Origin of the sequence: Acidovorax sp. (assembly GCF_046291265.1) — a bacterium.
Taxonomy (GTDB): domain Bacteria; phylum Pseudomonadota; class Gammaproteobacteria; order Burkholderiales; family Burkholderiaceae_C; genus Acidovorax.
In genome coordinates, this window is the sequence record NZ_JBKBTV010000030.1 from 1 (window position 1) to 56349 (window position 56349).

At 63.1% G+C, this 56349-nt stretch carries 52 protein-coding genes and 3 tRNA genes; 31 read left to right on the forward strand and 24 right to left on the reverse strand.

The window, feature by feature from the left end; genetic code table 11:
* From pheA to mnhG, 14 genes are all read left to right on the forward strand, one after another.
* Positions 1–719 (forward strand): prephenate dehydratase (pheA, locus tag ACK41V_RS12855; protein WP_409782908.1); only part of this gene is annotated, 719 nt, incomplete at its 5' end.
* Positions 720–731: 12 nt separating this feature from the next.
* On the forward strand, positions 732–1616 hold the full coding sequence (locus tag ACK41V_RS12860) for a prephenate dehydrogenase (RefSeq protein ID WP_409782910.1): 885 nt from the start codon (positions 732–734) through the stop codon (positions 1614–1616).
* A gap of 49 nt (positions 1617–1665) precedes the next feature.
* A complete protein-coding gene (locus ACK41V_RS12865) occupies positions 1666–3708 on the forward strand; it encodes a bifunctional 3-phosphoshikimate 1-carboxyvinyltransferase/cytidylate kinase (RefSeq protein WP_409782912.1) in 2043 nt (680 codons plus the stop codon).
* Positions 3709–3898: 190 nt separating this feature from the next.
* Positions 3899–5599: a 30S ribosomal protein S1 gene (gene rpsA / locus ACK41V_RS12870; protein WP_409782914.1), complete on the forward strand. Its 1701-nt coding sequence runs from the start codon at positions 3899–3901 to the stop codon at positions 5597–5599.
* Between the two features lie 253 nt (positions 5600–5852).
* Positions 5853–6188: an integration host factor subunit beta gene (locus ACK41V_RS12875; protein WP_409782916.1), complete on the forward strand. Its 336-nt coding sequence runs from the start codon at positions 5853–5855 to the stop codon at positions 6186–6188.
* Positions 6189–6309: 121 nt separating this feature from the next.
* Entirely contained in the window at positions 6310–6630 is a 321-nt protein-coding gene (locus tag ACK41V_RS12880) for a lipopolysaccharide assembly LapA domain-containing protein (RefSeq protein WP_409782918.1), read from the forward strand.
* Entirely contained in the window at positions 6620–7777 is a 1158-nt protein-coding gene (gene lapB / locus ACK41V_RS12885) for a lipopolysaccharide assembly protein LapB (protein ID WP_409782920.1), read from the forward strand. The genes ACK41V_RS12880 and lapB overlap by 11 nt, the downstream gene beginning before the upstream one ends.
* Positions 7778–7909: 132 nt before the next feature.
* Positions 7910–8362, forward strand: a complete 453-nt coding sequence (locus tag ACK41V_RS12890; protein ID WP_409782922.1) for a ComEA family DNA-binding protein — start codon at positions 7910–7912, stop codon at positions 8360–8362.
* A gap of 125 nt (positions 8363–8487) precedes the next feature.
* A complete protein-coding gene (locus ACK41V_RS12895; RefSeq protein WP_409782924.1) occupies positions 8488–11481 on the forward strand; it encodes a monovalent cation/H+ antiporter subunit A in 2994 nt (997 codons plus the stop codon).
* On the forward strand, positions 11472–11837 hold the full coding sequence (locus ACK41V_RS12900; RefSeq protein ID WP_409782926.1) for a Na+/H+ antiporter subunit C: 366 nt from the start codon (positions 11472–11474) through the stop codon (positions 11835–11837). Before ACK41V_RS12895 ends, ACK41V_RS12900 begins: the two co-directional genes overlap by 10 nt.
* 163 nt (positions 11838–12000) lie before the next feature.
* On the forward strand, positions 12001–13740 hold the full coding sequence (locus ACK41V_RS12905) for a monovalent cation/H+ antiporter subunit D (RefSeq protein ID WP_409782928.1): 1740 nt from the start codon (positions 12001–12003) through the stop codon (positions 13738–13740).
* The gene (locus ACK41V_RS12910; RefSeq protein ID WP_409782930.1) at positions 13737–14312 is read left to right on the forward strand and encodes a Na+/H+ antiporter subunit E; all 576 of its coding nucleotides are present in this window, start codon (positions 13737–13739) and stop codon (positions 14310–14312) included. Before ACK41V_RS12905 ends, ACK41V_RS12910 begins: the two co-directional genes overlap by 4 nt.
* Before the next feature lie 8 nt (positions 14313–14320).
* On the forward strand, positions 14321–14599 hold the full coding sequence (locus tag ACK41V_RS12915) for a K+/H+ antiporter subunit F (RefSeq protein WP_010465757.1): 279 nt from the start codon (positions 14321–14323) through the stop codon (positions 14597–14599).
* Positions 14596–14970 (forward strand): monovalent cation/H(+) antiporter subunit G, encoded by a 375-nt coding sequence (mnhG, locus tag ACK41V_RS12920; protein WP_409782932.1) that lies wholly within the window; start codon positions 14596–14598, stop codon positions 14968–14970. Before ACK41V_RS12915 ends, mnhG begins: the two co-directional genes overlap by 4 nt.
* A 51-nt stretch (positions 14971–15021) precedes the next feature.
* Here mnhG and ACK41V_RS12925 read toward each other — a convergent pair whose 3' ends face one another.
* Both ACK41V_RS12925 and ACK41V_RS12930 read right to left on the reverse strand, forming a co-directional pair.
* Positions 15022–18672: a hydantoinase B/oxoprolinase family protein gene (locus ACK41V_RS12925; RefSeq protein ID WP_409782934.1), complete on the reverse strand. Its 3651-nt coding sequence runs from the start codon at positions 18670–18672 to the stop codon at positions 15022–15024.
* 94 nt (positions 18673–18766) lie between these two features.
* Positions 18767–19297 (reverse strand): winged helix DNA-binding protein, encoded by a 531-nt coding sequence (locus ACK41V_RS12930; RefSeq protein WP_409782936.1) that lies wholly within the window; start codon positions 19295–19297, stop codon positions 18767–18769.
* Positions 19298–19480: 183 nt separating this feature from the next.
* On the opposite strand from ACK41V_RS12930, the gene ACK41V_RS12935 reads away from it, so the two are divergent.
* From ACK41V_RS12935 to ACK41V_RS12955, 5 genes are all read left to right on the forward strand, one after another.
* Entirely contained in the window at positions 19481–20464 is a 984-nt protein-coding gene (locus tag ACK41V_RS12935; RefSeq protein WP_409782938.1) for a TRAP transporter substrate-binding protein, read from the forward strand.
* Positions 20465–20485: 21 nt separating this feature from the next.
* Positions 20486–20995 carry a TRAP transporter small permease gene (locus ACK41V_RS12940; protein WP_409782940.1) on the forward strand — a complete coding sequence of 170 codons (510 nt, stop codon included), beginning with the start codon at positions 20486–20488 and terminating at the stop codon, positions 20993–20995.
* 99 nt (positions 20996–21094) lie between these two features.
* Positions 21095–22399: a TRAP transporter large permease gene (locus ACK41V_RS12945; RefSeq protein ID WP_409782942.1), complete on the forward strand. Its 1305-nt coding sequence runs from the start codon at positions 21095–21097 to the stop codon at positions 22397–22399.
* Between the two features lie 120 nt (positions 22400–22519).
* On the forward strand, positions 22520–22903 hold the full coding sequence (gene crcB, locus ACK41V_RS12950; protein WP_409782944.1) for a fluoride efflux transporter CrcB: 384 nt from the start codon (positions 22520–22522) through the stop codon (positions 22901–22903).
* Between the two features lie 169 nt (positions 22904–23072).
* A complete protein-coding gene (locus tag ACK41V_RS12955) occupies positions 23073–23936 on the forward strand; it encodes a TIGR00730 family Rossman fold protein (RefSeq protein WP_409782946.1) in 864 nt (287 codons plus the stop codon).
* 35 nt (positions 23937–23971) lie between these two features.
* Here ACK41V_RS12955 and ACK41V_RS12960 read toward each other — a convergent pair whose 3' ends face one another.
* The 9 genes from ACK41V_RS12960 to ACK41V_RS13000 all read right to left on the reverse strand — a co-directional run bounded on the left by ACK41V_RS12960 (position 23972) and on the right by ACK41V_RS13000 (position 35132).
* Positions 23972–24976: a FecR domain-containing protein gene (locus ACK41V_RS12960; protein ID WP_409782948.1), complete on the reverse strand. Its 1005-nt coding sequence runs from the start codon at positions 24974–24976 to the stop codon at positions 23972–23974.
* 11 nt (positions 24977–24987) lie between these two features.
* Positions 24988–26280: a hypothetical protein gene (locus ACK41V_RS12965; protein ID WP_409782950.1), complete on the reverse strand. Its 1293-nt coding sequence runs from the start codon at positions 26278–26280 to the stop codon at positions 24988–24990.
* A gap of 178 nt (positions 26281–26458) precedes the next feature.
* Positions 26459–27643, reverse strand: a complete 1185-nt coding sequence (locus tag ACK41V_RS12970) for an MFS transporter (protein WP_409782952.1) — start codon at positions 27641–27643, stop codon at positions 26459–26461.
* On the reverse strand, positions 27640–29460 hold the full coding sequence (gene rmuC, locus ACK41V_RS12975) for a DNA recombination protein RmuC (protein WP_409782954.1): 1821 nt from the start codon (positions 29458–29460) through the stop codon (positions 27640–27642). Before rmuC ends, ACK41V_RS12970 begins: the two co-directional genes overlap by 4 nt.
* A 65-nt stretch (positions 29461–29525) precedes the next feature.
* Positions 29526–30539, reverse strand: a complete 1014-nt coding sequence (locus tag ACK41V_RS12980) for a 2-hydroxyacid dehydrogenase (protein WP_409782956.1) — start codon at positions 30537–30539, stop codon at positions 29526–29528.
* A gap of 170 nt (positions 30540–30709) precedes the next feature.
* Positions 30710–32122: a sodium:proton antiporter gene (locus ACK41V_RS12985; RefSeq protein ID WP_409782958.1), complete on the reverse strand. Its 1413-nt coding sequence runs from the start codon at positions 32120–32122 to the stop codon at positions 30710–30712.
* Positions 32123–32240: 118 nt separating this feature from the next.
* Positions 32241–33461: a nicotinate phosphoribosyltransferase gene (gene pncB / locus ACK41V_RS12990; protein WP_409782960.1), complete on the reverse strand. Its 1221-nt coding sequence runs from the start codon at positions 33459–33461 to the stop codon at positions 32241–32243.
* A gap of 229 nt (positions 33462–33690) precedes the next feature.
* Complete coding sequence (locus tag ACK41V_RS12995; protein WP_409782962.1) at positions 33691–34197, reverse strand: acyl-CoA thioesterase; 507 nt, start codon at positions 34195–34197, stop codon at positions 33691–33693.
* A complete protein-coding gene (locus ACK41V_RS13000) occupies positions 34194–35132 on the reverse strand; it encodes a histone deacetylase (protein ID WP_409783005.1) in 939 nt (312 codons plus the stop codon). Before ACK41V_RS13000 ends, ACK41V_RS12995 begins: the two co-directional genes overlap by 4 nt.
* Positions 35133–35367: 235 nt before the next feature.
* Here ACK41V_RS13000 and ACK41V_RS13005 point away from each other — a divergent pair, with 235 nt between their 5' ends.
* Positions 35368–35916 (forward strand): phasin family protein, encoded by a 549-nt coding sequence (locus ACK41V_RS13005; RefSeq protein ID WP_409782964.1) that lies wholly within the window; start codon positions 35368–35370, stop codon positions 35914–35916.
* A 164-nt stretch (positions 35917–36080) separates the two neighbouring features.
* On the opposite strand, the gene ACK41V_RS13010 is transcribed toward ACK41V_RS13005, so the two are convergent.
* Positions 36081–36245: a hypothetical protein gene (locus ACK41V_RS13010; RefSeq protein ID WP_409782966.1), complete on the reverse strand. Its 165-nt coding sequence runs from the start codon at positions 36243–36245 to the stop codon at positions 36081–36083.
* Here ACK41V_RS13010 and ACK41V_RS13015 point away from each other — a divergent pair.
* Complete coding sequence (locus ACK41V_RS13015; RefSeq protein ID WP_409782967.1) at positions 36244–37296, forward strand: extracellular solute-binding protein; 1053 nt, start codon at positions 36244–36246, stop codon at positions 37294–37296. The genes ACK41V_RS13010 and ACK41V_RS13015 overlap by 2 nt on opposite strands.
* Before the next feature lie 123 nt (positions 37297–37419).
* A complete protein-coding gene (locus ACK41V_RS13020) occupies positions 37420–38178 on the forward strand; it encodes a 3-hydroxyacyl-CoA dehydrogenase (RefSeq protein ID WP_409782969.1) in 759 nt (252 codons plus the stop codon).
* Positions 38179–38342: 164 nt separating this feature from the next.
* On the opposite strand, the gene ACK41V_RS13025 is transcribed toward ACK41V_RS13020, so the two are convergent.
* The 8 genes from ACK41V_RS13025 to folC all read right to left on the reverse strand — a co-directional run bounded on the left by ACK41V_RS13025 (position 38343) and on the right by folC (position 44575).
* Positions 38343–38419, reverse strand: a tRNA-Asp gene (locus ACK41V_RS13025).
* 51 nt (positions 38420–38470) lie between these two features.
* Positions 38471–38546 (reverse strand) — tRNA-Glu (locus ACK41V_RS13030).
* 36 nt (positions 38547–38582) lie between these two features.
* Positions 38583–38658: transfer RNA gene (locus ACK41V_RS13035), tRNA-Ala, on the reverse strand.
* 65 nt (positions 38659–38723) lie between these two features.
* On the reverse strand, positions 38724–40145 hold the full coding sequence (gene gltX, locus ACK41V_RS13040) for a glutamate--tRNA ligase (protein WP_409782971.1): 1422 nt from the start codon (positions 40143–40145) through the stop codon (positions 38724–38726).
* Positions 40146–40253: 108 nt separating this feature from the next.
* The gene (gene purF / locus ACK41V_RS13045) at positions 40254–41759 is read right to left on the reverse strand and encodes an amidophosphoribosyltransferase (RefSeq protein WP_409782972.1); all 1506 of its coding nucleotides are present in this window, start codon (positions 41757–41759) and stop codon (positions 40254–40256) included.
* Between the two features lie 78 nt (positions 41760–41837).
* The gene (locus tag ACK41V_RS13050; protein ID WP_409782974.1) at positions 41838–42326 is read right to left on the reverse strand and encodes a CvpA family protein; all 489 of its coding nucleotides are present in this window, start codon (positions 42324–42326) and stop codon (positions 41838–41840) included.
* A 39-nt stretch (positions 42327–42365) separates the two neighbouring features.
* Positions 42366–43205: an SPOR domain-containing protein gene (locus ACK41V_RS13055; RefSeq protein ID WP_409782976.1), complete on the reverse strand. Its 840-nt coding sequence runs from the start codon at positions 43203–43205 to the stop codon at positions 42366–42368.
* A 47-nt stretch (positions 43206–43252) separates the two neighbouring features.
* Positions 43253–44575, reverse strand: coding sequence for a bifunctional tetrahydrofolate synthase/dihydrofolate synthase (gene folC, locus ACK41V_RS13060; RefSeq protein WP_409782978.1), 1323 nt, complete (start codon positions 44573–44575; stop codon positions 43253–43255).
* Between the two features lie 48 nt (positions 44576–44623).
* Between folC and ACK41V_RS13065 the strand changes: the two genes are divergently transcribed.
* The 4 genes from ACK41V_RS13065 (at position 44624) to argG (ending at position 47739) form a co-directional block, all read left to right on the forward strand.
* Positions 44624–45010, forward strand: a complete 387-nt coding sequence (locus ACK41V_RS13065; RefSeq protein WP_409782980.1) for an arsenate reductase — start codon at positions 44624–44626, stop codon at positions 45008–45010.
* A gap of 136 nt (positions 45011–45146) precedes the next feature.
* Positions 45147–45809 (forward strand): glycine zipper 2TM domain-containing protein, encoded by a 663-nt coding sequence (locus ACK41V_RS13070; RefSeq protein WP_409782982.1) that lies wholly within the window; start codon positions 45147–45149, stop codon positions 45807–45809.
* A 190-nt stretch (positions 45810–45999) separates the two neighbouring features.
* Positions 46000–46317 carry a pyrimidine/purine nucleoside phosphorylase gene (locus ACK41V_RS13075; RefSeq protein ID WP_409782984.1) on the forward strand — a complete coding sequence of 106 codons (318 nt, stop codon included), beginning with the start codon at positions 46000–46002 and terminating at the stop codon, positions 46315–46317.
* Between the two features lie 84 nt (positions 46318–46401).
* Entirely contained in the window at positions 46402–47739 is a 1338-nt protein-coding gene (gene argG, locus ACK41V_RS13080) for an argininosuccinate synthase (RefSeq protein WP_409782985.1), read from the forward strand.
* A 189-nt stretch (positions 47740–47928) separates the two neighbouring features.
* Here the strand turns inward: argG and murB are convergent, their stop codons facing one another.
* The gene (gene murB / locus ACK41V_RS13085; RefSeq protein WP_409782987.1) at positions 47929–49002 is read right to left on the reverse strand and encodes a UDP-N-acetylmuramate dehydrogenase; all 1074 of its coding nucleotides are present in this window, start codon (positions 49000–49002) and stop codon (positions 47929–47931) included.
* 76 nt (positions 49003–49078) lie between these two features.
* Here murB and ACK41V_RS13090 point away from each other — a divergent pair, with 76 nt between their 5' ends.
* From ACK41V_RS13090 to ACK41V_RS13100, 3 genes are all read left to right on the forward strand, one after another.
* Positions 49079–49564 carry a YajQ family cyclic di-GMP-binding protein gene (locus tag ACK41V_RS13090; protein WP_409782989.1) on the forward strand — a complete coding sequence of 162 codons (486 nt, stop codon included), beginning with the start codon at positions 49079–49081 and terminating at the stop codon, positions 49562–49564.
* Positions 49565–49705: 141 nt separating this feature from the next.
* Complete coding sequence (locus tag ACK41V_RS13095) at positions 49706–50353, forward strand: TIGR02281 family clan AA aspartic protease (RefSeq protein WP_409782991.1); 648 nt, start codon at positions 49706–49708, stop codon at positions 50351–50353.
* A 6-nt stretch (positions 50354–50359) separates the two neighbouring features.
* The gene (locus ACK41V_RS13100; RefSeq protein WP_409782993.1) at positions 50360–51379 is read left to right on the forward strand and encodes an HD-GYP domain-containing protein; all 1020 of its coding nucleotides are present in this window, start codon (positions 50360–50362) and stop codon (positions 51377–51379) included.
* A 17-nt stretch (positions 51380–51396) separates the two neighbouring features.
* Here ACK41V_RS13100 and plsY read toward each other — a convergent pair whose 3' ends face one another.
* The 3 genes from plsY to ACK41V_RS13115 form a co-directional block, all read right to left on the reverse strand.
* The gene (gene plsY, locus ACK41V_RS13105) at positions 51397–52065 is read right to left on the reverse strand and encodes a glycerol-3-phosphate 1-O-acyltransferase PlsY (protein WP_409782995.1); all 669 of its coding nucleotides are present in this window, start codon (positions 52063–52065) and stop codon (positions 51397–51399) included.
* Positions 52066–52113: 48 nt separating this feature from the next.
* On the reverse strand, positions 52114–52605 hold the full coding sequence (locus ACK41V_RS13110) for an aminoacyl-tRNA deacylase (protein ID WP_409782997.1): 492 nt from the start codon (positions 52603–52605) through the stop codon (positions 52114–52116).
* Between the two features lie 86 nt (positions 52606–52691).
* On the reverse strand, positions 52692–53651 hold the full coding sequence (locus ACK41V_RS13115; protein WP_409782999.1) for a LysR family transcriptional regulator: 960 nt from the start codon (positions 53649–53651) through the stop codon (positions 52692–52694).
* A gap of 175 nt (positions 53652–53826) precedes the next feature.
* On the opposite strand from ACK41V_RS13115, the gene ACK41V_RS13120 reads away from it, so the two are divergent.
* Together ACK41V_RS13120 and ACK41V_RS13125 are read left to right on the forward strand one after the other, a co-directional pair.
* The gene (locus ACK41V_RS13120; RefSeq protein ID WP_409783001.1) at positions 53827–54825 is read left to right on the forward strand and encodes a Bug family tripartite tricarboxylate transporter substrate binding protein; all 999 of its coding nucleotides are present in this window, start codon (positions 53827–53829) and stop codon (positions 54823–54825) included.
* A 30-nt stretch (positions 54826–54855) separates the two neighbouring features.
* Complete coding sequence (locus ACK41V_RS13125; protein WP_409783003.1) at positions 54856–56277, forward strand: M20 family metallopeptidase; 1422 nt, start codon at positions 54856–54858, stop codon at positions 56275–56277.
* Positions 56278–56349 lie beyond the last annotated feature (72 nt).

Sequence of the window (56349 nt, forward strand, 5' to 3'; positions counted from 1 at the left end):
AAGTGTTCCACGCCACCGCCGCAGGCAGTGCGCAGTACGGTGTGGTGGGCGTAGAGAACTCCACTGAAGGTGTGGTTACACGCTCGCTCGACCTGTTCCTGCACACGCCCACGCATGTGGTGGGCGAAGTCAGCCTGCTGGTTCGCCACAACCTGCTGCGCACCAGCAACTCGCTCGAAGGCATTGAAGTGGTGATGGCCCACCCCCAGGCGCTGGCCCAATGCCAGGCCTGGCTGACCAAACACCTGCCCCATGCCGAGCGCCGCCCGGTGTCCAGCAATGCCGAAGGCGCCCGCCTGTCCACCACCAACCCTGGCTGGGCAGCGTTGTCCAGCGAGCGCGCCGCCACCCAATTTGGCCTGCACATCGTGGCCCACGCCATTCAGGACGACGCCTACAACCGCACGCGTTTTGCCATCATCTGCTTGCCCCACACGCTGCAAACTCCGCCACCATCGGGCAAGGACTGCACCAGCCTGGTGGTCTCGGTCCCCAACCAGCCGGGTGCCGTGCACGATCTGCTGGTGCCGCTGAAGGCCCACGGTGTGTCGATGACCCGGTTTGAGTCCCGCCCGGCGCGCACCGGCCAGTGGGAGTATTACTTCTACATCGACCTTGACGGTCACCCTGCCCAGCCCCACGTGGCGCGCGCTCTGGAGGAGCTGCGAAGCCTCTGCGCGTTCTACAAGGTTCTGGGAACCTACCCCGTGTCATCCTAAGGAGCCGCCACCATGTTTGAACAACTGGGACTGATCGGCTGCGGGCTCATGGGCGGCTCGTTTGCACTGGCCATGAAGAAGGCCGGACTGGTCAAGCGTGTGGTGGGCTACAGCAAGTCGCCCTCCACCACCGACCGCGCTCGCCAGATGGGCGTGATCGACGTCGAAGCGCCATCCGCGTTGCTGGCCGTTGCGGGCGCCGACATTGTGCTGGTCGCCGTGCCTGTGGCAGCCACGGAGGCCACGCTCAAGGCCATCAAGCACCTGGTAACACCGCAGATGCTGATCATGGACGTGGGCTCGACCAAAGCCGATGTGGTGCAAGCCGCGCGCCGCGCACTGCGCGACCAGGTGGGCTCTTTTGTGCCTGCGCACCCCATTACCGGCCGCGAGGTGTCTGGCGTCGAACATGCCGAGGCCGACCTTTACAGCGGACGCCAGGTCATCCTGACGCCGACCGAACGCACCTTCACGGCCCAGCTGCAAAAAGCCGAGGAGATCTGGACGGCGCTGGGCAGTCGCGTGACCAGCATGTCGCCCGAGTCGCATGATGCGGCCTTCGCAGCCGTCAGCCATTTGCCGCATGTACTGGCCTTTGCGATGATGAACAGCATCACCGGCCAATCGACCGGCGACGAATTTCTGTCCCTGGCAGGCCCCGGGTTCCGGGATTTCACCCGCATTGCAGCCAGCGACCCCAAGGTGTGGCGCGACATCTTGTTGTCCAACCGCGAAGAGCTGATCTCCCAGTCCAAACTGTTCCAGCAGGCGCTCCGCACCCTGGAACAAGCCATGGAAAAAGGCGATGCGCAGGCGCTGGAAGACATGTTGACCTTGGCCAGTGAAACCCGTGCCCACTGGCGCATGGGGGCGCAGAGAACCTCCAAGCCGCGCTAACCCATTTGCCCGCATCCGCGCGCACCCCTCTGTTCCTTCAGCCTCGCCCATGTTCAGCACCGCTTTCCTCGACCTCCCTGCGCTTGCCGCTGCTGGAGGTGAAGTTCACCTGCCCGGCTCCAAGAGCATCTCCAACCGCGTCTTGCTGCTGGCTGCGCTGAGCCATGGCACCACCACCGTGCATGACCTGCTGGCGTCCGACGACACGCGGGTCATGCTGGATGCGCTGCGCCAGATCGGTTGCACCGTGGACGAAGCGGGCAGCACGGTCCGCATCACCGGACTGGGGGGCCACACTCCGCAGTCGCCCGCCAAGCTCTTTCTGGGCAACGCAGGCACGGCCATGCGCCCTCTTACCGCAGCGCTGGCACTGCTGGGCGGCGAATTTGAGCTGTCGGGCGTGGCGCGCATGCACGAGCGCCCGATTGGTGACCTGATCGACGCGCTGCGCCAGCTCGGATGCCACATCGACTACCTGGGCAACGACGGGTATCCGCCGCTGCGCATTGCCCACGCAGACGGCGTGCCGCCCTTGGCGCTGGCAGCCCCCATCCGCGTGCGCGGCGACGTGTCCAGCCAGTTCCTGACCGCCCTGCTGATGGCGCTGCCGCTGGCGGCTGGCAACCAGAACATCGTGATCGACGTCGTGGGCGAGCTGATCTCCAAACCCTACATCGCCATCACACTGCAGCTGTTGGCGCGGTTTGGCATCGTGGTCGAGCACCAAAATTGGCAGCGGTTCACGATTGCTGCGGGCAGCCGCTACCAATCGCCCGGCGATATTCATGTGGAGGCAGACGCCTCATCTGCTAGCTATTTCATAGCGCTTGGCGCAATAGCATCAGGCGCCAGGGGCCAAAAAGGCATCAAAATTCAAGGCGTTGGTCTGGATTCGATCCAGGGCGACATCCGCTTTGTCGAAGCGGCCCAAGCGATGGGCGCTGTGATTACCGGCGGCCCCAACTGGCTGCACATCCAGCGGGGCGCGCCCGGACAGGGCTGGCCGCTGAAGGCCATCGACCTGGACTGCAATCACATCCCCGATGCCGCCATGACACTGGCGGTGATGGCTTTGTATGCCGAAGGCACCACCACGCTGCGCAACATTGCCAGCTGGCGCGTGAAGGAAACCGACCGCATCGCCGCCATGGCCGCGGAGCTGCGCAAACTCGGCGCCACTGTGGAGGAAGGCGCGGACTTCATTCGCGTCACGCCGCCCGCGCGGGTTCAGGACTGGAAAGCCGCCAGCATCCACACCTACGACGACCACCGCGTGGCGATGTGCTTCTCGCTCGCAGCCTTCAACCCGGCGGGCCTGCCCGTGCGCATCGAAGACCCCAAATGCGTGGGCAAGACGTTTCCGGAGTATTTTGAAGCCTTGTTCTCGGTGGCTCAGGTTGAAACTGCCCACATTCCGGTGATCTGCATCGACGGCCCCACAGCCTCGGGCAAAGGCACGGTGGCGGCTGCGGTTGCACAGCGGCTGGGTTACCGTTTTCTGGACTCTGGCGCGATGTACCGCATCACGGCCCTGGCCGCCCTGCGGGCGGGTTTTGCCATCGATACGGACCACGAAACACGCATTGCCGCGATGGCCCAGACCCTGCCGGTGCGCTTTGAAGGCGGTCGGGTGTTGCTGGGCAGCGACGATGTGACGGATGACATTCGCACCGAAGAAGCCGGCATGAATGCATCCCGCGTGTCGGCCCTTCCCTTGGTGCGCGAGGCGTTGGTGGCCCTGCAACACAGCTTTCGGCGCCTGCCGGGGCTGGTAGCGGATGGCCGCGACATGGGCACGGTGATCTTCCCAGGAGCCGCGCTGAAGGTCTACTTGACGGCCAGCGCCGCCTGCCGCGCCGAGCGTCGTTATAAACAGTTGATTTCAAAGGGTTTTTCGGCTAGTATCGAAGACCTTCGCGCAGATCTGGAAGCGCGCGACGCCCGGGACAGTACCCGCAGCGTTGCACCTCTCAAGCCCGCGCAGGACGCTCTGGTCCTGGACAACTCCACCTTGACGATTGATGAAGCCGTCAAGCAGGTGCTTACCTGGTGGCAAGAGCGCCAACCTTTCGCAGTCCCTGCGCAGGGTTGAAAAGTGCGGGGCCATTTCTCATCATCTGGCCCCCAGCAAGCCGAAAGGCCTTGCAACAGGCCCATACCGCCCCTCTCGCGCGCCAGCGCCCAGGTGGTCTGGATCTTTAACCTAACCCGCGGTTTCACCGCAAAAAACCACCGCAAGCAGCTATAAAAACAGTAGCAATAGTGCTACTGGAATCCTGTTTGTGGCAAGGAAACACATGTCCGAATCTTTTGCCGCCCTTTTTGAAGAATCCTTGACGCGTACGGAAATGCGCCCAGGCGAAGTCATCACCGCTGAAGTCGTGCGCGTCGAGCACAACTTCGTCGTGGTCAACGCTGGCCTCAAGTCCGAAGCCTACGTGCCGCTGGAAGAATTCAAGAACGACAAGGGCGAACTCGAAGTCCAAGTGGGTGACTTCGTATCGGTGGCCATTGGCTCCATCGAAAACGGCTACGGCGACACCATCCTGTCGCGCGACACGGCCAAGCGTCTGGCTTCGTGGATGAGCCTGGAAAAGGCCCTCGAATCCGGCGAATTCGTCACTGGCACGACCAGCGGCAAGGTCAAGGGCGGTCTGACCGTTCTGGTCAACGGCATCCGCGCATTCCTGCCCGGTTCGCTGATCGATACCCGTCCGATCAAGGATCTGACGCCGTACGAAAACAAGACCATGGAATTCAAGGTCATCAAGCTGGACCGCAAGCGCAACAACGTGGTGCTGAGCCGCCGCGCTGTGGTGGAAGCCTCCATGGGCGAAGAGCGCGCCAAGCTGATGGAAACCCTGAAGGAAGGCTCCATCGTTCAAGGCGTGGTCAAGAACATCACCGAATACGGTGCGTTCGTGGACCTGGGCGGCATCGACGGCCTGCTGCACATCACCGACATGGCATGGCGCCGTGTGCGTCACCCTTCCGAAGTGGTGACCGCGGGTCAAGAAATCACCGCCAAGATCCTGAAGTTCGATACCGAAAAGAACCGCGTCTCGCTGGGTCTGAAGCAAATGGGCGACGACCCATGGATGGGCGTGAACCGCCGCTACCCACAATCGACCCGCCTGTTCGGCAAGATCACGAACATTGCCGACTACGGCGCATTCGTTGAACTCGAACCCGGCATCGAAGGCCTGGTGCACGTGTCTGAAATGGACTGGACCAACAAGAACATCGCTCCCGCCAAGCTGGTTTCGCTGGGCGACGAAGTCGAAGTCATGGTTCTGGAAATCGACGAGGACAAGCGCCGTATCAGCCTGGGCATGAAGCAGTGCAAGGCCAACCCATGGCAAGAATTCGCCCAGGACACGAAGCGCGGTGACCGCGTCAAGGGTCCTATCAAGTCGATCACCGACTTCGGCGTGTTCGTGGGTCTGGCTGCCGGCATCGACGGCCTGGTGCACTTGTCCGACCTGTCGTGGAACGAAACCGGCGAAGCCGCCGTGCGCAACTACAAGAAGGGCCAAGAAGTCGAAGCCATCGTGTTGGCTGTGGACGTGGACCGCGAACGCATCTCGCTGGGTATCAAGCAGCTCGACGGCGACCCATTCACGACCTTCGTGACCGTGAACGACAAGGGCCAAACGGTGACCGGCAAGGTCAAGACCGTGGACGCCCGTGGCGCTGAAATCGACCTCGGCGAAGACATCATCGGTTACCTGCGTGCTTCGGAAATCTCCCGCGACCGCGTGGAAGATGCCCGCAACGTGCTCAAGGAAGGCGACGAAGTCACTGCTGTGGTGGTCAATGTGGATCGCAAGACCCGCAACATCCAGCTGTCGATCAAGCAAAAGGACATGATCGACGAGCAAGGCGCCATGGCCAACCTGAGCCAGCAATCGAGCCGCGAAAGCGCCGGCACGACCAGCCTGGGCGCCCTGCTGCGCGCCAAGCTGGACAACTCGGAAAAGTAAAACGCTGACCCGTTAAGGAGCATCTGCACAATCGAGCGGAAAGTGTGCGCTGCGGATCGCGGTGGGCTGCTAGGCGCAAAGCACAGCAATAGCCATCGCTATTGCGAGCATTTGCAACAACGCAGACCGCCCGAGTCCGCAGATGCACACGACGCGATGATTCGTGCAGAGGCTCCTTATATGGTCATACCGCGGGCGCCTCGGCGCCCGCTCCTCATTCAGCCGCAGCAGCCCGCCTATGCCCCAAGACTCCATGACCCGCTCAGACCTCGTCGAAGAACTGGCCGCACGGTTTGGCCAGCTCACACACCGCGATGCCGAATACGCCGTCAAGACCATTCTGGACGCCGTAGGGGACGCGCTGGTGCGTGGGCACCGCATCGAGATCCGGGGCTTTGGCAGCTTCTCGGTCAACCACCGCCCTCCCCGCATGGGCCGCAATCCGCGCAGTGGCGAGGCCGTGGCCATTCCAGAAAAGCGGGTGCCACACTTCAAGCCCGGCAAGGCCCTGCGTGAAGCCGTGGACAAACGCACCGCCGAAATGGAAGAAAAGTCAGGAATAGCAGGCGGCGCCTCTATTCAAAAATGATAGCTAATAGCGCTTTATGGATAAGCGCTAGAGGCCTATTTGACCTAAATTCTCATGGGATGCTGGCCCTACGACCCGCCAGGCCCAAGCTCTTAGAATCGCCCCACCACTGGGGAGACCGATGAAATACCTCCTGTGGCTGCTCAAGGCAGCCATTTTTTTTACGTTGTTCGCTTTTGCCTTGAACAACCAGCAAGACGCGACCGTGCACTTTTTCTTTGGCACGCAATGGCGCGCGCCACTGGTGCTGGTGGTCCTGACCGCTTTTGCCGCAGGGCTGGCCGTGGGGGCGCTGGGCATGGTGCCTCGCTGGTGGCAGCACCGCAATGCCGCGCGCCGAGCGCAGGCGGTCATCGTGACGCCTGCGGCTACCGCCACGACTTCCAACGCCACGCCCGCCCCTCCTCCACCTCCCGACCTGCCCTCCGTCCATGGAATTTGACCTGAGCTGGATCCTGCTGGGCCTGCCAGTCGCCTTTGTTTTCGGCTGGCTGGCGTCGCGGTTTGACCTGCGCCAGTTGCGTGCCGAGAACCGCCGGGCACCCAAGGCTTACTTCAAAGGGCTGAACTTTTTGCTCAACGAGCAGCAGGACCAAGCCATTGATGCCTTCATCGAGGCGGTACAGAACGACCCCGACACGTCGGAACTGCACTTTGCACTGGGCAATTTGTTCCGTCGCCGGGGCGAATACGACCGCGCCGTGCGCGTGCACGAACACCTGCTGTCGCGCGGCGACCTCAGCCGCACCGACCGCGAGCGTGCGCAGCATGCGCTGGCGCTCGACTTCCTGAAGGCCGGCCTGCTCGACCGGGCCGAAGATGCCTTGCACCGCCTGGAAGGAACCCCCTTTGAATCACAGGCCCGCCTGGCACTGCTGGCCATCTACGAACGCTCGCGCGACTGGCCACACGCCGCCACCATTGCCCGCAAGATGCATGCAGCTGACCAGGGCGACTTCAGCACCCGCCAGGCGCATTACCTCTGCGAGCAGGCGTTGGCGCTCATCGCCCAAGGTGACCTGCCTGGCGCCAAGGCGCTGCTGGACCAGGCCGTGGCCGCGGCGCCCGATGCTGCACGCGCACGCATTGAAATGGCGCGCCTGCAGCGGCTCATGGGGCAATCTGCGGCCGTGTTGTCCACCCTCAAGACACTGGGCGAGCGCAACCCCGCTGCGTTGCCACTGGCGGCCCCGCTGATGGTCGAGGCCGCCACGGCCACTGGCGAACTTCCCGAAGTTCAAGCCCTCCTGCAGGCGCACTACACACTCAACCCCTCGCTCGATGTACTGGAAAGCATCGTTGCCATCGAGTCCGCCAACGAAGCCACGCGCGACACGGCGCGGCAACGTTATGTGCAGCACCTGGACAAGGAACGGTCATTGGTGGCCGCAGCCAAATGGCTGGCCACAGAAAAGCTGGAACACGAAGAATTCCACCCCCAGATCCAGCGCGCGCTGGACCATGCCGTCAAGCCGCTCACCCGCTACCGCTGCGCGGCCTGCGGTTTTGAGGCGCGCCAGCATTTCTGGCAATGCCCCGGTTGCCAGACCTGGGACAGCTACCCGGCACGCCGCGTCGAAGAGCTCTGAGCCGCTGAAACAACTGGCTACACCGCCTTCTCAGCCGTAGATAAGATGGCCGCGCAGTCCGAGAACCAGTGAATCTTTGCGGGGTCTGGCTGCGAAAAAAACCATCCATCTACACACCGAGGGAGTTCCATCGTGTTCAAAAAAATACTGCTCATCATCACCCTGTTGTATGCCGCCGCCGCGTTTGCAGCGGTGGACGTGAACAAAGCCACCGCCGCCGAGCTGGACGGCATCAAGGGCATCGGCCCCAGCCTCTCCACCAAAATCCTGGACGAGCGCAAGAACAGCAACTTCAAGGACTGGAGTGACTTCATCGCCCGCGTAGGCGGCGTAGGCGAAAAATCTGCGGCCAAGTTTTCATCTGAAGGCCTGACCGTGAACGGCAAGAAGTTCAGCGCTGCCGCAGTCGCAAAAGCGGATGCCAAAGCAGACAAAGCGGCCGCCAAGAAGGACAAGGACACCAACGCTGCTGACAAGAAGGCAGCTACCAGCAAGGCCAAGACAGAAGACAAGCCTGCAGCTGTAGCGCCCGTGGCACAGGCACCTGCCGCCGCCACAACCGCAGACGCTGCTACCAAAAAATAAGCACGCTACGCAGTCGCAAAGCCCGCTTCAGCGGGCTTTTTTTTTGCACCCCGCACAGCCTTCATTCAAACCATGGGCCGTGCAGTCAAAAGGCTTTTATCTTCACCGCCTAAAATTGCCCGCGCATGCCCCTGATCACCCTCATTCTTCTCCCCTTCATCGGCAGCCTGCTGGCAGCGGTTTTGCCCGCCAATGCCCGCAATACCGAATCCACGCTGGCGGGGCTGATTGCCCTCTTTTGCACCGTACAGGCTGCGCTCTACTTTCCAGAGATTGCAGACGGCGGCGTGCTGCGCCAGGAAATCGCTTGGCTGCCTGCACTGGGGCTGAACCTCATCATCCGCATGGACGGCTTTGCCTGGATGTTCTGCATGCTGGTGCTGGGCGTGGGCGGCCTGGTGGTGCTGTACGCGCGCTATTACATGTCGGCGGCCGACCCAGTGCCGCGCTTCTTTGCGTTCTTCCTCGCATTCATGGGCGCGATGGTGGGCGTGGTGCTCTCGGGCAACATCATTCAGATCGCGTTCTTCTGGGAGCTGACCAGCCTGTTCTCGTTTTTGCTGATCGGCTACTGGCACCACCGCAAGGATGCGCGGCGTGGCGCGCGCATGGCGCTCACGGTCACCGGCACGGGCGGCCTGGCCATGCTGGCGGGCATGCTGGTGCTGGGCCATATTGTGGGCAGCTATGACCTGGATCATGTGCTGGTCGCGGGCGCACTGATCAAGGCGCACCCGCTGTACCTGACAGCGCTGGTGTTGATCCTGTTGGGCGCGCTGACCAAAAGCGCGCAGTTCCCCTTTCACTTCTGGCTGCCCAACGCCATGGCGGCGCCTACCCCTGTGTCGGCCTATCTGCACTCGGCCACCATGGTCAAGGCAGGTGTGTTCTTGATGGCACGCTTGTGGCCCGCACTGGCGGGCACTGAGGAATGGTTCTGGCTGGTGGGGGGCGCGGGCCTGTGCACTTTGCTCGTGGGAGGCTATGCAGCCATGTTCCAGAACGACCTCAAAGGACTTCTGGCGTATTCGACCATCTCGCACCTGGGCCTCATCACCCTGCTGCTGGGGCTTAACAGCCCGCTGGCTGCCGTGGCCGCGGTGTTCCACATCATGAACCACGCGACCTTCAAGGCATCGCTGTTCATGGCGGTGGGCATCGTCGACCACGAAAGTGGCACGCGCGACATCCGGCGGCTGTCCGGGCTGCGCAGGATGATGCCCATCACCGCCACCCTGGCCATGGTGGCCAGTGCGGCCATGGCCGGTGTGCCGTTACTCAACGGGTTTCTTTCGAAGGAAATGTTTTTTGCGGAGACGGTGTATGTGAACACCACGCCGATGCTGGAATGGCTGCTGCCCGTGGCCGCCACCGTGGCGGGCATGTTCAGCGTGGCGTATTCACTGCGCTTTACGGTGGACGTGTTCTGGGGCCCACCCGCCACCGACCTGCCCCGCCCGCCCCACGAGCCTCCCCACTGGATGCGTGTGCCGGTGGAGCTGCTGGTACTGGCCTGCCTGGTGGTGGGCACACTGCCTGCGTGGTCGGTAGGTGCCTATCTGGCAGCCGCCGCAAAGCCCGTGGTAGGGGGCGAGTTACCCACCTACAGTCTGGCCGTCTGGCACGGTTTCAACACTCCGTTTGTGATGAGCCTCATTGCGCTGGGTGGTGGCATAGCGCTGTACGCGGCGCTGCGCTGGCACCGCGCGCGGGGCACGCTCGATGCGCCGCCGCTCATGCAACACATCAACGGCCAGCGCTTGTTTGAAGGTTTCCTGGCCGCGGTGTCCCTGGCCGGGCGCAGCGGCCGCCGCCTGCTGGGCACCGGGCGCCTGCAGTGGCAAATGCTCTGGCTGGTGAGCGCCGCGCTGGTGGCGGGTGTGTTGCCGCTGTGGGCACGGGGACTGCCCATTGGCGACCGCGCCCAGTTGCCGCTGTCGCCCGCCTTTGCACTCATCTGGTTGCTCGGCGGGCTGTGTGCCATGGCCGCGGCCTGGCAGGCCAAGTACCACCGGCTGGCGGCGCTCACGCTGCTGGGTGGGTCTGGGCTGTGTGTGTGCCTGACTTTCCTGTGGTTCTCGGCACCTGACCTGGCGCTCACGCAAATCGTGGTGGAAATCGTCACCACCATCCTGATTTTGCTGGGTCTGCGCTGGCTGCCACGCCGGGACGAAAGCCTGCGGGTTCCCACACTGGCCGAAGCGCAGCGCACGCAGCTGCGCCGCTACCGCGACATGACCTTGGCGCTGGTCACCGGCGCGGGCATGGCCCTGCTCTCGTTCGCGATGATGAGCCGCCCGTTCCCGGACAGCACCTCCACCTTCTTTCTGGAAAACGCGCTCACTGGCGGCGGTGGCACCAACGTGGTCAACGTGATGCTGGTGGACTTTCGCGGTTTTGACACCTTTGGCGAAATCGTGGTGCTGGGCATCGTGGCGTTGACGGTCTATGCGCTGCTTCGGCGCTTCAGGCCTGCACGCGAGGTGATGGATTTGCCGCCGCAGCAACGGGCCCTGCCCGCCGATGTGGACACCGACCTGGCCAACCCGCGCCAGACCGCCGACACCGCGATTGGCTACCTCATGGTCCCCGCCGTGCTGGTGCGCTTGCTGCTGCCGTTTGCCACGCTGGTGTCCATGTACATCTTCATGCGCGGGCACAACGAACCGGGTGGCGGTTTCGTGGCGGGGTTGGTGTTTTCGGTGGCACTGCTGCTGCAGTACATCGTCTCGGGCACCTCGTGGGTCGAGGCGCATCTGCCGCTGTACCCGCGCCGGTGGATCGGGATCGGGCTGCTCACCGCTCTGGCAACGGGCCTGGGTGCGCTGTTCTGGGGCTTTCCATTTCTGACCAGCCACACCGCCCACCTCACCGTGCCGGTGTTGGGCGAGGTCCACATTGCCAGCGCGCTGTTCTTTGACATTGGCGTGTTCACGCTGGTGGTGGGCTCCACCCTGCTCATCCTCACCGGCATTGCCCACCAATCGGTGCGCAGCCACCGCTACAACAATGCGCGCGCTGCCGATGCAGCCGAAGCCGACGCGGCAGACACCGCACACGACAACGACAACGCCAGCGACATCGCCACCAACGGACGGGGAGAAACCTCATGGAACTGATACTGGCCCTGGCCATTGGCGTGCTTACCGGTTCGGGCGTCTGGCTGCTGCTGCGCCCCCGCACCTTCCAGGTCATCATGGGACTGTCGTTGCTGTCGTATGCGGTCAATTTGTTCATCTTCAGCATGGGGCGCCTGGGCCTGGCCATTGACAAGGAACCCGTGCTGCAGCCCGGCCTGCCGCAGGACCTAGCCCATTACGCCGACCCCATGCCCCAGGCGCTGACGCTCACGGCCATCGTGATCGGCTTTGCCATGACCGCGCTGTTTCTGGTGGTGCTGCTGGCCTCGCGCGGCATGTCGGGCACCGACCATGTGGACGGCGCCCGCGCCAAGGACGCGCAGGAGATGCCGTGAAAGAATTCGGACACCCCCCTGAGGCGCTTCGCGCCCTCCCCCCGCTCTCGCAGCGCTGCGCGCTGCGGGCAGGGGGACGCAGCCCTCGCGTCGGGGCGGCCCTAGCTCGGCTGCCCGGGCTTGGCGCGCGCTCGCTTCACGCGCATCGCCATGGAGCACTGCCATGACAGCCATGGAATTTTTTCTGCAAGGGCTGATGCCACACCTCATCCTGGCGCCCATCGCGCTGCCGATGGTGGCCGCCGGGCTGATGCTGTTGCTGCGCGAAGAGCGCCAGCGCACCAAGGTCACGCTCAACATCGTGGCGACGTTTCTGGGCCTGGTGGTGGCCGTGCTGCTGCTGGTGCAGGCCAAGGAGCCTGGTGTGCAGACCAGCCTGGGCGTGTACCTGCCCGGCAACTGGCCCGCGCCCTACGGCATCGTGCTGGCCATCGACCGGCTGTCGGCCATGATGCTGGTGCTCAGCAGCACGGTGGCGCTGGCCACGGTGCTGTTTTCGGCCGCGCGCTGGCACCGGGCGGGGGTGCACTTTCACCCCCTGTTCCAGTTCCAGCTGATGGGCCTAGCCGGCGCGTTTCTGACGGCCGACCTGTTCAACCTGTTCGTGTTTTTCGAGATCATGCTGGCCGCGTCCTACGGCCTGCTGCTGCATGGCTCGGGTCGGCCGCGCGTGTCGGCGGGCCTGCACTACATCGCCATCAATCTGGCCGCGTCGTCGCTGTTCCTCATCGGGGTGTCGATGCTCTACGGCATCACCGGCACGCTCAACATGGCCGACCTGGCGCAGAGCATGGCGGGCATTGCACCGGCCGACCGTGGCCTGCTGCATGCAGCGGCAGCTATTTTGGCGGTGGCGTTTCTCATCAAGGCCGCCGTGTGGCCGCTCAACTTCTGGCTGGTGCCCGCCTACAGCGCCGCCACCGCCCCCGTGGGCGCCCTGTTTGCGCTGATGACCAAGGTGGGCGTGTACAGCGTGCTGCGGCTGTGGACGCTGCTGTTTGGCGCAGAGGCCGGTGATTCGGCGCAGTTCGGCAGCCAATGGCTCATTGGTGGCGGCATGCTCACCCTGGCGTTTGGCGCCATCGGCATGCTGGGCTCGCAGCGACTGGGGCATCTGGCCGGGTTCGCGGCCATCCTGTCGTCGGGCACCTTGCTGGCCGCCGTGGGCTTTGGGCAAAACCTGCTCACGGGCGGGTTGCTGTATTACATGCTCGGCTCCACGCTGGCCATCAGTGCGCTGTTTCTGCTCAGCGACCTGATCGACCGCTGGCGCAACAACGGCTCCAACCTCGCACCCTACGAGCAGACCGACGACGCCCCCTTTCTTTCGGCCGACCTGGTGCCCACCGACGGCATCAACCTGGACGACAAGGAGCAAGCGTTGATCGGCAAGGTGATCCCTGCCGCCGCCGCGTTTCTGGGCCTGGCCTTCATGGCCTGCACGCTGATCATTGCGGGCCTGCCGCCCTTGCCGGGCTTTGTGGGCAAGTTCGCCATGATCCATGCGCTGCTCAACCCGCTGGGGCTGGGCTCATCCAACGGCTTTCAACTGGGCGCCGCAGGCTGGATGCTGGTGGCCTTGCTGGTGGTTTCGGGGCTCATCGCTCTGCTGGCGCTCACACGCTCGGGCATTCGCCATTTCTGGTCCGCACAAGGCCGTGCAGCACCCCAACTGCTGGTGCTGGAAGGCCTGCCGATTGCCATGCTGCTGGTGGCCTGCGCGGCGCTGGTGTGGCAGGCGAGCGCGGTGATGCGCTACACCCAGGCCACCGCCGACGCGCTGCATGCCCCCGCCACCTACGTGCGCGCCATCATGACGGCAGCCCCCGTGCCCACCCCGCCCCCGAGCAGCACTTCACCCGCGCAGGGCACTGCGGCACCTGTACAAGGCGGCACACCATGACGCCCCACCACAAAGAAAGCCAAGAGAACGCCCGCGCTGCAGCCGTGGACAAGCCCGCCGCCCAACCCGCCCGTCGCAGACCGCTGCAGCGACTGGTGCCCGCCCCCTTGCTGTCCCTGGCGTTGCTGGGGCTCTGGCTGGTGCTCAACCGCAGCCTCAGCGTGGGCCACTTCGCGCTGGGCGGCGTGATGGGCATTGCCATACCGCTGCTCACCGCAGGCCTGCGTCCCCTGCCTGTGCGCATCCGCAAGCCCGGCGCTGTACTGCGCCTCGCGCTCACGGTGGCCAAGGACACCGTGTTGTCCAACCTTTCCGTCGCGCGGCTGCTGCTGTCACCGGCCCACCGCAAGCACCCCGCCGGGTTTGTGCACATCCCGCTCGACCTGCGCGACCCCAACGGCCTGGCCGTGCTGGCCATGGTGGTGTGCATCACGCCTGGCACAGCCTGGGCCGAACTGTCGCTGGACCGCAGCATGCTGCTGCTGCATGTGTTGGAGCTGGACGACCCCGAGGGCATCGTGGCCAAGGTCAAAAAAAGCTATGAATGCCCGCTGATGGAGATTTTCGAATGACCACCACCGTGACCCCTGTGCTTGACTGGGCCCTGCCCATCGCCTTGTTCATGCTGGCCCTGGCCATGGGCTGCGCGCTGATCCGCCTGCTCAAAGGCCCGTCTGCACAAGACCGGGTACTGGCGCTCGACTGCATGTACCTGAGCGGCATGCTGGTGATGCTGGTGCTGGGCCTGCTGTATGGCAGCAAGAATTACTTCGAGGCCGCGTTGCTGCTGGCGTTGTTCAGTTTTGTCGGCTCCATGGCCATGGCCAAGTTTTTGCTGCGTGGCGAGGTGATCGAATGACCGAAGCTGTCTTGCCCCTGTGGCTTGAAATCATCGTCGCCGTGCTGGTCCTGTCGGGCGCGGCGCTGGCGCTGCTGGGCTCCACCGGCCTGCTGCGCCTGCCCACGTTTTTTGAACGCGTGCATGCGCCCGCCATCATCGCCACGCTGGGCTGCTGGCTGATCATGCATGGCACGGTGCTGTACTTTTCAGTGGCCGACAGCAGCCTCGCGCTGCATGCGCTGCTGATCGCCGTGTTCGTCGCCATCACGGTGCCGATCATGTCGATCTTTCTGATGCGCGCCGCGCTGTTCCGCGCACGGCAAATGGGGCAGGATGTGCCGCCCAGCCTGAGCCACCCTCAAGCGCCTTCAGAGCCCCAGGACTCCTGATTTAATAGCTACTAGCGCTTATTGGATAAGCGCTAGTGGCCATTTTGACCATTATTTTTGGCCTGAGATGCCGAATCCCCCGCCACCCGGCGTGTGGATTTCAAACACATCGCCCGGCAGCATTTCGGCCTGGCCAATGTGGTCCAGCAGCTCCACCCGGCCATCGCTGCGCACCACTTTGTTGATGCCCACGGCCCCCGGCTGGCCACCCGCCATGCCAAACGCGCCATGGTGGCGGCCGTTGGACAAAATGCTGGCCGTCATGGGCTCCAGAAAACGCACGCGGCGGATGCCGCCATCACCGCCCTTGTACTGCCCGGCGCCGCCCGAGCCCTTGCGTATCTCGTAGCCCTCCAGCCGCACCGGGAAGCGGAACTCCAGCACCTCGGGGTCTGTCAGGCGCGAATTGGTCATGTGGCACTGCACGACGCTGGTGCCGTCAAAACCGCCTGCCAGTTGTCCATCAGCACCCCACACACCGCCCGCGCCGCTGCCGCCCGAAATGGTCTCGTAGTACTGGTAGCGCGTGCTGCCAAAAGTGAAGTTGTTCATGGTGCACTGCCCCGCCGCCATCAGGCCCAGCGCGCCGTACAGCGCATTGGTGATGCAGGTGGAGGTTTCCACATTGCCAGCCACCACCGAGGCTGGCGGGTTGGGGTTGAGCATGCTGCCGGGCGGGATGATCACGTTGAGCGGCTTGAGGCACCCCGCGTTCAGCGGAATGTCGTCGTCCACCAGCGTGCGGAACACATACAGCACCGCCGCCATGCACACCGCCGTGGGCGCGTTGAAGTTGTTGGTCTGCTGCGGGCTGGTGCCTGTGAAGTCGATGGTGGCGCTGCGGTTAGTGGCATCCACCTTCACGGCCACGCTGATCTGCGCGCCGTTGTCCAGCGGCAGCGTGAACGCACCGTCCTTCAGGCGCGTGATGACACGGCGCACGGACTCTTCGGCGTTGTCCTGCACATGGCGCATGTAGGCCTGAACGACGCCGAGGCCAAACTCGGCCACCATGCGGCGCAGCTCCTGCTGGCCCTTTTCATTGGCAGCGATCTGCGCGCGCAAATCGGCCATGTTTTGCTGCGGGTTGCGGCTGGGGTATTCGCCGCTTTCGAGCAGCGCAATCATCTCGGCCTCACGCAGCACGCCGCGCTCGACCAGCTTCACGTTGTTGATCTGCACGCCCTCTTCCTCGATGCGCGTGGAGAACGGTGGCATGGAGCCCGGTGTGGTGCCACCTACGTCGGCATGGTGGCCCCGGCTACCCACATAGAAAGTGGGCTCGGCCTCGTCGGCGATGTAGACCGGCGTGATGACCGTGATGTCTGGCAAGTGCGTACCGCCGTGGTACGGGTCGTTGAGCACAAACACATCGCCGGGCTGCATGCGACCCGCGTTCTCGCGGATCACCGTCTTGATGCTTTCGCCCATGGAACCCAGATGCACGGGCATGTGCGGCGCGTTGGCGATCAGGTTGCCCGCAGTGTCGAACAACGCGCAGCTGAAATCCAGTCGCTCCTTGATGTTCACCGAGTACGCCGTGTTCTGCAGTTGCAGCCCCATCTGCTCGGCAATGTTCATGAACAGGTTGTTAAACACCTCCAGCAGCACCGGGTCCACCGTGGTGCCCACAGCATGCTGCACGGCGCGCGCCACGCGGCGGTTGAGCAGCAGGTGGTCCAGCTCGGTCAGCTCGGCCTCCCAGCCGGGCTCCACGATGGTGGTGGCGTTCTTCTCGGCAATGATGGCCGGGCCGGGGATCACGTCGCCAGGGCGCAAATCCTCGCGCACCACCAGGGCGGCGTCGTGCCAGGCGGCCACGCCGTCCACACCGCCGGTGTACATGCGCACGGTGCTGCGGCGCGGCACTTCGCGCGCGGGCTGCAGTGCGTGGCGCGGCTCCACCGGCGCGTCGCCGGGCACCACGGCCTCAACCGACACGGCCTCTACCACCAGGCCCTTGCCCTGCATGAGGAAGGCGAAGCGCTGGCGGTAGGCGTTCTCGAACGCGGCGCTGATCTCGGCCATCGAACCAAACGGCACGATGAGCGCGGAGTCGCTACCTTCGTAGCGCACATGCACGCGGCGATGCACCACGGCTGTGCCGCTGCCCGACTGCTGGCGCTCCAGCTCGGTGCGTGCGGTGGTGGCTAACTGATCCAACGTGGCTTCAACGCCTGCCAGCGCCTCGGGCGCCAGCTTGGCCTCCACCGCCTGCTCGCGGATCACGTTCTGATCCGCCAGGCCCATGCCGTAGGCGCTCAACACCCCGGCCAGCGGATGGACGAATACACGGGTCATACCCAGCGCATCGGCCACCAGACACGCATGCTGGCCGCCCGCGCCACCAAAACACTGCAGCGTGTAGCGCGTCACGTCATAACCACGCGCCACGCTGATTTTCTTGATGGCGTTGGCCATCTGTTGCACGGCAATCTGGATGAAGCCGTGGGCAACATCCTCGGCTTGCCGACCGGTCTGCGTAGCCATTGCTGCAAATTTCTGTGCAACCGCATCGCCATCCAGCGCCTCATTGGCCGCATGGCCAAACACCTTCGGGAAGTGCGCGGGCTGGATCTTGCCGACCATCACGTTCGCATCCGTCACGGCCAGCGGGCCGCCCCGGCGATAGCTGGCCGGGCCGGGGTTGGCGCCTGCACTCTGCGGGCCCACGCGGAAACGAGCACCGTCAAAACCCAGGATGGAGCCACCGCCTGCAGCGACGGTGTGGATGCTCATCATGGGCGCACGCATGCGCACGCCCGCCACCTGAGTCTCGAACTCGCGCTCGAACTCGCCCGCGTAGTGGCTCACATCGGTGCTGGTGCCGCCCATGTCAAAACCGATGACCTTGTCGTGACCTGCCAACCCGGCTGTGCGCGCCATGCCGACGATGCCGCCAGCGGGGCCGGACAGGATCGCGTCCTTGCCCTGAAATACCTGGGCATCGGTCAGCCCGCCCGATGACTGCATGAAGAACAGTTGCACGCCCGGCATCTCGCTGGCCACCTGGTCCACATAGCGGCGCAGGATGGGTGATAGGTATGCATCGACCACCGTGGTGTCGCCCCGGCTCACCAGCTTCATCATGGGGCTGGTGGCGTGCGATGCGCTCACCTGCGTGAAGCCCGCTTCGCGCGCAAGGCGCGCGGCGGCTTCTTCGTGTGCTGTGTAGCGGTAGCCGTGCATGAACACGATGGCGGCGCTGCGCAGGCCCGCGTCATAAGCGGCCCACAGGCGTTCCTTGAGGTGGGCTTCGTCCAGTGGCTCGATCACATCGCCGTGTGCGCCCACGCGCTCCTGTGCCTCAATCACGCGCTCGTACAGCAGCTCAGGCAGCACGATGCGTCGGTCAAACAGACGCGGACGGTTCTGGTACGCGATGCGCAGCGCGTCCTTGAAACCCTTGGTGGTGATGAGCAGCGTGGGCTCGCCCTTGCGTTCCAGCAGCGCGTTGGTGGCCACGGTAGTGCCCATCTTCACGCACTCCACCAGCTCGGGCGTCACCGCCTCGCCGGGCTTCAGGCCCAGCAGGTGGCGAATGCCCGCCACGGCCGCGTCTTTGTACTGTTCGGGGTTTTCAGACAGCAGCTTGTGCGTGACCAAGCTGCCATCTGGGCGCTTGCCGACCACGTCGGTGAAGGTGCCCCCGCGGTCGATCCAGAACTGCCAGCGGGACAAGGGGTTGGGTTGGTTGGACATATCAATGCTATTCAATGTATAGCTATCAGCGCTTTATGAATAAGCGCTAGAGCCACTTTTTATTCAAATTTTCAAACAACAGGAGTGGAAGCGGTCACAGCGATGCGGCAGACCGCGCCGCTTGGTCGTACATGCCGGACAACACACGCAGCAAGCGGGCCAACTCACCGATGTCGCGGTTCAGCGCATCGTCGGCATTCAACGCGTCAATCAGGCAGCTTTCACGAATCTCGCGGTAGCGCTGCACGTAGGCGCGGCCCGAGTCGGTGGCGGCGTAGGTCACTTCCTTGCCGTTCTTTTGCGAGGCGACCACGCCCAGGGTTTGCAGCTTTTTGAGCGAGTAGTTCACCAAGTGTGTGTCTTCCACATTCATGATGAAGCAGATGTCGGCCAGCCGTTTGTCGCGCGCCCGGTGCGACACATGGTGCAGCACCACCACATCCAGCGGCATCAGGTCTTTGAGGCCTGCAGCCGCCATGCAATGCACCACCCAGCGGTGAAACGCGTTGCCCGCCACGATGAGGCCAAATTCAAACTCGCTCATCTCCGCACTCTGCGCAGACACCAGGTGCGATGACGACACGATGGGGCCGGAATCAGTCTTGGGCTTGGCTTGGGATTTCATGACGAGGTCGATCCAAGGTTGATCTGCCATTGGCACGGGATATGCATGGGGCATTGTAGGCAAGTCGATGGCAATTCGTTGGCAATTTGTCAGCGTTTAGGCAAAACACCTATCGCAATTTGATCGGCTTCCGATACAGTGCCCTCTCGTATTCATTGACACCCAACCCTGCGGAGCTCACCCATGAAGCGTCGAATCTTCCCCGTCACCGCACTCAGCCTGGCCCTGGTTGCTGGTCTGTCTGTCACCTCGGCTTTTGCCCAGACCAAATGGGACCTGGCCGCAGCGTACCCCGCCACCAACTTCCACACCGAGAACATGGTGCAACTAGCGGGCGATGTGGACAAGGCCACCGGCGGCAAGCTCAAGATCACGGTGCATGCCAACGCCGCACTGTTCAAGGCGCCTGAAATCAAGCGCGCCGTGCAAGGCGGCCAGGCGCAGATGGGCGAGATCCTGCTGGCCAACTTCCAGAACGAGTGGCAGCTCTTTGGTGTGGACGGCCTGCCGTTCCTGGCCGACAGCTACGACGCTTCGAAGAAGCTCTACGCTGCCCAAAAACCCTTCCTCGAAAAGAAGCTGGCCGAACAAGGCATGGTGCTGCTGTACGCCGTGGCGTGGCCGCCCCAAGGCATCTACACCAAGAAGCCGCTGACGAGCGCTGCCGACCTGAAGGGCATCAAGTGGCGCGCCTACAGCCCCGCCACCGCACGCATCGCCGAACTGGTGGGCGCGCAGCCGGTGACCGTGCAGGCCGCCGAGTTCTCGCAGGCGCTGGCCACCGGCGTGGTCGAGTCGACCATGACCTCGGGCGCCACGGGCGTGGACAGCAAGCTGTACGAGCACCTCAAGTATTACTACGACACCCAGGCCTGGCTGCCCAAGAACGCCGTGCTGGTGAACAAGAAAGCCTTTGACGCGCTGGAAAAGCCGCTGCAGGACGCGCTGGTCAAGGCCGGTGCCGACGCTGAAGCGCGCGGCTGGGCCAACAGCGCCAAGGTCAACACCGACACCATCGCCAAGCTCAAGGCCAATGGCATGGCCGTGGAAGCCCCACCCGCCCAACTGAAGGCCGACATGGCCAAGGTCGGCGACACCATGCTCAAGGAATGGCTGGACAAGGCCGGCCCCGAAGGCAAGGCGCTGATTGACGCGTACCGCAAGTAAAAAAAGAAACCCGCCTGTTTTATGCGTCGATTGCTCGATTTTGTGTATGACGGCGCTGCCGCGGTGGCAGCGCTTTTCATGGTGGGGCTGCTGGGCATGGTGCTGTTGTCCATCCTCAGCCGCCAGTTGAACTTTCATGTGCCGGGCACCGACGCCTATGCAGGCTATCTGATGGCCGCCGCCGGGTTTCTGGCGCTGGCCCATACCCTCAAGCGCGGCGAGCACATCCGTGTGACGCTGCTGCTCAACGCGCTCAAGGGCCGCTGGAAGCAGGGTTTTGAGATTTGGTCGCTGGGCATTGCCACCCTGCTGGCCGTGCTGTTTGCCTACTACAGCTGCAAGCTGGCGTGGCAGTCGCACGAGTTCCACGACATCTCCACCGGCAGCGACGCCACCCCGCTGTGGATTCCGCAGATTGCGATGGCGCTGGGCACGGTGGTGCTGGCGCTGGCATTTGTGGACGAGCTGGTGCTGGAGCTGCTGGGCCGCCGCACGCGCCACAACCCCGACGAGCAACTGCGCAATGAATGATGCCCCTGCAAGCGCACCGCTGCGCCATGGCCTGTCGCCTGTTGCCCCTCGCCGCTCCCCAATCAACACCACCAACCCACACCCTGCAGGCCCCCGACCATGAGTGATCTCGCCATTACCGGCTTGCTGGTGCTTTCGCTGTTCCTGATTCTGGGCAGCGGTGTGTGGATCGGGCTCACGCTGTCAGGCGTGGCGTGGATCGGCATGCAGTTGTTCTCTTCGCGCCCCGCGGGTGATGCCATGGCGGTGACCATCTGGGGGTCGGCATCGAGCTGGACGCTCACGGCCCTGCCCCTGTTCATCTGGATGGGCGAGATTCTGTTTCGCACCCGCTTGTCGCAAGACATGTTCAAGGGCTTGGCGCCCTGGGTTCAGTTGCTGCCAGGGCGTTTGCTGCACACCAACGTGGTGGGTTGCACCATCTTTGCAGCGGTGTCGGGGTCAAGCGCCGCTACCTGCGCGACCATCGGCAAGATGACGCTGCCCGAGCTGACCCGCCGCGGCTACCCGGAGAACATGGTGGTCGGCACGCTCGCTGGCGCCAGTACGCTGGGCCTGCTGATCCCGCCATCGATCATCATGATCGTGTACGGGGTATCGGCTGAGGTGTCGATCTCGCAGCTGTTCATTGCCGGCGTGCTGCCGGGCATTCTGCTGGCAGCGCTGTTTTCGGGCTACATCATCGTCTGGGCACTGCGCAACCCCGACCAGGTGCCTGCCGCGGACCGCAGCATGACCTTTGCAGAGAAACTGTCCGAGTCGCGAAGCCTGATCCCGGTGGTGCTGCTCATTGCCGCGGTGCTGGGCTCGATCTACACGGGCTTTGCAACCGCCACCGAAGCCGCTGCAGTGGGTGTAGTCGGCTCCCTGGTGCTCTCAGCCGTTCAAGGCTCCATGAGCTGGGGCACATTCAAAGACTCGCTCATGGGTGCCACTCGGTTGTACTGCATGATCGCGCTCATTCTCGCGGGCGCCGCCTTTCTGACGCTGTCCATGGGCTACATCGGGCTGCCCCGCCATCTGGCCGAATGGATTGCCTCGCTGGGGTTGAACCAGGCGCAGCTGATCGCCGCACTGGCCGTCTTCTTCATCATCCTGGGCTGCTTCCTGGATGGCATCTCCATGGTGGTACTGACGATGGGTGTACTCATGCCAACGGTGCAGGCCGCAGGCATCGACCCGATCTGGTTCGGCATTTTTGTGGTGCTGGTGGTCGAGATGGCACAGATCACGCCCCCCGTGGGCTTTAACCTGTTTGTGCTGCAAGGCATGACCGGGCGCCAGCTACCCTGGATCGCCAAGGTCGCGCTGCCCATGTTCTTGCTGATGTGCGCTGCTGTGGCCCTGATCTACATCTTCCCTGGCATCGTCACCTGGCTGCCGCAGCAGATGTCGGCGCGCTGAAACCTGGCGCGGCCCATCGGCGGGACGCCAACAGGGGCAGCCCGCAGCGAGGGCGTCTTCCCACCAGGGGAGGACACGAAGCGGTTCAGAAGCCGCCATTCTTTCAGCGACAATCGCCCGATGCTGAACGTCCTCGCCATCTGCATCGGTGCCTCTGTGGGCGCGCTGGCGCGTTGGCGCCTGGGTTTGTGGCTCAGCCCCGGCGGCACGATCCCCTGGGGCACGCTGGCGGCCAACCTCATCGGCGGCTATCTGGTGGGACTGTGCGTGGCAACGTTCCACGCCATGCCCCAGCTGGACCCCGTGTGGCGCCTGGCACTGGTCACCGGGTTTCTAGGCGCCCTCACCACGTTCTCCAGCTTTTCTGCCGAAGTGGTGCAGATGCTGATGGCGCAGCGCTACCTTGCGGCCGTGGGCACCACCGCCCTGCATTTGGTGGGCTCCCTCGGCCTGACCGTGCTGGGCTTGCAAACCGCTTCATATTTGATAGCATCCCGCGCTTGATGGAATTGCGCTAGAGGCCATTTTCGTATTAAACCGCTCTCTCCCTGCATTCGAAGCAATCCGCTGAAGACCCTGCAAAACGTCCCTACCTGCCTTCCCCGTCTTCGCGGTTTTGCGCTTCGCCCCTCCTCCTCTTCTTCTTCAACCCCACTGACACCGCGAGCCTTCCATGGAAGCCAACACCCAACTGAACGACAGCCGTCTGGCCGATGCCTGGGCAGAACTACAAAGCCATGCGGCGGGCGGCAACCCACTGCACGCCGACGCTTATCGCCTTGCGTTTGCCGACCCGGAATTTTTGCTCCGCCGCGAGACGCGGGGCATCCGCTTTCAGCTGGAAATGCTCAAGCCCGACCTGGGCCAAGCCGAACAAGGCATTGAAAACACGGTGGTGGTGTACGGCAGCGCCCGCTTTGTGGCGCCCGACGAAGCCGCCGCCCAGTTGGCCGAGGCCGAAGCCAGCGGCGATGAAGTCCGCCTGCAACGCGCCCACCAGGCCGTGCGCAACGCCCGCTACTACGACCTGGCCCGCCAGTTTGGGCGGGTGGTGGCCAAACACAGCGAACACCAGCCGCCGGCGGACCGCATCTACATCTGCACCGGCGGTGGCCCCGGCATCATGGAGGCCGCCAACCGCGGCGCGCATGACATGGGCGCCCTCAACGTGGGCCTGAACATTGCGCTGCCCCACGAACAAAGCGGCAACCGGTTTATTTCACCGTCATTGAGCTTCAAGTTCCACTACTTTGCACTGCGCAAGATGCACTTCATGATGCGCGCCAAGGCCCTGGTGGCCTTCCCCGGCGGCTTTGGCACGCTGGACGAGCTGTTTGAAGTGCTCACCCTGGTGCAGACCAAAAAAGCCAAGCCCGTGCCCATCGTGCTGTTTGGCACGGACTACTGGAAGCGCCTGGTCAACTTCGAGGTGTTGGTCGAAGAAGGCACGATCTCCGCCCAAGACCTGAAGCTCTTCCACTACACCGATGACCCGCAGGAAGCGTGGGAGCTGATCAAGTCGTTCTACCAACTGTGATCCGCAGCGCCTGTCCACCCGCCCATTGAAACCGCTCAGCGGATGATGGGCGGTGGCGGAGGAACCGCGATCGGCGGCAGCACAAAAATGGGCCGCACGATGGGTGGCAACACAAAAATGGGCGGCCGCACCACTGGAGGCGTCGTAGGCGGTGCCGCAGTGGGCGGTGGCGTCGTGGTGGGCGGTGTTGTCTGACCTGGAGGCCGTGTTGTGGGCGGAGTGGTCGGCGTGGGTGTACCTGTGACCGGCGGCGGCGCAGGCACAGACGGATCGAATGGCCCTGGTGGCGGGACCGGCACTGGTGCAGGCGTTGGCACAGAGGGCGCTGGTGGGGGTGGAGGCACGGGGACAGGCGGCGGCTCCGGCACCGTGGGGTCCGGTGTTACCCGTTCACCACCGCCTATTTGCTCGCCCGCGGCAAACGGCACGGGTGGCGGTGGCAACGGCAGCACGGCCCGTGTGTGGGTGTAAAACGGCAATTGACTGCTAGACACCACACGCACCGATTCACCGGCCTTCACGCCCACGCAGCCTGCCTCGGTACACACCTCGATTTCATCCTGCTCCCCGGACACCACCAGTTCACCCTGGTCATTGAACGCCACCAAAAAGGCCGAGCCGCGAATGCCCACCACGGCCGTTGGTGTGGTGACCTTGTAGTTTTGCGGATTGCGTTTGCCGATCAGGCCCGTCACAGCGCGCATGCCGCCTCGCAGCAGGCTGACCGCAAAATTCTCCTGGGCCGGGTCGCCCGTATCAGCGTAGCGGGTCACGGTGAATTGCGAATCCGGGTACAGCGCCACCAGGCCGCCGTCCGAGAAACGGATTTGCGCACGGCCGCCCGCACCCGTCACGACCACGTCGCCGCTTTCTACCTCGGACCCTTTCGTGGCTGCTGCCACCACAGCACCACGGCGCAGTTGCACATCCCCCGTCGCGAACTGCACGGACCCGGCGGCGGCCAGCCCTTGCACGGGCCAGGCGGCCACCATGGCCATCCATAGCGCGAGCCGGGAAGAAGGAAAATTGGATTGCTGCATCACGGACTCCCTCAGAACTCACGCCGTACGGTGACGGAAAAAACACGGCGGTCGTAGTCGGTGATGGGCAATGTGGAGTCATTGCGCGTCAACGCCCATTGGGGTGTGATCCGCCACCCCGGGGCCGGAAGCCACGATGCCCCCAGCACCCAATGCGCCTGCCGGTCACGCCGCGTGACGCCAAAGAAAGGATCCACCGCTCCGTAATTGCGTCGCTCGTAGTTAAGGTGCGTGAAAGCAGCCCATTGGGTGCTGATCGCCCATTGCACCCCACCCCGCAGGCCCACCAGGTCGTGCCCCAGGTTGTCCACCCCGGTGGCCTTGGGCGCCTCTTGCCCGGCATAGAGCCCTGCATAAAAAAGACTGCCATTGCGCAGGACGTGAATGTAGGAGGTTCCACCCACCGTGCGGCGCGCGTCCCGCAGCGTTTGTGTGGGGTAGCGCAGCCCCTGCACCTGCAAAAACGTGTCCCACTGGCGGAATCCGTCGATGCGGTAAATCCATTCGCCCAACACGCCGCCAATGTTGCGCAGGGTGTCGCCGTCCAACCGGTACGTAGCGCCTTGTGCGCTCAGCATCCATTCGTGGCGCTCTATGCGGTAGGCCACCCCGGCATTCACATCCAGCTGGTCACTGTCATGGGGCTTGCCGGCGTTGGAGTGCCCGCGCACCTCAGCCGTTGCGGCGCCAATCAGGGACCACCGCGCATCCAGCACATGCCGACCCCGCACATTGCCCGACAAGGCCGCGTACGAGGCGCGTTGTCCATCGGCACCGGGCTGAAGCGTCCAGGGAGGTGTCCCGGGCGGTGAAAGCGCGGGGGCGTTCAGCCCGGGCCCGGCGTTCACGTTGGAGTCGCGGCCCAGCGTGACATCCACGTACCCTTTCCACGTGGACCGCCCTTCGTGGCCCATGCGGTCGTAAGACACCAAAAACTGGTCAATGCTGAGCGCGGCGTCCACAGGAATGGCGCGGGCGCGCGCTTGCTCAGACAACGCCAGCACTGCTTTGCGGTCGCCAACGGCATGCAGCGCCCGGGCCAGCTCCAGTTGGGCGACCGCATTGTCTGGCTGTGCGGCCACCACACGCTCCCAGGCCATGATCGACCGGCTGTATTGGTGTGCGGCAAAGGCGGTACGGCCCATGGCCTCGTCAAATATCGGGTCGCCGGCTCGGCGGGACTCCTGTGCGTCCAGCAACTGAAATGCCCGCAGGGCGTCGCCTTGCTGCACCAAGGACTGCGCCTGGTTCACCAGATCGTCGGCATGGCTGAGCGACCAAGGCACCATACACAGCAATGGCACCAGTAACAGGTGCCGTGCAGGCCGTAAAACCCTTTGAATGCGCATAGCAGCCCCCCTTGTCGATCCCGGGAATTTACTCCTTTTCGACCCTTTTGCTCACCCCCCATTTGCCCTATCAGCGGCGCAGCAACAGCTGCCCCGGCACCACGGCACTGGTCAAAACCCGATCAAGGGCACATCAATGGTGTGTGTCGACCTTGCTTGCAGGCCCCATTCGCCAAGCCATGCGCGCCCCAGCCCCCACCGAGGCGCCCACCACCCAGAACAGCCCGCCCACGCCCATCACCGCGCCCGCGGTACCAAACAGCATGGGCATGAGCACGCTGGACGCATTGATGGCCATGAGGCGCAGGCCCAGCGCCTCGCCATGGCGGTGGGACGGCGTGATCTGGTGCAGCAAACTCATCACCATGGGCTGCACAGAGCCCAGCGCAAAACCCAGCAGCACCGAACACAGCCCCATGCCCAGGGCGCTGCTCAGCAAGGGGTACACCCCAAACAACACGGCAGTCACCACCATGGCACCGGAGACCACCACCCGCTCGCGCAGGCGCTCGGCCACCATCGGCATCAGCACGCGGATCACCGCGGCCGCAATGGCAAACGCGCCCAGGATGGAGCCGATGACCGACGCGGACAAACCGCGCTCGTGCCCCAGCAGCGGCACCACAAAGGTGTGTACGTCCCAGCACGATGACAGCAGCCAGTTCACGATCAGCAGGCGGCGAAACGGCGGCTCGTTCATCAAATCCCACGCACGCTGGGGCGGGCCGCCTGCCGCGGCAATCACTGGCGGCAGCTCCACCGTGTCGCGCACCCAAAACCAAGTCAGCAAGGGCAGGATGGCCATCAGCGCAAACGCGGCGCGATAGCCCTCGGTGCTACCCGCCGCGCTGCCTGCATGGTCAATCATCAGCCCCGCGCAGAACGGCCCAATGAAGTTGGACACCGCAGGGCCAATGGCCAGCCAGCTGAACACCTGCTTGAGCTGGGTGGCGTCGTGCGCCGCGCGGCCCACATGGCGCTGCAGCGCAATGGTGGCAGCGCCGGTGGCGCCCCCGGTCATCAGTGCGGCCAAGCACAACACCGGGAAAATGGGCAAAGCCAACGCCAGTGCGGCGCCCGCTGCGGCCAGAGCCACCGAATACCCCACGGGCCGTTTGAGACCATGGCGGTCCGCATACCGCCCTGCAGGCAGCGCCAGAAACACCTGCGTCAACGCGAACAGCGCCAGCAACACGCCCACGGCCGCCGCGCTGTAGCCCTCACGCAGCGCCAGCAGCGGCGCAGCCAGGCGCATGCCCGCCATGCAGGCGTGGATGCAGACTTGCCCAAGGATCAACCGGGCCAGCGCCCAGTTCACGGCAGGTCGTCCTCGGGGTCCAACCCCGGCAACGCGTCGGCCTGCAGGCCCGCCAACGGGACAGCACTGTCGGGCGCGGGCAAGTCCTGCACGTCCCGCAGACGCTTCTGGATGGCGCGGGTGCGCACGCCCACCTCGTCAAACTTCTTGGCGGCAGCGTCGATGGATTTTTTGGTGGCTTCGACCACGTCGCCAAACTTGGCGAATTCGGTCTTCACGCTGCCCAGCAGGCTCCACACCTCGGACGAGCGCTTTTCAATCGCCAAGGTCTTGAAGCCCATCTGCAGGCTGTTGAGCATGGCCGCCAGGTTGGCTGGGCCCGTGATCATCACGCGGCAGTCGTTTTGCACGGCTTCGACCAAACCCGGGCGGCGCATCACCTCGGCAAACAGGCCCTCGGTGGGCAGGTACAGCACGGCAAAGTCGGTGGTGTGCGGCGGCGAGACATATTTGGCAAAGATCTTTCGCGCTTCGAGCTTGATGGAGGTCTCGAACGCATTGCCAGCGGATGCGATGAGCAGCTTGTCGGCCGCGTCCTGGGCGTCCATCAGCCGCTGGTACTGCTCCACCGGGTACTTGGAATCAATCGGCAACCACACTGGGTGTTCGTCGCTTTTGCCGGGCAGCCGGATCGCAAATTCCACCAACTCGTCGCTGCCCGGCACCGTCTTGACGTTGCGCGCGAACTGGTCGGGCGTGAGCACGTTGTCGATGATCGCGCCCAGCTGCATTTCGCCCCAGGTGCCGCGCGATTTCACGTTGGTCATCACGCGCTTCAAATCGCCCACGCTGCCTGCCAGGGTCTGCATTTCACCCAGGCCCTTGTGCACCTGTTCGAGCCGGTCGCTCACCAGCTTGAAGGATTCGCCCAGGCGCTGCTCCAGCGTAGCGTGCAGTTTTTCATCCACGGTGCGGCGCATTTCTTCGAGCTTGGTGGCGTTGTCGGCCTGCATGGCGCCCAGCCGCTCGTTGAGCGCGGTGCGCAGTTGTTCGGCGTTGTGCTGGCTGCCTTGCACCAGCCCGGCGAGCTGTTGCGACACAGCATCTTGCAGCACCGAGAACTGGTTTTTGATCTGATAGCCATTGGCTTCGAGCTGGTCTTTGAGTGCGGTGGACATGCTGCCCAGCTGCGTCTGGATGTCGCCCTTGAGCGAGTCGAGCGTGACGCGGGTCGTGGCCTGCAGCGCTTCAAAACGCTCCTGGATGCGCTTTTCAAACAGCGCCGCGCTTTCGCCCATGGCCTCGCGGGACTTGACGCTTTCTGCGGCCAACGCGCCCGTGGTGGCGGTGAGTTCGGTGCGAAATCCGATGAGCGTGTCTGACAGCTCTTTGCGCGCAGCGGCCGAGTCGGCCTGGCCCTGCGCCAGGTGGGCGAGCAGCGCCTTGCTGCTTTCTTCCAGCCGTCCCGCCACGGCCTGCTGCAAGCCGTCAAAGCGCTGGGCCATCGACGCATCCAGCGCCGTCTGGCGCTGCTCCAGCCGCGCCTCGAAAACGCCAAACGCGGCCAGCAGCTCGGCCCGGCCATTGCGCGATTCGGCTACCGCCTGGGCCAGGCGTTCGTCCACGGCGTGGCGCAAGGCCTCCAGTGTGTGTTGGGTGGTCTGGGTAAAACCACCCAGCTGCTTGGCCAGCGCATCCATGGCGCCATCGTTTTTGGCCACCGCCAGCTGCGTGGCCCGCGTGGTGTTCTCCACGGCGTGCAGGCGCGCCAGCCATTCGGGCGGCAGGTCCACCGCAGACCGCCGCACCAGCAGAACCACCAGCAAAATCACCACCAAAGCCAAGGTGGCCAGCAATACAAGCGTGTCAGTAGTCAAGGCTGGTTACTATTATTTTTATAGCTATCAGCGCTTTATGGATAAGCGCTAGAGGCCAATTTCATTCAAATTTTCGATGTCAGCGTGCGCGCGCGGGCGGCTTCGGCGGCAGGCGTGTTCACCGGTGTCAGCGCGCCACGGCCATCAAAAAACGCAATCAGGTTGTCGGCCGCCAAGTCGGCCATGGCGCGGCGTGTGGACACGGTGGCGCTGGCGATGTGCGGGGTCAGCACCACGTTGGGCACGGTCAGCAGGTCGGGATGCACGCTGGGTTCGCCCTCAAACACGTCCAGGCCTGCAGCGGCAATGCGTTGCTCGCGCAGGGCCACGGCCAGCGCAGCGTCGTCCACAATGCCGCCGCGCGCAATGTTGATCAGCGTGGCCGTCGGCTTCATCAGCGCCAGCTCGGCGGCGCCGATGGTGTGGTGCGATGCCGCGCTGTAAGGCACGACCAGCATCACATGGTCTGCAGTGCGCAGCAGCTCTTCTTTGCTGACATAGCGGGCCTTGCATTCGGCTTCCAGTTCTGCCGACAGCCGCGAGCGGTTGTGATAAATCACCTTCATGCCAAAACCATGCGCGCCGCGTTTGGCAATGCCCTGGCCGATGCGCCCCATGCCGATGATGCCCAGCGTACTGCCGTGGATGTCGCTGCCCGCAAACATGTCGTAGCTCCACTTGGTCCATTGGCCTGCGCGCAGGTAATGTTCGCTTTCCGTCATGCGGCGTGCGGTGGCCATCAGCAGCGCAAAGCCGAAATCGGCGGTGGTTTCGGTCAACACATCGGGCGTGTTGGTGCCCTGCACGCCCGCGGCCGTCATGGCGTCGACATCAAAGTTGTTGTAACCCACGGCCATGTTGGCAACGATCTTGAGGCGCGGCGCGGCGGTCAGCAAATCGGCGTCGATGCGCTGGCTGCCGGTGGTAAACGCGCCGTCTTTATCGGCCAGGCGCGCGGCCAGTTCGGCAGGGCTCCAAATGGCGTCTTCGGGGTTGTCCTCAACGTCAAAGTGCTGGCGCAGGCGGTCCACGATGTCGGGGAAGATCGCGCGCGCGACCAGGATGCGGGGTTTGCTCATAAATCTTCAATCTCCGATGTATTGATAAGGCCTGCGCACCATACAACTGGCGCGGCCCAAGCCAGCGGCCGCCGTGCAAGGGCCGCCCCGCCGCACTGGCGGCGTCCCCCTTCCCATCGCGTAGCGATGAGAGAAGGGGGAAGCGGCAAAGCCGCTCAGGGGGTTGTTCACTACCTAAACCAGATGAAAGTCATCACCACAAACAACGGCACCAGAATGCCGCACGACCACAACAGGTAGCCAAAGAAACTCGGCATCTTCACGCCCCGGTCTTCGGCAATGGCCTTGACCATGAGGTTCGGGGCGTTGCCAATGTAGGTGTTGGCGCCCATGAACACAGCACCCGCCGAGATGGCGGCCAGCGTGGGGGCCAGTGTGGTCATCAGCACGGCCGGGTCACCGCCCGCGGTGTTGAAGAACACCAGGTAGGTTGGCGCGTTGTCCAAGAAGGAACTGAGCGCGCCGGTGGCCCAGAAGTACATCGCCGGGTCGGGCGTTCCGTCGGCGCGGGTGACGGCGGATACCACCGCGCTGAAGGGGCCGTTGATGCCCGCCTTGAGCATCGCAATGACCGGAATGATCGTCAGGAAGATGCCTGCAAAAAGCTTGGCCACCTCCTGCATGGGGGCCCAGCCGAACTGGTTGTCGTCGTGCACCTTTCGGGGCGTGAGCCACAGCGACAGGAACGTGACGCCAATCAGGCCCAGGTCGCGCACGATGCCGGGCAAACCCGCTTCGGTGCCCGCGATGTTGAACACCACGGTGGACTTCCAGAAGCCGCTGATGAGCACCAGCGCCACCACGGCGCCCAGCAGCGCAAAGTTGACCTTGCCATCAAAGCCGATGGCTCGGCTGTCGGGGGTGGGGTCGGCCCTGGACGTTTCGCCATTGCGGCGGTAGTACCAGGAGTCCAGCGCGTAGAAGATGACCAGCAGCGCGGCGACCAGAAAAAGCGTCTCCTGATAGATGTGGCTCACCGTCCAAAAAAAGTCCACGCCCTTGAGGAAGCCCAGGAACAGTGGCGGATCGCCCAGCGGCGTGAGCGAGCCCCCGGCGTTGGACACAATGAAAATGAAGAACACCACGACGTGCGCCACATGCTTGCGGTTGTCGTTGGCACGAATCAGCGGGCGGATCAACAGCATGGACGCACCCGTGGTGCCCATGAAGCTGGCGAGCACGGCGCCAATGGCCAGGATGGCCGTGTTCAGCCCCGGGCTGCCATGCAGGTTGCCACGGATGTAGATGCCACCCGCCACCGTGAACAGGGCGGTGAGCAGGATCACGAACGGGATGTACTCTGCCAGCAGCGCATGCGCCAGACTGACACCCGCCACGCCCGGGCCGAAGGTGATGGCAAACGGCACCAGAAACGCCAGCCCCCAGGCGGCGGCGACCTTGCCGAAATGGTGGTGCCAGAAGATGGGCGCCAACAGCGGCATGAGCGCAATCGACAGCAGGATGCCCGCAAACGGCACGCCCCACAACACGGACAGCGTGCTGCCGTCGATATCCGCCGCCATGGCCCAGCCAGGCATCACCGCCAGAAGACCGGCCAGAACCAGGCCGCGCGAGAATTTCATGGGTTTTGTCTCCATCTAGTTTTCAAACCATCCAGGCGCCGGAGCCAACGCACCGCAACGCCCCTCCCGTTCATTCCGCCGGGCCCAGCGCCCCCACGGCACACAAACACGCACGCAGCTACAGCGTCGAAGGAATGTCGAACACCTGGCGCAGATACGCCAGGTACTTCTCGTCGTCGCACATGCCTTTGCCGGGCGTGTCCGACAGCTTGGCCACGGGCTGGTCGTTGCAGCGGGTCATCTTGATCACGACCTGCAGCGGCTCGTGCGCAGGCGCGCTGCCCAGGTCGTTGGTCAGGTTGGTGCCAATGCCAAAGGCCAGCTGGCAGCGGCCGCGGAACTGCTGGTACAGCTCGATGGTGCGCGGCACCGTCAGCGCGTCGCTGAAGATCAGCGTCTTGGTCAGCGGGTCGACGCGGTTCTTGCGGTAATGGTCCAGCAAGCGCTCGCCCCAGGCAAACGGGTCGCCGCTGTCGTGGCGGGCACCATCAAACAACTTGCAAAAATAGAGGTCAAAGTCGCGCAAAAAGGCGCTCATGCCATACACGTCCGACAGCGCAATCCCCAGGTCGCCGCGGTATTCCTTGGCCCACATCTCAAACCCAAATACTTGGCTGTCGCGCAGACGGGGGCCGAGCGCCTGGCAGGCCTGCAAATATTCGTGCGCCATGGTGCCCAGGGGTGTCACGCCCAGCTTCATGGCATACAGCACGTTGCTGGTGCCCGCAAACTGGCCCGGGCCCGCGGGCGAACCCGGTCGGCGGTCGCCGGTGCCCAGGCGGGCCACCAGCACGCGCAACACCTCTTCGTGCCACGCGCGGCTGAAGCGCCTGCGGGTGCCGTAATCGGCAATCTTGAGGTCCGACAAGCCATCGGCCTGCAGCTGGCTGATCTTGGTATCCAGGCGGCGGCGGCCTTCGGGGAAGTCTGGCACCTTCTGTGTGTTGCGAAAGTAGACCTCGTTCACGATGGCCAGCACCGGAATCTCGAACAGGATGGTGTGCAGCCACGGGCCGCGGATGTTGATGTCGATCTCGCCGTTGGGCTGCGGCGTGACGGTGATGTACTTCTCGTTGAGCTTGAACAGCCCCAGAAAGTCCACGAAGTCGCTCTTGATGAAGCGCATCGACCGCAAGTACGTCAGCTCGGCATCCTGAAAATGCAGGCTGCACAGCGAACGGATCTCGTCGCGGATCTCGTTCACAAACGGCGCCAGCTGCACGCCGGGGTTGCGGCACTTGAACTTGTATTCGACCTGCGCCCCCGGAAACTGGTGCAGCACCACCTGCATCATGGTGAACTTGTACAGGTCGGTGTCGAGCAGGCTGGTGATGATCATGGACAGGGCTGGCCTCAGAACATGCGTGCGGTGTCTGCGGGCCGCAGGCGGGGCAACAAAGCCGCAAAGTGTAGGCCATCACGGGCTGCGGCGCAGGGCACGCACGCAGACTGCGCGCCACAAGCTCGGCCACATGTGTGGGCAGAATTTTTCAATCCAAAACAGGCTCTAGCGCTTATCCAGTAAGCGCTACCAGCTATCAAAATAATCAAATCCGTGGTGTAACGCCTCAGCCCGCGACCACCAGGGCCTGCAGCACCTGGCGCAGCGCGTCGGGCACCGGCACGGGCCGGCGCGTCGCGCGGTCTACGTACACGTGAATGAAATGCCCTGCCGCCGCGCTGAGCGCTTCGCCCTGTGCGAACAGACCCACCTCGTAGCGCACGCTGGAGCCACCCAGCCGCGCCACGCGAATGCCTGCCTCCACCGTCTGCGGAAATGCCAGCGGCGCAAAGTAGTTGCACTGGGTTTCGATCACAAGACCAATGGTTTCGCCCGCATGGATGTCGAGCACGCCCTGATCGATCAGGTGGGCATTCACCGCGGTATCGAACCAGCTGTAATACACCACGTTGTTCACATGGCCGTACACATCGTTGTCAGACCAGCGCGTGGTGATTTGCCGAAACACCGGGTAGGCGCTGCGGGGCTGTGGGGCCGGGCGGGCCTGAACAACGAGAGGCGAGGGGTTGGATGACGAAGGGACGGATGGGGAGGTGCTGGCGGGCGATGTCATGGCCGCACATTCTGCCAGCGCTGGTGGTACTCCAGCGCTACCCGCCAGGTGGTGAGCTGGGCCTGCAAGGTGTCTTCCAGGTCGCGTCCGTAGCCACCAGCCATGGCGAAGGCCAGCGGAATGCGCCGCTGCCACGCCCAGTCAAAAACGCGCCGGTCACGGGCCTCCAGGCCATCGTGGGTCACGGCCAGGCGGCCCAGGCGGTCGCCTTCGTGCGGGTCCGCACCCGCCAGATAAAACACCAGACCGGGCGAGAACCGCTGCTCCAGCGCATCAAGCGCGTGCTCCAGCGCCTGCAGGTACGCGTCGTCATTGCAGCCGTCGGGCAGTTCGACATCAAGGTCGCTGGGCTCCTTGCGAAACGGAAAGTTGCGCGCACCATGCACGGACAGGGTGAACACGCTCTCGTCCGTCTGAAAGATGTGGGCTGTGCCGTTGCCCTGGTGCACATCCAGGTCAATCACCGCCACCTTGAGCGGTTTCGCCTGCCCGCCCTGCCCCCGTGCCCATTCGGCTTGCATCAGCCGCGCAGCCACCGCCACGTCGTTGAACACACAAAATCCGCTGCCCTTGTCGGCATAGGAATGGTGAGTGCCACCCGCCAAGTTGCCCGCGACGCCCTGCGCCAACGCGTCGCGGCTTGCGGCCACCGTGGCGCCCACCGAGCGCCGCGCGCGTTCGGCCATGGCCTCGCTCCAAGGGAATCCAATCTCGCGCTGAGCGGCTGGCGACAAGGTGCCGGAGGCAACCGCATCGATGTAGCCGGATGTGTGGGCCAGCGCCAGTTCGGCGTCAGATGCGGGCAGCGCCACCTGCATGGCCACGCCCGGCAGTTGCTGGCTGATGCGGTCGCGCAGCAAGCGGTACTTGGCCATGGGGAACCGATGGCCCTCCGGCAAGGGAAGGACAAAATGGTCTGCGTAATACGCATTCAGCGAGGCATTCAGTGCGTCATTCATCAAGGCTTGCATGACGCAATTGTGGCAAGCCCCGGTTTCTGGGTGATCACCCCTAATTTGCTGCAGCGCAACAAAAAGCCCTTGCAATACCGCACCAAGTCCCTAAAATTCGATCCATGCTGCACTGCAACATGACTTTACCGAGTCAGGGCCAGCGCAGATGTCTGTAAGCCACCTTGCCCCTTGGGGCACCATTTTTAGGAGATATGACATGTCGCTGACCGCAGAACAAATCCTGGCATCCCACAAAGCCAACATCGAAACCCTGTTTGGCCTGACCACCAAGGCTTTCGAAGGCGTCGAAAAGCTGGTCGAACTGAATGTGACCGCTTCGCGCGCTGCTTTGTCGGAAGCCTCCACCCACACCCAGGCTTTCCTGGGCGTGAAGGACGCACAAGAACTGCTGGCTCTGCAAGCTGGCCTGTTCCAGCCCCTGGCTGAAAAAACCGCTGCCTACAGCCGTCACCTGTATGACATCTCTTCGGGCACCGCCGCCGAGTTCGGCAAGGCTTTCGAAGGCCAGGCAACGGATGCACAAAAGGCATTCACCAACCTGGTAGACAGCGCCGCCAAGAACGCCCCCGCCGGTTCCGAAACCGCTGTGGCCGTGATGAAGAGCGCCGTCTCTGCCGCCAACAACGCTTTTGAATCGGTTCAAAAGGCCGTCAAGCAAGCGTCTGACGTGGCTGAAGCCAACTTCAACGCTGTTGCCAGCACTGCTGCCAACGCCGCCAAGACCGCGGCTCCCCGCAAGCGCTAAGCCCACCGTTGGTTTCTCGCGATCTGGAGTGCAGACTCTAGGTGGCGTTCAGGGAATACCCTGATAATTCAACCCACGCGCTGCAGACACCGTCTACAGCGCCCCAGTTGTCTCCTTGGATCCTCTCGAAACCCCCGTTTCAAGGATCCTTTTAAAGCCCGGTTTTACGACCGGGCTTTTTTTTGCCTGACGTTTTCTGAAGCTGTTTTGGCGCCTTGCGCCAGATCAAATTCCCTCGGCAAAACCCGGGCTCCGAAAAAGACTTTAACAAGAATAATTCGTGTTTGCTTTATCATCGCCGCAGTTTCAACCTTGAAAGATGCATCCATGTCGAAGACCGTGAAAGCCTTGCTGAGCGCTTGTGTTCTGGCCGCCACTGCGGGCACCGTGAATGCCCAGGACCAAGTGGTCAACCTCTACTCGGCCCGCCACTATTCCACGGACGAAGCGCTGTATTCTGGTTTCACCAAAGCGACCGGCATCAAGATCAATCGCGTGGATGCGGACGACGCGGGCATTCTGGCCCGCCTCAAGGCAGAAGGCTCTGCGTCGCCTGCCGACGTGATCCTGCTGGTCGACGCAGCCCGTCTCTACAAGGGCGAAGTCGATGGCTTGTTCCAGCCCATCCAGTCCAAGGTGCTCAACGATGCTATTCCTGCCAATCTGCGCAGCGCACCTGCGGCAGACGGAGGTGTCGCGTGGTTTGGCCTGTCTACCCGCGCACGCGTGATCGTCTACAACAAGGTCAAGATGCAGAAGTCGGATGTTGCCACCTACGAATCGCTGGCCGATCCCAAGAACAAGGGCAAACTCTGCATCCGCTCTGGCTCCCACCCCTACAACCTGAGCCTGTTTGGTGCAGTCACCGAACACATGGGTGAGCAAAAAGCCGAAGCCTGGCTCAAGGGCATGGTGGCCAATCTGGCGCGCCCACCCAAAGGCGGAGACACCGACCAGATCAAGGCGGTGGCAGCTGGAGAATGCGACATTGCCGTCACCAACAGCTACTACTTGGCCCGCATGATGCGCTCCAACAAACCCGAAGATGTGGCCGTGGTGAACAAGGTCGGTGTGGTGTTTCCGAACCAAGAAACTTGGGGCACGCACCTGAACATCGCCGGTGGCGCCGTAGCCAAGCATGCCAAGAACCAGGCCAATGCGGTCAAGTTTCTGGAATACCTCGCCAGCCCCGAAGCACAGAACTATTTTGCCAACGGCAACAACGAGTGGCCCGCAGCCAAGGGCGTCACCCTGGACAACCCCGCCCTCAAATCCATGACGGGTGGCCAACCCTTCAAGAGCGAGACCATCCCGATCAGCGCGGTGGGTGCCAACACGACCAAGGTGCAGCAAATGCTGGACCGCGTAGGCTTCCAATAAGCGTTCTCTCGCTTCCGCCCTCTTTCAAAGCCCGGCCCAGTCCGGGCTTTTTTACGCCTGCAGCGCACATGGCAGATACGCGATAATTGACGTTTACGTTAACGTCACTACAGGAGACAGACCATGGAAATCAAGGGCAAGGTTTTTATCGTGACCGGCGGCGCATCGGGCCTGGGCGAAGGCACAGCTCGCATGCTCGCGGCGCAAGGCGGCACCGTCGTTATTGCCGACATGCAAGCTGAAAAAGGCGAAGCCGTGGCCAAAGAAATTGGCGGGGCGTTTGTGAAGTGCGATGTGAGCAACGAGGCCGATGGCCAGGCTGTGGTGGCCAAGGCCGTGTCCATGGGCAAGCTGATGGGACTGGTGAACTGCGCTGGCATTGCGCCCGCAGAAAAAACGGTGGGCAAAAATGGCGCCCATGCATTGGCGGTTTTCAGCAAAACCGTCACCGTAAACCTGGTCGGTAGCTTCAACATGATCCGCCTTGCCGCAGATGCCATGTGCAAGAACGAGCCAGAGTCCACGGGCGAACGCGGTGCGTTGATTTCCACGGCGAGTGTGGCAGCCTATGACGGCCAGATCGGGCAAGCCGCCTATTCGGCGTCCAAAGGCGGAATTGTGGGCATGACCTTGCCCATCGCCCGGGACTTGGCCCGCAACGGCATCCGCAACATGACCATCGCCCCCGGTATTTTTGGCACTCCCATGTTGTTTGGCATGCCCCAGGAAGTACAAGACGCGCTGGCCGCTGGCGTGCCCTTCCCGAGCCGCCTGGGTACGCCGCAGGACTACGCCAAGCTGGTGAAGCACATTTTTGAGAACGACATGCTCAACGGCGAGGTGATTCGCCTGGACGGCGCCATCCGCCTGGCACCGCGCTAAGCATATTTGCTATTTTATTTATAGCTTTTAGCGCTTTACCAGTAAGCGCTGGAGGCTATTTTTATGTAAATTTCACAGCATGGACAGTTGTAGTTGTTGGAACCACCTCTATCTGGCAGACATAAAAAAACCGCTGCAGCCTTGCGACTGCAGCGGTGGATGACTGGCGGAGTGGACGGGACTCGAACCCGCGACCCCCGGCGTGACAGGCCGGTATTCTAACCAACTGAACTACCACTCCTGGCAGGCAGCTTTTGCTTGTGTCTTTCAACACAAACCAAGCGCTACAACTTGGCGACCCCACGGGGATTCGAACCCCGGTACTCACCGTGAAAGGGTGATGTCCTAGGCCTCTAGACGATGGGGTCAAAACCTTGGAACTAACCGTATCTATCAACAAACTTTGGTGGAGGTAAACGGGATCGAACCGATGACCTCTTGCATGCCATGCAAGCGCTCTCCCAGCTGAGCTATACCCCCACTTAATGACAACCTACACACTGTGTTTGTCATCATCATCTGAGCCTTGAATTATAGACAGATTTTTAGTGGTTTCGCAAACGCGCTACAACTTTTTCACGTCCGACCAGTTCCAGTACAGCGTCGACCGACGGCGTGTGGGCCGTGCCAACCGTCAGAACCCGCGCGGGCATGGCCAGTTGGGGCATCTTGAGCCCCTGGGCTGCGAGCACCTGTTTGAACGCCGCACTGATGGACGCCTTGTCCCATTCGCACACCGCCAGCGCATCGGCCAATGCATGCAGCGCAGGCGCAATCGCCGCGGTAACGTGCTGGGCACGCTCGGCGTCCACCGGGGTTACGTCACCGTAGAACACCTGCGCCCAGTTGGCCAACACCACCGTGGTGTCGCAGCGATCCTTGAACAGCGCGCAGATGCGGGGAAGGCGCCCGTCTGCAAGTTCTGATGCACCCACACCCCGCTGTTGCAATTGCGGCGCCACCAGCGCCGCCAGAGTGTCATCTGCCATCACCTTGAGATGCTGGGCGTTCACCCAACGCAACTTGGCTTCGTCAAACTGCGCCGCACTGCGACCCAGGTGGTCCAGGTTGAACCACTGCAGGAACTGTTCGCGGCTGAAGATTTCGTCATCGCCATGGCTCCAGCCCAAGCGTGCCAGGTAATTCACCATGGCGTCGGGCAAATAGCCCTCCTCGCGGTACTGGGTGACGGGCTTGGCGCCGTTGCGCTTGCTCATCTTCTCACCCTGCTCGTTCAGCACCGTAGGCAGGTGGGCGTAGATAGGCGGCTCTTTACCCAGCGCCTTGAAGATGTTGATCTGCCGCGGCGTGTTGTTCACATGGTCATCGCCACGAATCACGTGGGTGATCTCCATGTCGATGTCGTCAACCACCACGCAGAAGTTGTAGGTGGGGGTTCCATCAGGGCGCGCAATCACGAGGTCATCCAGTTCGTCATTGCTGATTTCAATGCGGCCCTTGACCTTGTCCTCCCACGCCACCACGCCACCCTGCGGGTTTTTGAAACGCAGCACGGGTTGCACACCGTCGGGCACAGTCGGCAGGGTCTTGCCATTTTCGGGGCGCCAAGTGCCGTCGTAACGGGGTTTCTCTTTGGCCGCCATCTGTTTCTCGCGCAGCGCATCGAGTTCGGCCACGCTCACGTAACAGGGATACACATGGCCCGCAGCCTGCAGATCGGCCAGCACGGCCTTGTAGCGCTCCATGCGCTGCATTTGATAGAAGGGACCTTCGTCATGGTCGAGCCCCAGCCATGCCATGCCTTCGATGATCACGTCCACCGCCGCCTGGCTAGACCGCTCCAGATCGGTGTCCTCGATGCGCAGGATGAAATCCCCGCCCGTGGCCCGCGCAAAGGCCCAGGGGTACAGCGCCGAGCGAATGTTGCCCAGGTGGATAAAGCCGGTGGGAGACGGAGCAAAACGGGTCCGTACGCGGCCCGCATTGGAAGCAGTGGTTTCAGTCATAACAATAAGTTCTGGCCCCTTGCGGGGCCAGCTTCAAAATTCAGTCAATCGGAGAGACGATGGGGCATTTGCCATCCACAGCCCTCAAAGCCATTTAACCCGCTGCGGTCAAGCCTCTTGTGCGTTCGGAAGTGCCAGGCGAGACGTATCTTCCTCGCCCTCTTCCACCCCCACACGCCCTTCATTCAGCCGGGCAATGCCCTCGGCGGTGATATCACCGGTCACGTAGACCCCATCGAAACAGGAGGCATCAAACCCCACGATGGAGCTGTTGAGCGCACCCACCGCTTTTTTCATGCCATCCACATCCTGGTAGATGAGCGCGTCGCAGCCAATCGCCTGGCGAATTTCTTCCACCGTGCGGCCATGGGCCACCAGCTCGCTGCTGGTGGGCATGTCGATACCGTACACGTTGGGGTAGCGCACCGGCGGTGCGGCGCTGGCAAGGTAGACCTTGCGGGCGCCGGCATCGCGGGCCATCTGCACAATTTCGCGGCTGGTCGTGCCGCGCACGATGGAGTCATCCACCAGCAGCACATTGCGGCCCTTGAACTCGCTGGCGATTACGTTGAGCTTCTGGCGCACCGATTTCTTGCGTACGCCCTGCCCCGGCATGATGAAGGTACGGCCCACATACCGGTTTTTGACAAAACCTTCTCTGTACGGAATACCTAACAAATGCGCGAGTTGGGTGGCGCTGGGGCGGCTTGACTCGGGGATCGGGATGATCACATCGATCTCGTTGGGCGGCACGGTGGACACCACGCGCTTGGCCAGGGCCTCGCCCAGGTTCAGCCTTGCTTGATAGACCGAGATGCCATCCAGCACCGAATCGGGCCGTGCCAAATACACAAACTCGAAGATACAAGGGTTGAGCTGAGGGTTGTCGGCGCACTGGCGCGCGTGAATCTTTCCATCCAGCGTAATGAAAATAGCTTCACCAGGATCGATGTTGCGATCAAACACCTGCGAGGTGCCCTCAAGCGCCACCGATTCACTGCCCACCATCACCGTACCGTCCTGGCTGCGGCCCATGGACAACGGGCGGATGCCGTGCGGGTCCCGAAACGCCAGCAGGCCGTGGCCCGCGATGAGAGCGATGACGGCGTACGAACCCTTGATGCGCTTGTGCACGGCGCGCACCGCGGTAAACACATCTTCAGGCTGCAGGGGCACGCCGCGCGTGGAACGCTCCAGCTCGTGCGCGAACACATTGAGCAGCACTTCCGAATCACTGTCGGTGTTGGTGTGGCGGTGGTCTGTCTGGAACAGCTCCGTGCGCAGCTCGCGGGCGTTGGTCAGGTTGCCGTTGTGCACCAGCACGATGCCAAACGGTGCATTCACGTAGAACGGCTGGGCTTCCTCTTCGCTGTAAGCGTTGCCCGCTGTGGGGTAACGCACCTGGCCCAGGCCCACATTGCCGGGCAGCGCGCGCATGTTGCGCGTGCGGAACACGTCACGCACCATGCCCTTGGCCTTGTGCATGAAGAACTTGCGGCCCTGCTGGGTCACGATGCCCGCCGCATCCTGGCCGCGATGCTGCAAAAGCAGCAGGGCGTCATAGATCAGCTGATTGACGGGCGCTGGACTGACGACGCCGACGATTCCACACATAGTTGTATTCCATCCGTTTGCGGGAACAGCCCCGCGGCAATCACACAACAGCAGCTTCTGGCCGCTGCCGCATCGACATCAAGAAGGCAGATGCCTACCAAATTCTTCCGGTAACGCCGGTTTCAAGCCCCTGAGCATTTCTGAGAGCACGGGAGCCGCTTGAGACTCTTGCCACCAAAGCGCCTCCTGCAGGGGTGTCAGGCCCACCACAACGGCGACTACGAGCAACAAAACCATGCCGCGCAACACCCCAAAAGCAGCGCCCAGCGTGCGATCTGCGGGACGCAACCCGATGGCGTCCACCAATTTTTTCCCTAGCCACGCGAAAAATCCGCACACAAATACCGCCGCGACAAACACCACCACAAAACCGGCGGCATAGCGCAGCGATCCTGCGGATTCACCCATCGGCAGCAGCTCTGCCATATCGGAAGCAAACCACTGCGCCACAAAAAAAGCAACGACCCAACCCACCAGAGACAACACTTCAAACACCAGACCGCGCCACGCACCGATCAGCATCGACGCCAGCAACACCGCCACAAAAACCCAATCCAGCGCAGCCATAGTGAGATAGCTTCTGCGGCGTGCGGATGCCAGTGTTTTTTAAAGCGTCAGGACAGACGCCGACAAGTCCAGCGACTTGATTCGCGCTGCCGCCTTGTCTGCCTCTGTTCGACTGGTGAAAGGCCCCACGCGCACCCGTGTGCGCTTGCCATCTTTGGTGTCCACCACCTGGGTATACGTTTTGAGCCCCGCCCGTTCTACCTTGGTACGGGCCTCGCGGGCTTTGTCGGCCTCGGCAAACGCACCCACCTGCACAATGAATCGGCCTTCCTCTGCCTGGCCAGACGCTGAAGCGTCCGCAGTGCGACCCTCCAGAAGCGCCCGCGCACGGGCTGCGTCGTCCGGCCGAACGGGCCGAGGTTCAGGCACCGGAGCAACGGCTGGCCTGGATTCAGGCCTTGCGTCGGGCCTGGATGCAGTCGTAGTTGGTGCTGCTGCAGCCACCGCAGGCGCAGGCCGGGACGCGGCAGGTCGCGCGCCTTGCACAAGCTCCTCGCCATCGGTAATACCGCTGCCGGCTGCACTGTTGGCATTGCGCGCGGGCGCCGGGCGCTGGTTCGCTGCGCTTGGCACCGCAGAGGCGGCCGGTGGAGCCACCGGAGCTTCCGCCACAGGCGCGGGCACCACCAGCGGGGCAACCTTGTTGCGGTCCGGGATTTCGATGGGAATATCGACAGGAATGGGCCGGGGCTGGGTGTCGAACAGCAGCGGAAACCCCACCACTCCCAGCAGCACCAGCACAGCGGCACCGATCAGGCGATGCCGGGCGCGCCGACGCATTACCTCGATGCTCTCGGCCTGCGAAGAGCGCGAGCGCTTGACCGGTTTTTCGGCCTGTTGTTCACTCTGACCGGGCCACCGAAACTTGAAAAATGCCATGGAGTAGAGACTCGTGCGGACCTGAGAACCTGTTGAAACCGGCTCTGTCAGCCCAGATGTTTAGCGTGCAAGCGGGGTGTTCCGTTGATCAGCACACCACCCACCGTGTAAAACGAGCCAAAGACCACGATTCTATCAGCGGGGTCTGCGGCAGCCACGGCTGCCTGCAGGGCTTGCATGGGGTCAGCGTGCAATGTGGACGTGACATCGCGCCGCCCCCCCGCCACCATCTGCACTGCGTTCCATTTTTGCTGCAGGGCTGCCGCAGTTTCGGCGCGCGCGGTCGGAAGATTGGTGAAATACCAGCGGTCCACCAGCGGCCCGACTTTGGCCAGCATGGGGGCCAGATCCTTGTCGGCCATGGCTCCGAATACTGCGTGGGTGGTGGGGAAGAAGCCCATCGCGTCCAGATTTGCCGTCAGCGCAGCCACCGAATGCGGGTTGTGCGCGACATCCAGCACCAGGGTGGGTTGCCCCGGGACGATCTGAAAACGACCGGGCAGCTCGACCATGGCCATGCCGTTGCGCACCGCCTGTGCGGTCACGGGAAGGCGGTCGCGCAGCGCCTCCAACGCTGCCAACACCCCCGACGCGTTGATCAACTGGTTGGCACCACGCAGTGACGGATACGCCAGCCCCGCATAGCGCCGACCTCGCCCGGCCCAGCTCCACTGCAGCTTGTCGCCCGAGACATTGAAATCACGCCCGAATCGCCACAGATCCGCCCCAATCTCGAGCGCATGGTCTGCCACGCTATGGGGCGCCATGGGGTCGCTCACGATCACGGGGCGGCCGGTGCGCATGATGCCGGCCTTCTCCCGGCCAATGGATTCACGGTCAGGGCCCAGGTATTCGATGTGATCAATGTCGATGCTGGTGATGATGGCGCAGTCGGCATCAATGATGTTTGTGGCGTCAAGGCGACCGCCCAGACCCACTTCGAGAATCGCCACATCCAGCTTCGAGTGGCTCATCAGCCGCAAGATGGCCAGGGTGGTGAACTCGAAGTACGTCAGCGATACTTCGTTGCCATTTAGGGTTCTAGCGCTCTCTACTGCTTCAAAGTTCGCTATTAAATCTGAAGCACTCACAATCTCGCCGTGAATACGGCACCGCTCTTCAAAGTGCACCAGATGCGGCGACGTGTAGACCCCGGTGCGGTACCCCGCCTGCAGCGCCACGGCCTCCAGCATGGCGCAGGTCGAACCCTTGCCGTTGGTGCCCGCCACGGTGATCACGGGGCATTCAAAACGCAGCGCCATGCGGCGCGCCACCTCGCTGACCCGGTCCAGGCCCATCTCGATGTTGTGGGGGTGCAGTTGCTCGCAGTGGCGAAGCCAGCCGTCCAGTGTGTGGGGTTTGATTTGCATACAGCCCGCAATTGTCGCCCACCCCAAAGTTCGGAGATGATGCGCGGCATGACAACCTCACTCATCACCGTCTACGGCATCCCCAATTGCGACACCGTGAAGAAGTCGCGCGCATGGTTCACGGAACAAGGCGTGGAGCACCAGTTCCATGATTTCAAGAAACAAGGCGTTCCGCCGGACCGGATCCCCGAGTGGATGGCCGCGGCAGGCTGGCAAAAACTCGTCAACCGCCAGGGCACGACCTGGAGAAAGCTGGACGCCGAAACCCAGGCCGCAGTCACCGATGAAGCGAGCGCCAGCGCTCTGATGCAAGTCCAACCCAGCGTGGTCAAGCGCCCGGTGGTGGAATGGACGCACCAGGGAAAGACCGCTATTTCGGTGGGATTTGCGCCTGAACAATGGCAAATCTGGCTGGATTCGTCGCGCAAAGCCTGAAATTGATCGCCAAGACCGGAGAAACCGCACAAATCTTTACGCAGATTTACGGCTTGCGGGCCCGCAATTGACGCGGCAGGCCTAAACTTTTCGACAGTCTGGTGCGTTATGTACCGACCCGCAAAGGAGTTCCTCCATGAAAAAGATCGTCATTTTTACCGCCATCGCTGCTGTCGCCACGCTGGCAAGCGCCCAAGAACAAGGTCGTGTGCTGTCGGCAACGCCTGTCGTCCAGCAGGTGGGCACGCCCCAGCAGGTTTGTGGCAATGAAACCGTGTACAGCGGCAATCGCACCAGCGGTGCGGGCGCGGTGATGGGAGCCATCGCTGGAGGTGCAGCCGGCAATGCCGTTGGCAAGGGCAGCGGCCGCGCCGCCGCCACGGCCATAGGTCTGATCGGTGGTGCCGTGATTGGCAACCAGATCGAAGGTGGCCAGCCGCAATACCAGAACGTGCAACGCTGCACGACCGAAACGTATTACGAAAACCGCACCGTCGGCTACGACGTGGTTTACGAATATGCCGGGCGCCAGTACACCACCCGCACCCAGTACGACCCGGGTCGCTGGATCCCGGTCAGCGTGCAGCCTTCCGGGCAGACCTACTCCACACAACCTGACCCTTACCCATCGCAAGGCGTTTACAGCCAGCCGGGTGTGGTCACCTCCACCTACCCGCCGCAGCCCGTCTACCAGCAACCCACCTATCCCACTTATGTGTCGCCGCCCGTCACGGTGATCGAGTACGGATATGACGGTGGCCGCCCCTACCCGCACCACCGCAACCCTTACTGGCGCTAAGCCCTCATGCCAGCAAGTCTGCTGATCTCGTGATCGGCAGATGGCGGCAAACAAACCAAGACAAGAGCCCTTCGGGGCTCTTTTTTTGAGTTCAAACCGGCCATCAAAGCTTGGCTTCGAATCCACCTGTAAGAACGCTGGGCCCCCTGCCCTAAAATCTCGGGTTTCCTCTAACCCTAGCTGCGCACCCATGACCACCGAAAAAATCGACGGCGTGTCCGTCACGACCCAGGCCAATGTGTACTTTGACGGCAAGTGCGTGAGCCACGGCATCACCTTTGCCGACGGCACGAAGAAGTCTGTGGGCGTGGTGCTGCCCGCTACGCTGACCTTCAACACCGGCGCGCCCGAGATCATGGAATGCGTGGCAGGCTCGTGCGAATACAAGCTCGATGGCACCGACGCCTGGGTGAAGTCTGCGGCGGGCGACCAATTCAGCGTGCCCGGCAACTCGAAGTTCGACATCCGCGTGACCGAGGCGTATCACTACATCTGCCACTTCGGTTGAGATTGACGGCCGAAATTTGACTGTTTTTGGCCTCTAGCGCTTATCCAATAAGCGCTAGCAGCTATCATTTTTTAAAAGCATTTCATGGCAACCATCCTCCAGAACCTCCCCCTCGGCCAAAAGGTCGGCATCGCATTTTCCGGCGGCCTGGACACCAGCGCCGCGCTGCACTGGATGAAGCTCAAGGGCGCTGTGCCTTACGCCTACACCGCTAACCTGGGCCAGCCCGACGAGCCCGACTACGACGCCATTCCCCGCAAGGCGATGGAATACGGCGCCGAAAAAGCCCGGTTGGTCGACTGCCGCACGCAGCTGGCCCACGAAGGCATTGCCGCCCTGCAGGCCGGTGCCTTCCACATCTCCACCGGCGGCCTGACCTACTTCAACACCACGCCCCTGGGCCGTGCCGTGACCGGCACCATGCTGGTGGCGGCCATGAAGGAAGACGACGTCAACATCTGGGGCGACGGCTCGACCTTCAAGGGCAACGACATCGAGCGTTTTTACCGCTACGGCCTGCTGACCAACCCGTCGCTCAAGATCTACAAACCCTGGCTGGACCAGCTGTTCATCGATGAGCTGGGCGGCCGTGCCGAGATGTCGGCGTTCATGACGCAAGCCGGCTTTGGCTACAAGATGAGCGCCGAGAAGGCCTACAGCACCGACAGCAACATGCTGGGCGCGACGCACGAAGCCAAGGACCTGGAGTTTTTGTCCAGCGGTATCCGCATCGTGAACCCCATCATGGGCGTCGCGTTCTGGAAGGAAGACGTCGCCGTCAAGGCCGAGGAAGTCTCGGTGCGCTTTGAAGAAGGCCAGCCCGTGGCACTGAACGGCGTGGAGTTCAGCGACCCCGTAGAGTTGATCCTCGAAGCCAACCGCATCGGTGGCCGCCACGGCATCGGCATGAGCGACCAGATCGAGAACCGCATCATCGAAGCCAAGAGCCGCGGCATCTACGAGGCCCCCGGCCTGGCCCTGCTGCACATCGCCTATGAGCGCCTGGTGACCGGCATCCACAACGAAGACACCATCGAGCAGTACCGCATGAATGGCCTGAAGCTCGGCCGCCTGCTGTACCAGGGCCGCTGGTTCGACCCGCAAGCCATCATGCTTCGCGAAACCGCCCAGCGCTGGGTGGCCCGCGCCGTGACCGGCACCGTGACGCTGGAATTGCGCCGTGGCAACGACTATTCGCTGCTCAATACCGAGTCGCCCAACCTCACGTACCACCCCGAGCGTCTGTCGATGGAGAAGGTCGAAGACGCGCCGTTCTCGCCGCTGGACCGCATTGGTCAGTTGACCATGCGCAACCTGGACATCGTGGACACACGCGACAAGCTGGGCGTGTACTCGCGCGCTGGCCTGCTGTCGCTGGGGGGCAATGCCGCCCTGGCGCAGCTGGAAAACGACCGCAAGTAAGCGGAGACGACGGAATGGAACGCTGGGATCGCCCAGCGCTTCAGACCATCTATTTTTAGATCGAAACAGCCTCTAGCGCTTATGCAGCAAGCGCTAACAGCTATTAAAAAATGAGCAAAGCCACCCAGCGGGTGGCTTTTTTCATGGTGGTGCGGTCTGCGCCCACCGAACCACTCGACCAAACGACCACTAAACGACCACCGGTTCGGGCTCCAGCCGGATGCCAAAACGTTCGTACACACTCGTCTGGATGGCCTTGGCCAGTGTCATCACCTCGCCACCTGTCACGCTGTCGGCGCCCTGCCCCCGGTTGACCAGCACCAGCGCCTGCTTTTCATACACGCCGGCTTTGCCGATGGATTTTCCCTTCCAGCCGCAGGCATCGATCAGCCAGCCCGCTGCCAGCTTGATGCTGCCGTCGGGCATGGGGTAGTGCACGATCTTGGGCTCGCGCGCGATGATGTCGGCGCACTGGTCAGGCGACACCGTGGGGTTTTTGAAGAAGCTGCCGGCGTTGCCCACCACGGCGGGGTCGGGCAACTTGGCTCGGCGGATGTCGCAGATCCAGTCATAGATTTGCTCGGCGCTGGGGTTTTCCACCCCGGCTTCCACACGGCGGCGTTCCAGGTCGAGGTAACCCAGCACCGGCTTCCAGGGCTTGGGCAGCCGAAAGCGCACATGCGTGATCACCGCCCTGCCCGCCAGCCCCATGCCGCGGGGCAGATCACCCACCTCTTGGCCGCCCGCAGGCGCATGCTTGAACACCGAATCCCGATAGCCAAAACCACATTGCGCTGCATCCAGCGTAAAGGGCTGGCCGGTGAGCAGATCGATAGCGTCCAGGGATTCAAAGCGGTCTTGCAGCTCAACGCCGTATGCGCCGATGTTCTGCACAGGCGAAGCGCCCACCGTGCCGGGGATCAGAGCCAGGTTCTCCAGCCCCGGGAACCCTTGGGCGAGCGTCCAGGCCACGCAGTCGTTCCAGACCTCGCCAGCACCCGCCTCCACCACCCACGCCTTGGGAGAGTCGTCCACCAGGCGCAGGCCCTTGATCTCCATCTTGAGCACCAGGGGCTTCACATCACCGGTCAGGATGATGTTGCTGCCGCCACCCAGCACAAACTTGGGCGCTGGGGCCAGTTGTGCGTCGGCCAACACAGTCAACAGATCGGACACGGATTGCACGCGCACCAGGGTTTGGGCGCGCGCAGCGATGCCAAAGGTGTTCCAGGGCTGTAAAGGGGCGTTTTTCTCGACTACCATTGGTCCGATTGTCGCACCCGCCCCTGTGGGCGGCCTGCGAACCACCCCCGTTTTCCCTGAGATTGAGAGCCCTCCCATGCCATCTTTTGACACCGTTTGTGAAGCCAACCTGGTTGAAGTAAAAAATGCGGTGGAAAACACCGTCAAGGAAATCACCACCCGCTTTGATTTCAAGGGCACCTCCGCCAGCATTGAAATCAAGGACAAGGAAATCACCATGGTGGGCGATGCCGAGTTTCAGCTCACCCAGATCGAAGACGTGCTGCGCAACAAGCTCACCAAGCGCAACGTGGACGTGCGTTTTCTGGACATGGGCGATGTGCAGAAGATGGGCGGCGACAAGGTCAAACAAGTGATCAAGGTGCGCAGCGGCATCGAGAGCGAGCTGGCCAAGAAGATTCAGAAAATGATGAAGGAAAGCAAGCTCAAGGTGCAGGCGGCCATTCAGGAGGACAAGGTGCGCATCACCGGCGCCAAGCGCGACGACCTGCAGGCCGCCATGGCTCTGATCCGCAAGGATGTGACGGACGTCCCGCTGTCGTTCGACAATTTTCGCGATTGAGATGGAGCACCCCCTGAGTCGCTTCGCGCCTTCCCCCTCCAGGGGGACGACGCCCTCGCTGCGGGGCGGCCCTTGCTTGGCGTCCATCGCCGGGCCGCGCCAGTCGCGAAGCACGTGGGGGGCGCAAAGCGCCACCGATCAATGACAACTCACTCCTTTGCCATGGCCGCGCTGGCCGCTTTGTCTCTCGCTCCATCCTGGGCCAACGCGCAGGCCGTAGCTTTGGCAGGCATGTTGGGCAGCAAGGCCTTGCTGGTGGTGGATGCGAACCCACCCAAGGCGGTGGGTGCGGGGGACGAGTACCAAGGCGTCAAGGTGATTGCCGTCACCAAAGAAGAAGCCACCGTTGAAGTCAACGGCGCGCGGCGTACCTTGCGGCTGGGTGAAGCGCCCGTGAGTGTGGGCGCCCGTGGCAGCAGTGGCAAACGCGTCATCCTGATGGCCGACAGCCGCGGGCATTTTGTGAACAGCGGCACCATCAATGGCCGCGTGATGCAGTACATGGTGGACACGGGTGCATCCACCATCGCGATCGGCCGCACAGATGCCGACCGCATGGGGTTGAACTACCAGGGCGCAGAGCCCGTGCGCATGAACACCGCCAATGGCGTGGCCCAAGGCTGGCGCATCAAGTTGGACTCGGTGCGACTGGGTGATGTAGAGGTGCTGGGCGTCGAGGCCATCATCACGCCCCAGCCCATGCCGTATGTACTGCTCGGCAACAGCTTCTTGACGCAATTCCAGATGACCCGCATCAACGACCAGATGGTGCTGGAAAAACGCAACTGACCTGCCATGTCCGCTCAACCCAGCTCCGGCAACCACCGCACCGAAGGCGAGTACGAAGACCTGCTCAGCCTCTGGGCCGACCTGGAGTCGGCGCTGTCGGTCTTGCTGTCCCGTCCCCTGCAGGTGCAGGACTTTTCGGCCAAGGTGCGGCAGTTTGACGGCTGGCTGCAAGACTTGGTGGCGCATGACATCGATGCGGCGCTGTATTTGATGTTCCAGCTGGCCTCCACCTCCACGGTGGGCTACAGCGCATCGCACGCGCTGGTGTGCGGCACCTTGTGCCACATCATGGCAATTGAGCTGAAACTGCCCCAGCGCGAGCGCGATAGCCTCGTGCGCGCAGCGCTCACGATGAACATTGGCATGACCCGCCTGCAGGATGAGCTGGCCGAACAACGGGAGCGCCCAAACGCCGCCCAGCAAGAAGCCATCAGAAGCCACCCCGAGGACAGCCTGGTGCTGCTGCAGCGCTTGTTCATCACCGATGCGTTGTGGCTGGACGTGGTGGGACAACACCATGCCTGCGTGTCTGACAGGGTGCCACTGGCGGACCAGGACCCCGAGGACCGCCTGACGCGCATCCTGGGCACCATCGACCGCTACGCCGCCATGATCAGCCCGCGCAAATCCCGCGTGGGTCGCAGTGCCACTGACTCCGTGCGCGCCATCGTGGGGCAAGAGATCGACCAGCGCGACGAGGTGAGCTACACACTGGTGCGCTCTATCGGGCTTTGCCCGCCGGGCACGTTTGTGAAGCTGGACAACGGCGAAACCGCTATTGTTCTGCGCCGCAGCGACAAGGCCAACCACCCGTTGGTGGCCAGCCTGCTGGACAGCACGGGCACGCACCGCGCCCAGCCCAACCTGTACCAAACGGCCAGTGGAAAACCCCGCATTCAGTCAGCGCTGGCTCGCGCTTCGGTCAGCCTGGAGCTCAATCACCGCACCATGGTGCGGCTGGGCTTGTACGCCGCCCAGCACAGCGCCGGGGTGCGCGGCGTGACGACGGGGCCAGGCTCGCTTTGAGCCTGAACACCGTCGGATTACTTCGACTGTTTGCCGCTTGCGGCTTCTGCGCCTGGTTTCGCTTTTTTGCTGCCAAGGCGTGATTCCTTGCCTTCAATCAGCCGCTGGATGTTCTCTTTGTGGCGCCAGGCCAGCAGCAGCGCCATCACCACGATGGCTGCTGCAATCGTGCCCTCGGCATACCACACCACACCATCCACCAACAGGTAGTACACCGGTGCAAATGCGGCAGCCGCCAGCGAGGCCAGTGACGAGTACCGGAAGAAGAAGGCGATGATCAGCCACGTGGCGGCGGTGGCCAAACCCAGCCACACGCTGATGCCCAGCAGAACCCCCAGGGCCGTTGCCACGCCTTTGCCGCCTTCAAAGCGGAAGAACACCGGCCACAGGTGCCCCAAAAACGCAGCCAGCCCGACCATCGCCACGGTGCCATCGTTGAGGCCATAAGGCTCCCCAAACCACATCACCAGCGCAACGGGCAGCCAGCCTTTCATCGCATCCAGCAGCAGCGTCACGATGGCGGCGGCCTTGTTGCCCGAGCGCAGCACATTGGTAGCCCCGGGGTTTTTGCTGCCATAGGTGCGCGGGTCGTTCAGGCCCATGACGCGCGTCACGATGACGGCAAACGACAACGAGCCCAGCAAATAGGCGGCCACAGTGGCAAGGATGGGATACACAGCGGTCAAAGCAACTCCTCAAAATCAGGGGGACAGCGGACTGTCTTTCGCGGCGGCCTATTCTGCCAGTGCGCAATGCACCGGTTTGGCGTCCAGCAGCTGCACACACACCTGCGGGTCCAGCTGCACCAAAAAGCCCCGGCGCCCCCCATTGATGGCGATGCACGGCAACTCCAGAATGCTGGCTTCGATGTACACCGGCATGGCGCGCCGCGTACCAAACGGCGACGTGCCACCCACCAGGTAGCCGCTGTGGCGGTTGGCCACCTCGGGGGCACAAGGCTCCACCGATTTGGCGCCAATCTGGCGTGCGAGATTTTTGGTGGAGACTTTGCGATTGCCATGCATCAGCACGAGCAACGGCTTGGCGTCCTGGTCCTGCATGACCAATGTTTTGACCACGGTAAACGGGTCCAGCCCCAGCACCTCGGCACTGTGCATTGCGCCGCCGTGCTCCAGGTATTCGTAGGGGTGCTCGGTGAATGCCACCTTGTTCGCCTTGAGCAGCTGGGTCGCTTGGGTCTCGGAGATATGTTCTTTCTTGGCCATGGTGTGATCTGGGTAGGCTGCGAATGGTATCCATTTGTGCGCGCCTCCATTTGCAAGACATCACAAGAGGCCGACTCGCCTCAAAGTCAAAGCACCACGGCCGCAGGTCCACCGGCTGCCTTGCGCCGTCCCACCTTGCGTTTGCCATATTGCTCAATGGCGGACACCAGCGCCTGCGTGAACTGCCGCACCAACGCCGAAAGCTCTCGCCCTTCCACCGCCAGTACCTGGAGCCGACGCTGCTGCAACTGAACCTCGTCAAAAGGTCGCGCCGCCAGCAGGCCCGCCTCGACCCATCGCGCGGCGGTCAGGTAGCTGGCCAGCGCCACATCCTGTCCGCTCAAAAGCGGCAGCAGCGCCGACGAAAAATTGCTTTCCACCGCGGGCACATAGCGCAGGCCCTGCACGGCGCAGCTCAGGTCAAACAACTGCCGCCCCGTGATGCCGCTGGCACCGATCAGCAACGGGTAGCGCACCACATCTGCCACACTCACGCTGCGCTGGCGGGCCAGCGGGTGCTGGGCGGGCATGATGGCGTAGATCGGTGCAATGGCGGAATGCAACACCTGCAAGCCTTTCTCGGGTGCCACGCTGTACTTCAGCGCCAGATCGACCTCGCCACGAGCCACCAGCGCCGACACCTCCTGCGGCAAAGCCACTTGCAACTGCAGCCGCACCTGGGGAGCCACCTGCCGAAAGCTGGACATCACCAGCGGCATGAAGCTGGCGGCAAAACCTTCGGTGCAGGCTACACGCACACGCAGAGCCTCCTGGGCCGAGAGGCCGTGCAGTTGCTCTACCAGCTCCAGAGCCTGCGCATCGTGCGCGCTGGCGTGGGCCATCAAACGGCCCCCCGCCTCGGTCAGTGCCATGCCACGGGCCTGGCGTTCAAACAGCACCACCCCCAGGCTGTCCTCCAGCTTGCCCAGTTGGCGGCTGACAGCCGATGCAGCCACATGCAGGCGTTGCGCCGCCTGATTGACGGAGCCCGTGCGCGCCACCTCCAAAAAGTAACGCAGGGGCAGGCTGAGCAGTGAAACGTTCATATTTAGGCTGTAAACAAAAAGGCAATGATCAGTTGCCAAATCTCTATTCAGAGCAATGGTAAACCGGCTTCCATCTTGCATGTTTAAGGGCTCCAATTCACCCATGGCTGTGTGTGACCGGGGCGCCGTTTTTGCGACGCGCCTATCACCGCAGGCCTCAACTTCTGGAGTCCGCATGAAACGCCTTGTTCGAGCCTCTTTGCTGTCCGTTGCCCTGGCCACACTCGCCAGCACGGTCAGCGTCTCCCACGCACAGACGGCGGCGCCTACCGAACCATGGCCGCAGCGCACGGTACGTATCGTGGTGCCCTTCCCGCCCGGCGGTGGCACCGACGCCGTGGCACGCGCACTGGGCCAGAAACTGTCGGCGCGGCTGGACAAGCCGGTGGTGATAGATAACAAACCTGGCGCCTCCACCATCATCGGCACCGACAGCGTCGTCAAGGCCGAGCCCGACGGCTACACCCTGCTGGTGTCGGGCTCCACCAGCTACACCGTCAACGCAGCGCTGCGGCCCAAGCTGCCGTACGACCCGCTCAAGGACCTGGCGCCTGTGGCCATCGTTGCCCGCGCACCGCTGGTGATCGTGGTCAGCGCCAACTCGCCCTACAAGGAAATGACCGCACTACTGGCAGCCGCCAAGGCTGCGCCCAAGACCATCAACTACGCCACCTTCGGTTCAGGCTCAGCCCCGCATCTGGTCGGCGCACTGCTGGAGCAAGCCGCGGGAGTTCGCCTGCAGGACGTGCCCTACCGGGGCAGCGCGCAGGCCATGATGGGACTGATCGGCGGTGAGATCCAGTTCGCCATCGACACCGTGGCCAGCGCCGCACCCCATGTGCGCGCAGGCAAGTTGCGCGCACTGGCCATTGCGGGCAACGAGCGTGCCCGCGCACTGCCCAACGTGGCAACCGTGCAAGAGTTGAAGCTGCCAGGGGCAGCGTTTGACGGCTGGTACGCCATAGCCGCTCCATCCCGCACGCCAGCCGCCATCGTGGACAAGCTGGGCAAAGAAGTGGAGGCGGCCATGCGCGACACCCATCTGCAAGAACAGATTCGCGCACAAGGCATGGAGCCCGTGTTTGTCGGCCCCAAAGCCATGCATGCCACCATGGAAGACGAAATCGGTCGCTACCGCGCGCTGGCCCACCGCGCGCAGATCGTGGTGGAGTAACCCCAACCAACATATGCCAAGGAGAGCACGATGAGCCGAGAACAACTGATCCAGAACGTCCACCGCTACTTCGACAATGGCCAGTTTGCCAATGACCTGCGCCGCCGTGTGGCCTGGCGCACCGAAAGTGACACCGGGCAGGTTCCCCCCGCGCTGCGCGCGTACCTGACCGATGAAATCGTGCCTTGGCTGGAGCCGCTGGGTTTCGACTGCCAAGTGCTCGACAACAGCGACCCCAAGGGCGGCCCACTGCTGCTGGCCCGTCGGGTAGAAGACCCCGCCTTGCCCACCGTGATGACTTATGGCCATGGCGACGTGGTCAACGGGCAGGACAGCGGCTGGCGCGAAGGCCTGTCGCCCTGGGAGCTGACCATTGAGGGCGAACGCTGGTACGGCCGTGGCACGGCCGACAACAAAGGCCAGCACACCGTCAGTCTCTCGGCGTTGGCGCACACGCTGCAAGCCCGGGGTGGCCGCCTGGGCTACAACGTGACGTTGCTCATGGAAATGGGCGAAGAAGCCGGTTCCCCCGGCCTGGCCGCCTTCTGCGAACAGCACCGCGATGCACTGAAAGCCGACCTGTTTCTGGCCAGCGACGGCCCGCGCGTGAACGCCGCGCGCCCCACGCTCTTCCTGGGCTCGCGCGGTGCCATCAACTTCTCGCTCACCGTGCGCAGCCGCGACAAGGCGTACCACTCCGGCAACTGGGGCGGTGTGCTGGCCAACCCGGCCACAGTGCTCACACATGCCATGTCCACACTGGTGGATGCCAAGGGCCGCATTCTGGTCAAGGGCTTGCTGCCTCCAACGGTGCCCGCCAAGCTGCGCACCGCCCTGAAAGACGTGACCATTGGTACCGGCGCCGATGACCCCGCGCTGACACCCGGTTGGGGCGAACCGGGCCTCACACCCGCCGAGCAACTGGTCGGCTGGAACACGCTGGAAATATTGGCACTGGGCGCGGGCAATGCGCAGCGGCCGATCAATGCCATCCCCTCGCAAGCGGTCGCGCATTGCCAATTGCGCTTTGTGGTGGGCACCGACTGGCGCAATGTGGAAACCATCTTGCGCGAACATCTGGACGCCCACGGTTTTACCGAGGTGGCCATCACCCTGGGCATGGTGTGTGGCGCCACGCGGCTGGATTTGCACAACCCCTGGGTGGATTGGACACTGGCGTCGCTGCAAACCAGCGCCGGGCAGCCCGCCACCTTGCTGCCCAACCTGGCGGGTTCGCTGCCCAACGACATCTTTGCGGACCAGTTGGGACTGCCCACGCTGTGGGTGCCCCACTCGTACCCCGCCTGCGCCCAGCATGCGCCCAATGAGCACCTGCTCGGCTCCGTAGCGCGCGAAGGTCTGGCAGTGATGGCCGGGCTGTTCTGGGACCTGGGCGAGCCCGCAGGCGTGCCGTGGAAAGAAGGCGCGCTGAGCATGATCACCAGCACCTGAAAGTGGCGCGGCCCGACCAGTGCCCCCGCGCAAGGGCCGCCCCGCCGCACTGGGGGCGTCCCCCTGGGGGGA

Excerpts from the sequence above, each read along its gene's own strand:
- ACK41V_RS12860 (WP_409782910.1), top strand. The coding sequence starts at position 732 with ATGTTTGAACAACTGGGACTGATCGGCTGCGGGCTCATGGGCGGCTCG.
- ACK41V_RS12865 (WP_409782912.1), top strand. The coding sequence starts at position 1,666 with ATGTTCAGCACCGCTTTCCTCGACCTCCCTGCGCTTGCCGCTGCTGGA.
- ACK41V_RS12875 (WP_409782916.1), top strand. The coding sequence starts at position 5,853 with ATGACCCGCTCAGACCTCGTCGAAGAACTGGCCGCACGGTTTGGCCAG.
- ACK41V_RS12880 (WP_409782918.1), top strand. The coding sequence starts at position 6,310 with ATGAAATACCTCCTGTGGCTGCTCAAGGCAGCCATTTTTTTTACGTTG.
- lapB (WP_409782920.1), top strand. The coding sequence starts at position 6,620 with ATGGAATTTGACCTGAGCTGGATCCTGCTGGGCCTGCCAGTCGCCTTT.
- ACK41V_RS12895 (WP_409782924.1), top strand. The coding sequence starts at position 8,488 with ATGCCCCTGATCACCCTCATTCTTCTCCCCTTCATCGGCAGCCTGCTG.
- ACK41V_RS12900 (WP_409782926.1), top strand. The coding sequence starts at position 11,472 with ATGGAACTGATACTGGCCCTGGCCATTGGCGTGCTTACCGGTTCGGGC.
- ACK41V_RS12905 (WP_409782928.1), top strand. The coding sequence starts at position 12,001 with ATGACAGCCATGGAATTTTTTCTGCAAGGGCTGATGCCACACCTCATC.
- ACK41V_RS12910 (WP_409782930.1), top strand. The coding sequence starts at position 13,737 with ATGACGCCCCACCACAAAGAAAGCCAAGAGAACGCCCGCGCTGCAGCC.
- mnhG (WP_409782932.1), top strand. The coding sequence starts at position 14,596 with ATGACCGAAGCTGTCTTGCCCCTGTGGCTTGAAATCATCGTCGCCGTG.
- ACK41V_RS12925 (WP_409782934.1), bottom strand. The coding sequence starts at position 18,672 with ATGTCCAACCAACCCAACCCCTTGTCCCGCTGGCAGTTCTGGATCGAC.
- ACK41V_RS12930 (WP_409782936.1), bottom strand. The coding sequence starts at position 19,297 with ATGAAATCCCAAGCCAAGCCCAAGACTGATTCCGGCCCCATCGTGTCG.
- ACK41V_RS12935 (WP_409782938.1), top strand. The coding sequence starts at position 19,481 with ATGAAGCGTCGAATCTTCCCCGTCACCGCACTCAGCCTGGCCCTGGTT.
- ACK41V_RS12940 (WP_409782940.1), top strand. The coding sequence starts at position 20,486 with ATGCGTCGATTGCTCGATTTTGTGTATGACGGCGCTGCCGCGGTGGCA.
- ACK41V_RS12945 (WP_409782942.1), top strand. The coding sequence starts at position 21,095 with ATGAGTGATCTCGCCATTACCGGCTTGCTGGTGCTTTCGCTGTTCCTG.
- crcB (WP_409782944.1), top strand. The coding sequence starts at position 22,520 with ATGCTGAACGTCCTCGCCATCTGCATCGGTGCCTCTGTGGGCGCGCTG.
- ACK41V_RS12955 (WP_409782946.1), top strand. The coding sequence starts at position 23,073 with ATGGAAGCCAACACCCAACTGAACGACAGCCGTCTGGCCGATGCCTGG.
- ACK41V_RS12960 (WP_409782948.1), bottom strand. The coding sequence starts at position 24,976 with ATGCAGCAATCCAATTTTCCTTCTTCCCGGCTCGCGCTATGGATGGCC.
- ACK41V_RS12980 (WP_409782956.1), bottom strand. The coding sequence starts at position 30,539 with ATGAGCAAACCCCGCATCCTGGTCGCGCGCGCGATCTTCCCCGACATC.
- ACK41V_RS12985 (WP_409782958.1), bottom strand. The coding sequence starts at position 32,122 with ATGAAATTCTCGCGCGGCCTGGTTCTGGCCGGTCTTCTGGCGGTGATG.
- pncB (WP_409782960.1), bottom strand. The coding sequence starts at position 33,461 with ATGATCATCACCAGCCTGCTCGACACCGACCTGTACAAGTTCACCATG.
- ACK41V_RS12995 (WP_409782962.1), bottom strand. The coding sequence starts at position 34,197 with ATGACATCGCCCGCCAGCACCTCCCCATCCGTCCCTTCGTCATCCAAC.
- ACK41V_RS13005 (WP_409782964.1), top strand. The coding sequence starts at position 35,368 with ATGTCGCTGACCGCAGAACAAATCCTGGCATCCCACAAAGCCAACATC.
- ACK41V_RS13015 (WP_409782967.1), top strand. The coding sequence starts at position 36,244 with ATGTCGAAGACCGTGAAAGCCTTGCTGAGCGCTTGTGTTCTGGCCGCC.
- ACK41V_RS13010 (WP_409782966.1), bottom strand. The coding sequence starts at position 36,245 with ATGGATGCATCTTTCAAGGTTGAAACTGCGGCGATGATAAAGCAAACA.
- ACK41V_RS13020 (WP_409782969.1), top strand. The coding sequence starts at position 37,420 with ATGGAAATCAAGGGCAAGGTTTTTATCGTGACCGGCGGCGCATCGGGC.
- gltX (WP_409782971.1), bottom strand. The coding sequence starts at position 40,145 with ATGACTGAAACCACTGCTTCCAATGCGGGCCGCGTACGGACCCGTTTT.
- purF (WP_409782972.1), bottom strand. The coding sequence starts at position 41,759 with ATGTGTGGAATCGTCGGCGTCGTCAGTCCAGCGCCCGTCAATCAGCTG.
- ACK41V_RS13050 (WP_409782974.1), bottom strand. The coding sequence starts at position 42,326 with ATGGCTGCGCTGGATTGGGTTTTTGTGGCGGTGTTGCTGGCGTCGATG.
- ACK41V_RS13055 (WP_409782976.1), bottom strand. The coding sequence starts at position 43,205 with ATGGCATTTTTCAAGTTTCGGTGGCCCGGTCAGAGTGAACAACAGGCC.
- folC (WP_409782978.1), bottom strand. The coding sequence starts at position 44,575 with ATGCAAATCAAACCCCACACACTGGACGGCTGGCTTCGCCACTGCGAG.
- ACK41V_RS13065 (WP_409782980.1), top strand. The coding sequence starts at position 44,624 with ATGACAACCTCACTCATCACCGTCTACGGCATCCCCAATTGCGACACC.
- ACK41V_RS13070 (WP_409782982.1), top strand. The coding sequence starts at position 45,147 with ATGAAAAAGATCGTCATTTTTACCGCCATCGCTGCTGTCGCCACGCTG.
- ACK41V_RS13075 (WP_409782984.1), top strand. The coding sequence starts at position 46,000 with ATGACCACCGAAAAAATCGACGGCGTGTCCGTCACGACCCAGGCCAAT.
- argG (WP_409782985.1), top strand. The coding sequence starts at position 46,402 with ATGGCAACCATCCTCCAGAACCTCCCCCTCGGCCAAAAGGTCGGCATC.
- murB (WP_409782987.1), bottom strand. The coding sequence starts at position 49,002 with ATGGTAGTCGAGAAAAACGCCCCTTTACAGCCCTGGAACACCTTTGGC.
- ACK41V_RS13090 (WP_409782989.1), top strand. The coding sequence starts at position 49,079 with ATGCCATCTTTTGACACCGTTTGTGAAGCCAACCTGGTTGAAGTAAAA.
- ACK41V_RS13095 (WP_409782991.1), top strand. The coding sequence starts at position 49,706 with ATGACAACTCACTCCTTTGCCATGGCCGCGCTGGCCGCTTTGTCTCTC.
- ACK41V_RS13100 (WP_409782993.1), top strand. The coding sequence starts at position 50,360 with ATGTCCGCTCAACCCAGCTCCGGCAACCACCGCACCGAAGGCGAGTAC.
- ACK41V_RS13110 (WP_409782997.1), bottom strand. The coding sequence starts at position 52,605 with ATGGCCAAGAAAGAACATATCTCCGAGACCCAAGCGACCCAGCTGCTC.
- ACK41V_RS13115 (WP_409782999.1), bottom strand. The coding sequence starts at position 53,651 with ATGAACGTTTCACTGCTCAGCCTGCCCCTGCGTTACTTTTTGGAGGTG.
- ACK41V_RS13120 (WP_409783001.1), top strand. The coding sequence starts at position 53,827 with ATGAAACGCCTTGTTCGAGCCTCTTTGCTGTCCGTTGCCCTGGCCACA.
- ACK41V_RS13125 (WP_409783003.1), top strand. The coding sequence starts at position 54,856 with ATGAGCCGAGAACAACTGATCCAGAACGTCCACCGCTACTTCGACAAT.